General features: G+C 40.1%; 49 protein-coding genes and 5 pseudogenes. 16 read left to right on the forward strand and 38 right to left on the reverse strand.

All coding sequences use genetic code 11. The features are described 5' to 3' along the window. The 5 genes and pseudogenes from FTV50_RS14645 to FTV50_RS14665 form a co-directional block, all read right to left on the reverse strand. Positions 1-97: pseudogene (locus FTV50_RS14645) on the reverse strand (resolvase); the annotation flags it as partial. Positions 98-281: 184 nt separating this feature from the next. After that, positions 282-1,496, reverse strand: a complete 1,215-nt coding sequence (locus tag FTV50_RS14650; RefSeq protein ID WP_180024873.1) for a DNA cytosine methyltransferase — start codon at positions 1,494-1,496, stop codon at positions 282-284. Then, positions 1,496-2,563 (reverse strand): DNA cytosine methyltransferase, encoded by a 1,068-nt coding sequence (locus FTV50_RS14655; RefSeq protein ID WP_180024874.1) that lies wholly within the window; start codon positions 2,561-2,563, stop codon positions 1,496-1,498. The genes FTV50_RS14650 and FTV50_RS14655 overlap by 1 nt, the downstream gene beginning before the upstream one ends. Before the next feature lie 102 nt (positions 2,564-2,665). Further along, positions 2,666-3,649 (reverse strand): restriction endonuclease PLD domain-containing protein, encoded by a 984-nt coding sequence (locus FTV50_RS14660; RefSeq protein ID WP_086335751.1) that lies wholly within the window; start codon positions 3,647-3,649, stop codon positions 2,666-2,668. A gap of 252 nt (positions 3,650-3,901) precedes the next feature. Continuing rightward, positions 3,902-5,101, reverse strand: coding sequence for a hypothetical protein (locus FTV50_RS14665; RefSeq protein WP_180024875.1), 1,200 nt, complete (start codon positions 5,099-5,101; stop codon positions 3,902-3,904). A gap of 1,041 nt (positions 5,102-6,142) precedes the next feature. Between FTV50_RS14665 and FTV50_RS14670 the strand changes: the two genes are divergently transcribed. From FTV50_RS14670 to FTV50_RS14685, 4 genes are all read left to right on the forward strand, one after another. Continuing rightward, the gene (locus FTV50_RS14670; RefSeq protein WP_180024876.1) at positions 6,143-7,150 is read left to right on the forward strand and encodes a replication initiation protein; all 1,008 of its coding nucleotides are present in this window, start codon (positions 6,143-6,145) and stop codon (positions 7,148-7,150) included. A gap of 129 nt (positions 7,151-7,279) precedes the next feature. Then, positions 7,280-7,807 carry a plasmid replication DNA-binding protein gene (locus FTV50_RS14675; RefSeq protein ID WP_180024906.1) on the forward strand — a complete coding sequence of 176 codons (528 nt, stop codon included), beginning with the start codon at positions 7,280-7,282 and terminating at the stop codon, positions 7,805-7,807. A 601-nt stretch (positions 7,808-8,408) separates the two neighbouring features. Beyond that, positions 8,409-9,884 carry an ABC-F type ribosomal protection protein Msr(E) gene (gene msr(E) / locus FTV50_RS14680; protein ID WP_000052512.1) on the forward strand — a complete coding sequence of 492 codons (1,476 nt, stop codon included), beginning with the start codon at positions 8,409-8,411 and terminating at the stop codon, positions 9,882-9,884. 55 nt (positions 9,885-9,939) lie between these two features. After that, on the forward strand, positions 9,940-10,824 hold the full coding sequence (locus FTV50_RS14685; protein WP_000155092.1) for an Mph(E) family macrolide 2'-phosphotransferase: 885 nt from the start codon (positions 9,940-9,942) through the stop codon (positions 10,822-10,824). A 189-nt stretch (positions 10,825-11,013) separates the two neighbouring features. Here the strand turns inward: FTV50_RS14685 and FTV50_RS14690 are convergent, their stop codons facing one another. Together FTV50_RS14690 and FTV50_RS14695 are read right to left on the reverse strand one after the other, a co-directional pair. After that, the gene (locus tag FTV50_RS14690) at positions 11,014-11,625 is read right to left on the reverse strand and encodes a recombinase family protein (protein WP_015060246.1); all 612 of its coding nucleotides are present in this window, start codon (positions 11,623-11,625) and stop codon (positions 11,014-11,016) included. A 191-nt stretch (positions 11,626-11,816) separates the two neighbouring features. Then, on the reverse strand, positions 11,817-12,293 hold the full coding sequence (locus tag FTV50_RS14695; protein WP_180024877.1) for a hypothetical protein: 477 nt from the start codon (positions 12,291-12,293) through the stop codon (positions 11,817-11,819). Positions 12,294-12,420: 127 nt separating this feature from the next. Between FTV50_RS14695 and FTV50_RS14700 the strand changes: the two are divergent. The 3 genes and pseudogenes from FTV50_RS14700 to FTV50_RS14715 all read left to right on the forward strand — a co-directional run. Then, positions 12,421-12,669, forward strand: a pseudogene (locus FTV50_RS14700) (transposase); the annotation flags it as partial. 548 nt (positions 12,670-13,217) lie between these two features. Next, on the forward strand, positions 13,218-14,522 hold the full coding sequence (locus FTV50_RS14710) for a type II toxin-antitoxin system HipA family toxin (protein ID WP_180024878.1): 1,305 nt from the start codon (positions 13,218-13,220) through the stop codon (positions 14,520-14,522). After that, positions 14,515-14,793, forward strand: a complete 279-nt coding sequence (locus FTV50_RS14715; protein ID WP_004871362.1) for a helix-turn-helix domain-containing protein — start codon at positions 14,515-14,517, stop codon at positions 14,791-14,793. The genes FTV50_RS14710 and FTV50_RS14715 overlap by 8 nt, the downstream gene beginning before the upstream one ends. Positions 14,794-14,808: 15 nt before the next feature. On the opposite strand, the gene FTV50_RS14720 is transcribed toward FTV50_RS14715, so the two are convergent. From FTV50_RS14720 to FTV50_RS14735, 4 genes and pseudogenes are all read right to left on the reverse strand, one after another. Further along, a complete protein-coding gene (locus FTV50_RS14720) occupies positions 14,809-16,020 on the reverse strand; it encodes a tyrosine-type recombinase/integrase (RefSeq protein WP_180024879.1) in 1,212 nt (403 codons plus the stop codon). A 352-nt stretch (positions 16,021-16,372) separates the two neighbouring features. Continuing rightward, positions 16,373-16,492, reverse strand: a pseudogene (locus FTV50_RS14725) (IS3 family transposase); the annotation flags it as partial. A gap of 173 nt (positions 16,493-16,665) precedes the next feature. Then, positions 16,666-16,980: pseudogene (locus tag FTV50_RS14730) on the reverse strand (helix-turn-helix domain-containing protein). Beyond that, complete coding sequence (locus FTV50_RS14735) at positions 16,961-17,275, reverse strand: transcriptional regulator (RefSeq protein ID WP_180024880.1); 315 nt, start codon at positions 17,273-17,275, stop codon at positions 16,961-16,963. The pseudogene FTV50_RS14730 and the gene FTV50_RS14735 overlap by 20 nt, the downstream one beginning before the upstream one ends. Before the next feature lie 265 nt (positions 17,276-17,540). Here FTV50_RS14735 and ribA point away from each other — a divergent pair, with 265 nt between their 5' ends. After that, the gene (gene ribA / locus FTV50_RS14740; RefSeq protein WP_004976959.1) at positions 17,541-18,143 is read left to right on the forward strand and encodes a GTP cyclohydrolase II; all 603 of its coding nucleotides are present in this window, start codon (positions 17,541-17,543) and stop codon (positions 18,141-18,143) included. Positions 18,144-18,268: 125 nt separating this feature from the next. Here ribA and trpA read toward each other — a convergent pair whose 3' ends face one another. Continuing rightward, entirely contained in the window at positions 18,269-19,057 is a 789-nt protein-coding gene (gene trpA, locus FTV50_RS14745) for a tryptophan synthase subunit alpha (RefSeq protein WP_180024881.1), read from the reverse strand. After that, positions 19,054-20,265, reverse strand: coding sequence for a tryptophan synthase subunit beta (gene trpB, locus FTV50_RS14750; protein WP_168369525.1), 1,212 nt, complete (start codon positions 20,263-20,265; stop codon positions 19,054-19,056). Before trpB ends, trpA begins: the two co-directional genes overlap by 4 nt. Positions 20,266-20,367: 102 nt before the next feature. Between trpB and FTV50_RS14755 the strand changes: the two genes are divergently transcribed. From FTV50_RS14755 to FTV50_RS14770, 4 genes are all read left to right on the forward strand, one after another. After that, positions 20,368-21,249: a LysR family transcriptional regulator gene (locus FTV50_RS14755; protein ID WP_180024882.1), complete on the forward strand. Its 882-nt coding sequence runs from the start codon at positions 20,368-20,370 to the stop codon at positions 21,247-21,249. A 118-nt stretch (positions 21,250-21,367) separates the two neighbouring features. Then, positions 21,368-21,940, forward strand: coding sequence for a nuclear transport factor 2 family protein (locus tag FTV50_RS14760; protein WP_180024907.1), 573 nt, complete (start codon positions 21,368-21,370; stop codon positions 21,938-21,940). Next, positions 21,916-22,416 carry a chalcone isomerase family protein gene (locus FTV50_RS14765; RefSeq protein WP_163142166.1) on the forward strand — a complete coding sequence of 167 codons (501 nt, stop codon included), beginning with the start codon at positions 21,916-21,918 and terminating at the stop codon, positions 22,414-22,416. The genes FTV50_RS14760 and FTV50_RS14765 overlap by 25 nt, the downstream gene beginning before the upstream one ends. Positions 22,417-22,427: 11 nt before the next feature. Then, entirely contained in the window at positions 22,428-23,120 is a 693-nt protein-coding gene (locus tag FTV50_RS14770; protein ID WP_180024883.1) for a response regulator transcription factor, read from the forward strand. On the opposite strand, the gene FTV50_RS14775 is transcribed toward FTV50_RS14770, so the two are convergent. The 9 genes from FTV50_RS14775 to nudC form a co-directional block, all read right to left on the reverse strand. Next, entirely contained in the window at positions 23,117-24,439 is a 1,323-nt protein-coding gene (locus tag FTV50_RS14775) for a sensor histidine kinase (RefSeq protein WP_373683695.1), read from the reverse strand. The two genes, FTV50_RS14770 and FTV50_RS14775, sit on opposite strands and share 4 nt — an antisense overlap. A gap of 39 nt (positions 24,440-24,478) precedes the next feature. Next, entirely contained in the window at positions 24,479-25,528 is a 1,050-nt protein-coding gene (locus tag FTV50_RS14780) for a cyclopropane-fatty-acyl-phospholipid synthase family protein (protein ID WP_180024884.1), read from the reverse strand. A gap of 8 nt (positions 25,529-25,536) precedes the next feature. After that, on the reverse strand, positions 25,537-26,316 hold the full coding sequence (locus FTV50_RS14785) for a DUF1295 domain-containing protein (RefSeq protein ID WP_180024885.1): 780 nt from the start codon (positions 26,314-26,316) through the stop codon (positions 25,537-25,539). 25 nt (positions 26,317-26,341) lie between these two features. Beyond that, positions 26,342-27,538: a cyclopropane-fatty-acyl-phospholipid synthase family protein gene (locus tag FTV50_RS14790; RefSeq protein ID WP_180024886.1), complete on the reverse strand. Its 1,197-nt coding sequence runs from the start codon at positions 27,536-27,538 to the stop codon at positions 26,342-26,344. Next, entirely contained in the window at positions 27,535-28,329 is a 795-nt protein-coding gene (locus tag FTV50_RS14795; protein ID WP_180024909.1) for a DUF1365 domain-containing protein, read from the reverse strand. The genes FTV50_RS14790 and FTV50_RS14795 overlap by 4 nt, the downstream gene beginning before the upstream one ends. A gap of 9 nt (positions 28,330-28,338) precedes the next feature. Next, positions 28,339-29,622, reverse strand: a complete 1,284-nt coding sequence (locus FTV50_RS14800; RefSeq protein ID WP_180024887.1) for an NAD(P)/FAD-dependent oxidoreductase — start codon at positions 29,620-29,622, stop codon at positions 28,339-28,341. Next, entirely contained in the window at positions 29,619-30,605 is a 987-nt protein-coding gene (locus FTV50_RS14805) for an acyl-CoA desaturase (RefSeq protein ID WP_180024888.1), read from the reverse strand. The genes FTV50_RS14800 and FTV50_RS14805 overlap by 4 nt, the downstream gene beginning before the upstream one ends. A gap of 135 nt (positions 30,606-30,740) precedes the next feature. After that, on the reverse strand, positions 30,741-31,289 hold the full coding sequence (locus tag FTV50_RS14810; RefSeq protein ID WP_180024889.1) for a lipocalin family protein: 549 nt from the start codon (positions 31,287-31,289) through the stop codon (positions 30,741-30,743). 169 nt (positions 31,290-31,458) lie between these two features. Continuing rightward, positions 31,459-32,232, reverse strand: coding sequence for an NAD(+) diphosphatase (gene nudC / locus FTV50_RS14815; protein WP_180024890.1), 774 nt, complete (start codon positions 32,230-32,232; stop codon positions 31,459-31,461). Positions 32,233-32,615: 383 nt separating this feature from the next. Here nudC and FTV50_RS14820 point away from each other — a divergent pair, with 383 nt between their 5' ends. Together FTV50_RS14820 and FTV50_RS14825 are read left to right on the forward strand one after the other, a co-directional pair. After that, positions 32,616-34,139, forward strand: coding sequence for a cryptochrome/photolyase family protein (locus tag FTV50_RS14820; protein ID WP_180024891.1), 1,524 nt, complete (start codon positions 32,616-32,618; stop codon positions 34,137-34,139). 3 nt (positions 34,140-34,142) lie between these two features. After that, a complete protein-coding gene (locus tag FTV50_RS14825; RefSeq protein WP_180024892.1) occupies positions 34,143-34,295 on the forward strand; it encodes a DUF2256 domain-containing protein in 153 nt (50 codons plus the stop codon). On the opposite strand, the gene FTV50_RS14830 is transcribed toward FTV50_RS14825, so the two are convergent. The 4 genes and pseudogenes from FTV50_RS14830 to FTV50_RS14845 form a co-directional block, all read right to left on the reverse strand. Continuing rightward, on the reverse strand, positions 34,292-34,546 hold the full coding sequence (locus FTV50_RS14830; protein ID WP_180024893.1) for a TIGR03643 family protein: 255 nt from the start codon (positions 34,544-34,546) through the stop codon (positions 34,292-34,294). The genes FTV50_RS14825 and FTV50_RS14830 overlap by 4 nt on opposite strands. Positions 34,547-34,798: 252 nt before the next feature. Beyond that, positions 34,799-35,746, reverse strand: a complete 948-nt coding sequence (locus FTV50_RS14835) for an IS5 family transposase (protein WP_180024894.1) — start codon at positions 35,744-35,746, stop codon at positions 34,799-34,801. Between the two features lie 62 nt (positions 35,747-35,808). Further along, positions 35,809-36,180: a hypothetical protein gene (locus tag FTV50_RS14840; RefSeq protein ID WP_227591936.1), complete on the reverse strand. Its 372-nt coding sequence runs from the start codon at positions 36,178-36,180 to the stop codon at positions 35,809-35,811. A 118-nt stretch (positions 36,181-36,298) separates the two neighbouring features. Further along, positions 36,299-36,979, reverse strand: a pseudogene (locus FTV50_RS14845) (ISNCY family transposase); the annotation flags it as partial. A 306-nt stretch (positions 36,980-37,285) separates the two neighbouring features. On the opposite strand from FTV50_RS14845, the gene FTV50_RS14850 reads away from it, so the two are divergent. Together FTV50_RS14850 and FTV50_RS14855 are read left to right on the forward strand one after the other, a co-directional pair. Next, positions 37,286-38,767, forward strand: coding sequence for a PAS domain S-box protein (locus FTV50_RS14850; RefSeq protein WP_180024895.1), 1,482 nt, complete (start codon positions 37,286-37,288; stop codon positions 38,765-38,767). Next, positions 38,758-39,405, forward strand: a complete 648-nt coding sequence (locus FTV50_RS14855) for a response regulator transcription factor (RefSeq protein WP_180024896.1) — start codon at positions 38,758-38,760, stop codon at positions 39,403-39,405. Before FTV50_RS14850 ends, FTV50_RS14855 begins: the two co-directional genes overlap by 10 nt. 35 nt (positions 39,406-39,440) lie before the next feature. Here the strand turns inward: FTV50_RS14855 and FTV50_RS14860 are convergent, their stop codons facing one another. The 12 genes from FTV50_RS14860 to FTV50_RS14915 all read right to left on the reverse strand — a co-directional run. Next, positions 39,441-40,433: a 2Fe-2S iron-sulfur cluster-binding protein gene (locus FTV50_RS14860; RefSeq protein WP_180024897.1), complete on the reverse strand. Its 993-nt coding sequence runs from the start codon at positions 40,431-40,433 to the stop codon at positions 39,441-39,443. A gap of 5 nt (positions 40,434-40,438) precedes the next feature. Then, positions 40,439-40,771: a non-heme iron oxygenase ferredoxin subunit gene (locus FTV50_RS14865; RefSeq protein WP_180024898.1), complete on the reverse strand. Its 333-nt coding sequence runs from the start codon at positions 40,769-40,771 to the stop codon at positions 40,439-40,441. After that, positions 40,768-41,538: an SDR family oxidoreductase gene (locus tag FTV50_RS14870; protein WP_180024899.1), complete on the reverse strand. Its 771-nt coding sequence runs from the start codon at positions 41,536-41,538 to the stop codon at positions 40,768-40,770. The genes FTV50_RS14865 and FTV50_RS14870 overlap by 4 nt, the downstream gene beginning before the upstream one ends. Next, positions 41,535-42,074 (reverse strand): flavin reductase family protein, encoded by a 540-nt coding sequence (locus FTV50_RS14875; RefSeq protein ID WP_249748891.1) that lies wholly within the window; start codon positions 42,072-42,074, stop codon positions 41,535-41,537. Before FTV50_RS14875 ends, FTV50_RS14870 begins: the two co-directional genes overlap by 4 nt. Then, positions 42,046-43,317 carry a styrene monooxygenase/indole monooxygenase family protein gene (locus FTV50_RS14880; protein ID WP_180024900.1) on the reverse strand — a complete coding sequence of 424 codons (1,272 nt, stop codon included), beginning with the start codon at positions 43,315-43,317 and terminating at the stop codon, positions 42,046-42,048. Before FTV50_RS14880 ends, FTV50_RS14875 begins: the two co-directional genes overlap by 29 nt. Before the next feature lie 34 nt (positions 43,318-43,351). Continuing rightward, the gene (locus FTV50_RS14885; protein WP_180024901.1) at positions 43,352-43,843 is read right to left on the reverse strand and encodes a nuclear transport factor 2 family protein; all 492 of its coding nucleotides are present in this window, start codon (positions 43,841-43,843) and stop codon (positions 43,352-43,354) included. A 12-nt stretch (positions 43,844-43,855) separates the two neighbouring features. Further along, positions 43,856-44,209, reverse strand: a complete 354-nt coding sequence (locus FTV50_RS14890) for a hypothetical protein (protein WP_179998700.1) — start codon at positions 44,207-44,209, stop codon at positions 43,856-43,858. An 11-nt stretch (positions 44,210-44,220) separates the two neighbouring features. Further along, complete coding sequence (locus FTV50_RS14895; protein ID WP_180024902.1) at positions 44,221-45,423, reverse strand: aromatic ring-hydroxylating dioxygenase subunit alpha; 1,203 nt, start codon at positions 45,421-45,423, stop codon at positions 44,221-44,223. Positions 45,424-45,533: 110 nt separating this feature from the next. After that, positions 45,534-46,868: an acetamidase/formamidase family protein gene (locus FTV50_RS14900; protein ID WP_180024903.1), complete on the reverse strand. Its 1,335-nt coding sequence runs from the start codon at positions 46,866-46,868 to the stop codon at positions 45,534-45,536. A gap of 45 nt (positions 46,869-46,913) precedes the next feature. Next, a complete protein-coding gene (locus FTV50_RS14905) occupies positions 46,914-47,798 on the reverse strand; it encodes a transporter (protein ID WP_180024904.1) in 885 nt (294 codons plus the stop codon). 1,140 nt (positions 47,799-48,938) lie between these two features. Further along, on the reverse strand, positions 48,939-49,814 hold the full coding sequence (locus FTV50_RS14910; RefSeq protein ID WP_257223934.1) for an OmpA family protein: 876 nt from the start codon (positions 49,812-49,814) through the stop codon (positions 48,939-48,941). Between the two features lie 27 nt (positions 49,815-49,841). Further along, the coding region (locus FTV50_RS14915; RefSeq protein ID WP_180024905.1) for a YadA-like family protein at positions 49,842-51,951 on the reverse strand (2,110 nt) is incomplete at its 5' end.

The following is a 51,951-nucleotide window of genomic DNA, read 5'->3' on the forward strand; positions in this document are numbered from 1 at the left end:
AGTTTTGGTTTAGATCCTGAAGAATCTGCAAAGCCCTTTCTGCATCTTGATCTTTAGTTGAAGCTCGTAGATAAATACGTGTATTCATTTCTATCATTTAATCTTAATTCTATTAGATTAATGATAATACTATCATTTAATTATTGCATTAAGTCTAATGATAGATATTGTATGCGATTTGGCTCGCTATCATTCAGGTATAGTCTTTTGATAAAAAAAGCATGACTAAAAGCCATGCCTTGGGAATTCGTATAACGTGTATTATGTTAATTTTAGATAAACTAAAGATTATCTAGAAATTGAGATATAGCCAAAGAGAGCTTATAAGAAAAATAAGGAGGTACAGCATTCCCAATCATCTTGTAATTAGCTCCTGCTGATGAAATGAAGTCATAATCATCATCAAAGGTTTGCAGTCTAGCAGCTTCTCTTACAGTAATAGATCTAGCCTGCGTTGAGTCTGGATGTATATGACGTAATCCATCTTTATACAGATGCGCTGGAATAGTGTTACTAGCATCATCCCTACGCAATACATAATATTTATGTACTGCTGAAGTCTTACCTGTTCTTTCCGTATATAACTTCAATAATTCATCGGTAGAAGTAAACTTTTTAACTCCAGATTCAATATCTGCTGCTAAAAGTTTAAAAGTACCGATATCAGTAGGATTATGAAATCTTGGATCATGATTACTAACTACCACTTCACCTTGAGTATGAGAATATTTCTTCCCATTTACTTTATAAGGCTCTACTGGAAACAACTTAGGTAAGTCGCCTATTGCATCATCAACAGTTTTTAAAGGCTCATGATACTGGCTCAGAATATCAGTATAAAATTTTCTTAATACAGCTTCTGAGTCATGACATAGATCTTTGCGGATACCAATAATAATTACCCGATTTCTTTTCTGTGGCACACCAAATAAGGTCAGATCTTGGAGAGCATACTTTTTTAGATCAGAAACAATGGCATAACCATGTTTATCAAATTCTTCTCGAATCAGATCAACTACAGGAATATCTTTCGGTTTAGCTGAGAGTAAACCGATAACGTTTTCAAAGACAAAAACCTTAGGCTTATATTGATCTACCACTTTGATATAACTTTCAAAAAGATAATTACGATAATCATCTTTCATACTATTTTTATCTTGTGCTCGACCTGCAAGAGAATAAGCCTGACAAGGTGGTCCACCGAGAATAATATCGACAGTCTTATCGCCAACCACCTTATCAAGACCGACATGAGAACCATATTCAGGATCATCATTCCATCCGCTAAAAAGATCCTTAGTTCTTTGGATATCAAACCTCAGTACTTTTTCATCAGCTTGAGACTCTTTCCATTTCGTTTTTAAGCGATGAATCAAGTTCTGTGTCGGGTCTTTTTCCCATTCAACAGCTGCAACGAATTCAAATCCAACAGCCTTATGAAATCCTTCTGATAACCCACCACAACCAGCAAATAAATCAATAAATGTATAAGCCATTACTCTTTATCCAAGTATTTCTTAAGTGCTTTAGCTAAATGGAATCCTAAAAGTGGAGGTACAGCATTACCTACTTGTCTATATTGCTGTGTCTTATTTCCAAAGAATTCAAAATCATCAGGGAAACTTTGTAAGCGTGCATTTTCTCGAACTGTAGGCACCCGATTCCATTTGTAATGGAAGTGATTCCGATGACCTGTGTCAATCGTTTTAGATGGTTTTTGACTATGGTAACGAGTCCAAGCTTCGTTAAATTTACGACTGTCTCCCACACCCGGAGGTAAATCTTTATGGTTTCCACCTTCTGGTACTTGGGCAATAACAGATTTAACTAAATCTGTATGAACAGTTCCAACGTTGTTAAGTAATACTTTGGAATTTTTTCTCATAAATTCCTGATATTTCGACTTCGGTTCACATGGATATTCAGACCGTTCCTTACCTAAGTCATGTTCTAGGCTAGGAAGATCTCCAATAGCCTGTTCACACCCAACATATTCATCAGGGCTTAAAACTGGTTTTGGAAACTCAAAAGTCTCTCCATTTTTAAGTCCAACAAAGAAAATACGCTTTCTGATCTGTGGAACTCCATAGTCAGGTGCGTATAAAACTTGGAAGTTAATTGTATATCCCAACTCACCGAACTGTTCCAAAATCGCTGTTTTCGCTTTTCCGCCATATAACGTTGCTAGACCTGGTACGTTTTCAAGGACAAAAGCTTTTGGCTGAAATAACTTCACTGCTTCAACCATTGATTGGAATAATGTATTTCGAGCATCTTCTTCTTTACGTGTACCTGTTAGGGAGAAACCCTGACATGGTGGTCCACCGATAATGACATCAACCTTTTTTGTTTTAATCAGTCTAGCCATATCAAGAATCGTTTCTTTCTTAAACAAATCACCATGAAAAGCAATTGCATCACCGTGATTATGTTTAAAAGTCTTTAATGCGATTTCCTCATGATCAACACCCAGTAAAACTTCATAACCTGCATCCATAAATCCTCTGGACAATCCACCGCATCCTGAAAACATATCTATGACTGTGGGTTTTCTTTGAGACATTACTCTTGACCTTGAACAAATTTGGTCAAGAGTTTAAAGGATATTTTAAAAAAAAGCTGGAGGGTAACGCCAAAGATTGTCGTTTAACTATTCAATTATTTTCTAAACAGAGAAATCCATGTAATACACACCCTCTGCTTGTAACGAGACCGTGACATCGGTACGACCATAACGATCAAGATCAGCTTTGGTTATAACATGAGTAGGAGATACTCCTATTCTCTTCCTTAAATACAAACCTAATTCAGCTTTTGAATCACTAGAACAAATAGCTTTGGGATAGATTAAATCCCCTTGAGGTAAATTTTGTTCAAGCAATCCTTTCATAATAAAACCATCATCCCAGATCAGTTCTATTTCATCATTTTGACGCTGTAATTTTCCAGAGCGCTTACTAGGTGTACCCAATTTTGGCGGAAATAAATCAGGAAAGTTTTCAATAGCTTCTTTTGTGATTCGAATTTCTGCATCACCAATACAAGTATGAGAAGTCCCTCCAACTTGCGTTGAGTTAACTCCCCAATTTAGCCCACTCTTTGCTGGAACCTCTAAAACTCCATTTTTCTTTGCCAAGAATGAAAGTTTACATTCAGTTAGTAATCCTGAGAGGGTTGATGTCTTGGTTTTTGACTTGAACTTAACGAGGCTAGAATCACATGAGATAGAGTTTTTAAAAACTTTATCAAAATAGTTTTGCAATTGTCCAAATACAGCAGGATCTGCTTCAACGAGAACTTCTCTATCAGGTGTAGCCAAACCATTTCGGGAAAAGTTTGCAGATCCAATCAAGGCATCAACAATAGCCCCATCTTTTTTCCATAAATAGCACTTGGAATGTACAGCACTTTGTGAATAAAAAAGATCGGTATTCGTTAGTGAAGAATTGATTTTTTTCAAGGAATTATGGAGTTTTTCTCCAATACTATCAGCACCATACATTCCATATATGACATGACAATCTAGCGGTAAACTTTTTAAATTCGCAAAAGGGGCAGGACCAATATAACCAGTAATAATTAATAATTCGTCAGCATTACAATGAGTGTGCCTATTAAAAACAATGTTTTCTAAATTAGTACTGAACATATTGAAAATATTAGATTTTATGAATTCTGAATACTGTATCAAAGTTTCAAGGATTTAACATAAAATCTCTTATGCGAAATTAGGGGATATATCTTCAAAATGGGCTTAGCAGATCGTTTTATTCAAGGTTCAGAATCTTAAATCGACATGATGAAGCGCATTCAATATGAGATCACAACACATAAACAAGCCGATGACTGGGAGAGAAAACTGGAAGAATTAAGCATAAGCAGAGGGCGTTAAGCCCTTTTTTTAATCGTCCAATAATAATGGATTCATATTCGGATAACGTGCAATAAAATCTTTAACCTCAATATCAGATATATTATGCTCAACAAACATTTTTTTATCTGATTCTTTGATTATTAAATTAATTCTTGAAGCATTAGCATTTCTCAATTCTTCATTTTTTTGTCTTAATTCTTTAGCCAATGTTCTATATTTTAATTTTTTCATTTCTGCATATTTTTTTTGTAATTCAAAATGAATACTAGCAATAATACAGGCATTATGGAATTGTTTAAAATTATCATATATTTTCTCAGAAAATCTTACATAGTTCAATGTTTCAGGAAAGTCTAAATTTTTGAAAATATTAGGATATTGTTCTTTAATGGTTCTTTTCCAATATGCCAAGTAATTACCGACTTGATGACGTACACCGTGATAATGACCACGTTGAAATAATCGCTGAAATGCCCCCTCTATTCTCTCAGGGTGTTGCACTATTTGTTTAAAATATTTTTTTAATTCACAAGTAATAGAATTTTTTGATTCTTCACTTAAATACCATGTGTGACGAATATCTATATCGCCTTTCATTTTTGCATAATGATTATAACGATTAATAAGAGATTGGTTTTCTTTATATAATCGCTTGAGTATGCCATTGTTCTTATTGTGATAGCGCGTGTGCATATTAATTCCGTATTTATTTTTTAGTTGGGAATGAATTTCACCAAGCGAAAGTTTTTCTAGCAAAGCCTTGTCACAAGGCGGTAGAACAATCTTTTTCTTAATAATTTCAAAGTCTAACAAGCCCAGTTCTTCGGGATTCCAATAGTCTTTCTTTTCCTCACCTTTGGAATTTACATGCACAGCATACTGGCCAAGCGTATAGCCGCGAAATGTAATTAACTCGCTTGGATTTTGGGTGTAGATCGGGTGCATTTTTTGTTTTTTGACAAGCTCACGGTTAAGTCGTGCGATTTCCTCAAGATTATTGACTTTCTTTCGTGGGTTCGGACTGTAACCAGTTGTGAAAAGCCAAAAATCAATCCAACGTCCGACTTTTTCTTTATCGGCAGGGTCGTAATTCAGAACCAACGTCCAAGTTGGTTCACCTCGCCTGCGGATCGTCTTCCGCTGCTGTTCTGTTAAATCGAGTGAATATGCAGCAATAAGTTTTGGAATAATTCTGTTTGCCTCCTCGATTTTAAATTTACTTGTCATCCAGTAACGGGCATTGCTGACTGAAACGCAGTTGATTATGGCTTGTAAACAGTCTGTTGTTTTTATTGAGTAAAAGATCATTTCTTAGAAAAAAAATAAGGTAATTGGCACGAGTATAAAACACGTACCAGAGTTTAAAAGGCTTACAGCCTGCTTTTTCTTAACCACGAGCCAATTTCTTGACGAAATCGGCTCGTGCATAAATAAGAGTTCCGTAAATTGAGCGTCAGCAACATGCTGCTGTTTATTTCATGTGTGGGTTTTAAATATGAATGTCTGCTCCAAAGGCTCTATTTTGCGCTTTAAGAGTGTTTAATGATTTAACGAGGGGATTTATTGTTTTTAGAGTTAAACGAGCTAATATCCCCTATTTTTTGCTTCTAAACATAAATATATAAGCGAGTGTCTACGAGCGACACAATAAAAAGTTGCGCCTAGACTCCCTGAAAAACTCCTTTTGGGTGCTGTGAAGTCTAAAAAGCTTTAAATCAGATGCAAAAATAGACTCCTAGATCGAGCGAAGCGAGTAAAAAGTATTATGAGCGAAGCGAATTCATTTTTGCTTTTACTTTTTTTAAAGTCACGAAATTCTGAGCCAAAAATTGCCCCTACGAACTGAGCGAAAGCGAAGTTCAATAGAGTTTGAGCGTAGCGAAAACCGAGGGCAATTTTCATTTATTAATTTTAAAAGCTTTATTAAAAGCTTTTAATAGCTTTTAAAAAGCTTTTAAAAAGCTTTACGGCTAGTCTTAATGTATTGCTATATCAGTGTTTCAGACACTTAAGTGGGGGTGAAATGTTAGGTTATTGGCTTTAAGTGGGGGTGAAATGTTAGGTTATTGGCTTTAAGTGGGGGTGAAATGTTAGGTTGGTGGGGGTGAAATGTTAGGTTGGTGGGGGTGAAATGTTAGGTTGGTGGGGGTGAAATGTTAGGTTGGTGGGGGTGAAATGTTAGGTTTTAATTTAGATATGCTTGACTTATAAAGTGGGGGTGATTAGTATTTAAAATACCACCACATAATAGAAGAATAGTGATTTTAGATGGTTGTATCATTGAAGAAAATTAAAAATTTTGAGGAACATGACAAATCTCTTTTTCCTCTTGCAGCACCTGCCAAACGTTATCCAAAAGACTATGCTGTCTTTCAAAATATTTTCTGGCAATTAAAGCATGAGAAATCACCAAAAGACGATATTTTAAAATTGCTATTCTTTTTTAGCCCTAAAGTTAGGCTAGCATCAGATCCAAATGAAACAACAGAATTCACTGTAACAGCTAAAGAATATGCTGAATTGACGGGCTTAAAACCAAGCAGTGCTTATGTAGCCTTAAACCGAGTAGTAGATGCTCTCTACGACCACAGTGTAGTTTTTTATCATCTTGAAAAAGATCGAGAAATTCGAACAAGACTCATTAGTACATGCTCATACAAAGATGGATGTTTTTATATTTCTTTCACGCATTTTGCCCTATACATTATGTATGTTTTTAATAAACAAAACTCGTATACAAAATTTAAAGTTAAGTCGGCTGTTGCCTTACATGGTCACGGCTTAAAACTTTACCCCTTCTTGATACAAAATGAATTCCGGTCTAACTTCGATGTATCCATTAAAGAATTAAAAAGTGCTTTAGGTCTTGCAGAAAATTCATACCCAGAATATAGAGATTTCAAAAGTACTATTCTTAAACCTCATATTGATGATATTAACTCTAAAACAGAACTTACTATTGAGTTTAAAGCAGTCAAAAAAGAGGGACGCAAAGCTAGTCATGTTAATTTTATAGTTAGAAAAAAGAAAACTATTGGAGCTAACCAACAAAGTGAAACTGGTAGTAACCAAGAGCAAAATAAAATAACCGCAAAAATGGTTTATTTAACGATAATTCAAAGTAAAGAATTGAGTTTGAGATTCAAAGAATCTGGTGAGACTACAGACGAATTAGTAGAAAGAATAAAAATTGATTTTAAGAATAATGAAGGTAATAGATGGATTGAAAAACTAGCAGAATTCAATATCGACTTTACCATTAAACAAAAAGTTTGAAAAATTGCTGCTATACCTAGAAAAGTACGATTTAATTCAAAATAAGATATATGTTCAGCTAAGATGTTCAGATGAACATCCTTAAATACGTACTGAGGGATTGCATTGAACAAAACAAAATTCAGTGTCATGGACGCAAGTAAAGCTTTTAAAAAGTCACGAACAACAATATATGAAGCTATAAAAAATGGTGAATTATCAAGGGATCATGATGGGCTTATAGATTTATCTGAACTTATCAGAGTCTATGGCAATCCTATCGGTGTTCAGTCCAGTACACGTACAGAACACGCCCAGAAGGATGTACAAGTACGTGTTCAATCCGAGATTGAAAATGTATTGAAAGATCAAATTTCTCTACTCAAAAATCAGTTAGATCTAGCTAACCAAAGAGAAAAGTCTTTGATGCAGCATATAGAAGATTTGACCCACAGAATTGAGTTTAAAGGTCAGCTAGAACAACCAAAAAAAGAGCTAGATGAACATAAAGTTACTACTCATTCTGAAATGACAGAAAATTCTCGACCAGAACCAAAAGATGACGGATTGACTACTCCAGAACAGACGGAAAATAAGCGCATTCCAGTGCCGGAGCAGGTTGAACCGGAGCAGCCGAAAAGAGGCTTCTGGAGCCGATTTTTTCTGCCGAATGGCTAAGAGGCTTGTTTAGGTGTACTAATCAAAGTTGTGAAACATTGATCAAAGAATAGGCGTGAAACGTGAAAAATCATAAAAAAAGCCCGGTCATGGAAACTCGGGCTATCAACTAGGAACTACAGCATTGAATTATAAGGATAATTATACAGCATTTCGTATAAGGTGTATTATGTTAATTTTAGAAAATCTTCACTACTATTATTTTAAAATAAGCCTTATATCCAAGCATAAAACAAGGTTGTCTAGACTTCTTTTAACAGTAAAGTTATCATAAAACTGAATTTTATTTTTTAGGTAAGTTTATGCATTCTATCCGCATTCGTTAAGACACAACTATTTGCATAGTGACACTATTTTATAATGGTGGGCTTTTGTTGTGTCTTTAAGAATATATGCGGATATATAAAGTAAAAGTATGCTTAATTTATAAGTATGCTTTTAGTGCATAGTTTCCAGTTATAACTTAATTGACTAGCTATTTGTCCACCCTGTGGATGAATAGCTTTTTTTTTGGGAGGACACTGTGATGCTAGCTTTTGTTTTCACCTAAATCCTGTTTGCTGCATAAAAAATTTCAAGAGCTAAACAGGAGTAAATAAAAATGAGTTTAATTATTAAAGCGAGAAACATACGCTTGGATTATGCTGGGCGTGATGTTTTGGATATTGATGAATTGGAAATTCACTCTTATGACCGTATTGGTCTTGTGGGTGATAACGGAGCAGGAAAGAGTAGTTTACTCAAAGTACTTAATGGCGAAATTGTTTTAGCCGAAGCGACATTACAGCGTTTTGGTGATTTTGCACATATCAGCCAACTGGGCGGAATCGAAATAGAAACGGTCGAAGACCGGGCAATGTTATCTCGCCTTGGTGTTTCCAATGTACAAAACGACACAATGAGTGGCGGAGAGGAAACTCGTGCAAAAATTGCTGCCGCATTTTCCCAACAAGTACATGGCATTCTAGCGGATGAACCAACCAGCCACCTTGATCTCAATGGAATAGATCTACTTATTGGTCAACTTAAAGCATTTGATGGAGCATTACTTGTTATCAGTCATGACCGATATTTTCTTGATATGGTTGTAGACAAGATATGGGAGTTAAAAGACGGTAAAATTACGGAATATTGGGGTGGTTACTCGGATTACTTGCGTCAAAAAGAAGAAGAGCGACAACACCAAGCCGTAGAATATGAGCTGATGATGAAGGAACGGGAGCGATTAGAATCTGCTGTGCAAGAAAAACGCCAGCAAGCTAATCGATTAGACAATAAGAAAAAAGGAGAAAAATCCAAAAACTCTACCGAAAGTGCTGGACGACTTGGGCATGCAAAAATGACTGGCACCAAGCAAAGAAAACTGTATCAGGCAGCTAAGAGTATGGAAAAGCGTTTGGCTGCATTAGAAGATATTCAAGCACCAGAGCATTTGCGTTCTATTCGTTTTCGTCAAAGTTCAGCCCTAGAACTGCACAATAAGTTCCCGATTACGGCAGATGGTCTGAGCTTAAAATTTGGTAGCCGTACTATCTTTGATGACGCTAACTTTATAATACCGCTTGGCGCTAAAGTCGCTATAACTGGATCGAATGGAACAGGGAAAACGTCCTTGTTAAAAATGATATCAGAACGTGCTGATGGATTAACCATATCTCCAAAAGCTGAAATTGGCTACTTTACACAAACAGGATATAAATTTAACACGCATAAATCTGTGCTCTCCTTTATGCAGGAAGAGTGCGAGTACACAGTTGCGGAAATTCGTGCAGTATTGGCTTCAATGGGGATCGGAGCGAATGATATTCAAAAAAACTTATCCGACTTATCGGGAGGTGAAATCATCAAACTGCTTTTATCCAAAATGCTTTTAGGAAAATATAATATTTTGCTTATGGATGAACCAGGAAACTATCTTGACCTAAAAAGTATTGCCGCATTAGAAACAATGATGAAGTCCTATGCAGGAACTATTATCTTCGTATCTCATGACAAGCAATTGGTCGATAATATTGCTGACATTATCTACGAGATCAAAGACCACAAAATCATCAAGACTTTTGAGAGAGATTGTTAATGATAGCCAATCTAATCCGAACATTAATTATTGAACTCTTTAAAGGAAATTAAAAATGACAATTCAAGATATTCAATCACTTGCTGAAGCACACGGCTTGTTGCTTACGGACAAAATGAATTTCAATGAAATGGGCATTGATTTTAAGGTCGTTTTTGCTCTTGATACAAAGGGGCAACAATGGTTGCTGCGTATTCCTCGTCGTGATGGCATGAGGGAACAAATCAAGAAAGAAAAACGCATTTTAGAATTGGTAAAAAAACATCTTTCTGTAGAGGTTCCTGATTGGAGAATTTCATCTACAGAATTAGTGGCTTATCCCATACTTAAAGATAATCCTGTTTTAAATTTGGATGCTGAAACCTATGAAATAATTTGGAATATGGACAAAGATAGCCCGAAATACATAACATCTTTGGCAAAAACCTTATTTGAAATCCATAGTATTCCTGAAAAAGAAGTTCGGGAAAATGATTTGAAAATTATGAAACCTTCAGATTTAAGACCTGAAATAGCAAACAATTTGCAGTTAGTAAAATCTGAAATTGGTATAAGTGAGCAATTGGAAACCCGCTACAGAAAATGGTTGGATAATGATGTTCTATGGGCAGATTTCACCCAATTTATACATGGCGATTTATATGCTGGGCATGTACTAGCTTCAAAGGATGGAGCTGTTTCAGGCGTTATTGATTGGTCAACAGCCCATATAGATGACCCAGCGATTGATTTTGCTGGGCATGTAACTTTGTTTGGAGAAGAAAGCCTCAAAACTCTAATCATCGAGTATGAAAAACTAGGGGGTAAAGTTTGGAATAAACTATATGAACAGACTTTAGAAAGAGCAGCGGCCTCTCCTTTGATGTATGGTTTATTTGCCTTAGAAACTCAAAATGAAAGCCTTATCGTTGGAGCAAAAGCTCAGTTGGGAGTTATATAATTTAAAAATATGATTGCTGAGAACTGCCTTGTTTTGAAACTTGGTTGGCTTTAATTAGTTTTTAGTATTCTTTATAGAAAATGCCTCGATCAAGGGGCATTTCTAACAATCATTTAACATAAAATTTCTTATGTGAAGTAACCTGAATGCAGCGGTGCCCCATTGGGGGCGCGTTGAGATAAGCCTCTTTTAGATAACTTTAGCAACTCGATAGACAGTTGCAACTCCACAATTCACTGCTTTGGCAATTTCTTCCTTAGTCATATTGCCAACTACTAGCAATTCTTTTATTCGTTTATGTTTAGCCTCATTTGCCTTCTTGCCTGTTGGTTTGTAACCCGAACGTGCCAGGCCCTGCTTAATACGTTCTATACGTTTCTCATTGTCTAGGCGGGCCATTGTTGCCAGAAGATCAATCAACATATTGTTGATGAGTTCCAAGATTGAATGAGTAATGCTGTCACTGGTTTGAATCATTTGGTAGGTAGTAGGAAGATCTGCTACGACTAAACGAAGTCCCTTCTCCTGGATCCTGCGCTTCAGCTCTTGAAAATCTCGTTGGGTTAGGCGTGATAAGCGGTCAATACTTTCAACTAACAATGTGTCACCTTGATTTGCTTCTGACAGTAGCTTATTCAATTCAGGTCGGTCTAACTTCGTACCACTATAGTTTTCCACGTACACAATGGTTTCACCCAAATTCAAGTTTTGGTTTAGATCCTGAAGAATCTGCAAAGCCCTTTCTGCATCTTGATCTTTAGTTGAAGCTCGTAGATAAATACGTGTATTCATTTCTATCATTTAATCTTAATTCTATTAGATTAATGATAATACTATCATTTAATTATTGCATTAAGTCTAATGATAGATGCTTTATGTTATTTGGCTCGCTACCATTCAGCTATAGTCTTTTGATAAAAAAGCATGACTAAAAGCCATGCCTTGGGAAATCGTATAACGTGTATTATGTTAATTTAGCTTACTCTATGAAATTATTCAGGAATATTAACCAAACTAAAATCCTCTAATTTTGTTTGTTTATTAAAAATATGGCTATTAAATTTATATGATTCTTTTAACCTAAATTTTTTTGTATGCTCTGTTTTATTACTATTATGGTATTGATTATATTGTAAAAAAATATCACCATCTTTTTCATATGGATAAATTAAAACCTCACCACTTCTATCGTTATTACCTCTTATTGAATATTCATCTTCAATAAAATAAATATTTTCTCCAGAAATATAAGCAAATGTATTATTCTTTTTGATAAATATCTCATACATTTTAAAATCATATTTATTATTTAGTGGATAATAGATACCATTTTTTAGTAGTGTAAACATATGATTCTTCTTTGAATTAATGTTGTTCATATCATTAATTTTTCTAATATTTATTTGAATTTCTTTATCTATATGATGATTAATTAAAATTTTAAAACTAAGTGTAGGCTCTGTGTTCATAGTTTTTTGTATCCTATTCCAAATAAATACGCTAGAAAAAATTAATAAGATTATAAAAATCAATGGATAAATTATTTTTCTCATTTTATCTTCTTAATATAGCCTTTAGTTTGGGATCATAATTAAAAAGAGTAGCTCGCTAGAGCGAAATGAATTACTTCGAACAATTAAACGTGTAGGCAGGACACTATGGAAAAAATGGTCAGGCTATCATCGGCGAAGTTTGGTTGAAACTAAGATACATTGCATCAAATTATTAGGAGATAAACTCAGTGCAAGGAGTTTTGATAGCCAAGTGAATGAGATCCATGCACGTGTAGCAGTCCTTAACAGATTTACGGAATTAGGTCGACCACTTACCCAAGTTACGCCTTAAATTTGGCTCAAAATTAGGGGGCGCTTTGCATTTCAAATCTTTGTGCAACAGAGCCTTATGAGTATTATATTACTGAATAAGCCCTTAGAGGTAGGTTTGTGCAACAAAGTCCAATTAGATTAAGTTAGGTTTAATAAGTTTAATATATTTCTTTAAATGCTATGTCCAGTGCGTCATCAACAGATTTATCTTGTTGTACAACAATTTGTCTAACTTTTCTTAGCTTCAGTCAGATATAAGACACGCCCATCTTCCTGTATGACACGGGTATGTTCTAAATAATACAGAATTGCTCTTTTTGAATGTAGAATCGCTTTTAGATCAGATGGATTAAGTTATTCCATTTATTTTCTCTTTTTGAATATTTAATCAAAAAAATTGCATAAAGAAATTAGTAATTTAGCAATACGACAAGTTATGACGTTTGAAATGATTGCTTATAGTGCAAATTAAATGATTCTAAATCAGAGTAGGAAATTCAATATATATCTACTATAATAAATAAATATAGCCGAAAATAGATACTAATTTTTTATTTTAATACATATATGAATCAATATTGCACACTTCAAATTTTTCAAAATAACGAATGGCAAGATTGCGCTATCGTTGAATTAATTGCTAGTCAAGAGCAGGGCTGGAGAGCATCTACACGAACGTCATACTTATTTGAATATGCTATTGAACATATGGATTTAAGAGATGGTCATGCTCTATCATTCCAATTTCCAGTCAATGTACAAAACAACTTAGAAAACCAATGGCCAGCATTTCTCATGGACTTGCTACCTCAAGGTTATGGGCGAAAGGAGCTTTTAAATCAGCTGGGTTTTTCAATTAATGCAGAAGAACAAGCTGATTGGCCCCTACTGAAATCTGGGGGAGGTAATCCTATTGGTAATCTACGAATTAAAGAAGCTTATGACTGGCTTCAAGATCATTTTCCGACAGTGAAACCTCGTGGATTTAGCCTAAGCGAAATAATTGAAAGGAAAGAATATTTCATTGAGTCACTTGCATCATATGGCTTATTTGTTGCTGGTTCTTCAGGTGTTCAAGGTGAATGGCCTAAACTATTACTAACACAAGGATATGATGGTCTGTTTTATTTAGATCACAGTCTTCCAGATGAACTAGCAGCAAAGCATTGGCTAGTTAAATTTAGTCGTGGAAATGATCAAAAACTGGAAAAAATACTGTTACATGAAGCAATTTACATGAAAATAGCTCGGTATTTAGGTCTAAGAGTGTTCAAGGACTTGGAACTTCACCAGAGAACGCTATTTATTCCACGTTTTGATCGCCAAATTATCAATGGTAAAGTCGAAAGAGTTGCACAAGAAAGCCTAGCCTCTTTAAGTGGTAAAGCTGGCTTCGGCGTTAAAATGACACATAATCAAATCTGTACATTGATCATGGAATGTTGCTCATCACCAAAAGCTGAAATTTTTGAATATTTGAAACGAGATATCGCTAATGTTGCATTAGGAAATAAAGATAATCATACCCGTAATACCGCAATTCAACGTTTAAATGACGGCACAATTCAATTAACACCCCTCTTCGATTTTGCACCAATGTGGCTTCATCCTGACGGAATTGCACGTACTACACGTTGGGAAAAAGATGACCATGGAGGAATGCCTATATGGGGATCTGTCATAACGCAAATAGAAGAATGTACAGGAATAGATTCAACTGAAATTAAACATACAATGATTCAACAATTGCCACTGTATGAAAATTTGCTCGATGAAATGAAAAAAATAAATATAGATGATGAGATTCTACAAAATAGTCATCATCGTATATTGAATATATGCCAACAGATTCAGGAGCTTTCTAATGGATAAACGTTATAAGCCTATGACGGCAATCGAGCAAATGAATAAACGCTTACAAGTCTTAGAAAATATAAATAACAATCCTGAGTGGCAAATTTACCAGATTGCATCATACATTAGAAAAGAACTACATTTAACATTAAATGAAATGAGTAAAATTACTAAAATAGCACCACAGACTTTACAGAAAATGGAGCAACCTGATAGTAATCCAACATTAGATTCTATAAATAAGTTGTTAAATGCATTTGGTTTAAAATTTATTATTAAATCAAAATAGTTTAATTTAAATTACCTATAAACTAGATTTTGATTTATTTTCTAAATAGTCACCCCACCACTGCATCATATCAGCTCTTTGTTGAATATAATCTGCATGGTTATAACTAGCACGTGTTTTATTCTTATCTACATGTGAAAGCTGAGCCTCAATCCAACTATCTTGAAATAAGCCAGAATCATTTAAAATAGTACTGAATGTTGATCTTAAACCGTGTGAGGATAGCTCATTTGTTTTGTATCCCATCTTACGAATGGCTGAATTTATTGTGTTAAAATGCAATGGCTTATCTTTAATTTTTGGGCTGGCAAAAACATAACGATCGCCTTGTGACCACTCTAGTGCAGATCTAACAATGCTCACCGCTTGCGATGATAACGGGACTAAAAAATCTGGAATATCATAACCTGCTATCACTTTTCGACGATATTGCTTGATATGTAAAGCAGGTATTTTCCAAATTTTGTTGTCAAAATCAAAATGATGAGGTTCTGCAGACAATAACTCTGCGCCCCTGACTCCAGTATATAATTTAAAGAGGATTGCTTTTTTTATAATCGGATCTGTATTTAGTTGAGTTATTCTAAGAATAAAATTAGAAATTTCTTCATCTTTTAAATAGGGATAATGTCTCTTTAATTTCCCTTTCAATAATATTTTATTTAGACCATAAGCTTGATTATAATCACAGTATCCCATTGCAACTGCAAAATCATAGATTTGATTTAAATAGCTATACGCTTTTTTTACAGGTTCCTTAACTCCCCTATTTTCAATCTGCTTAATTACCTTAACTAAATCAGTTCTTTTAATTTTACTAAATTCTATATCACCAATAACGGGATAAATGTCATTTATTAAACATGTATTCGCCAATTGGATTACACCACCACGTGGTTGATCTTTAAATGAATTATTTGTTTTAAACTCTAACCATTCTTCACAAACAAATTTAAAAGTTTGAGTTTTCTCCTGAACTAAATTTTGTGTAGAAAATTTAGTTGCCTTATAGGAGTCTCTGGCCACTCTAGCCCCTTTGAGATTCATCTCAGGATATGTACCTAGAGTGACTCGTGGTCTTTTACCCGTTTCTGCAACTGAATATCGATAACTCCAAGACTTTTTTCCATTAGGATCGACTTTTAAGCTTAAACCATCATCATCAGCTAAAAAGTAAATTTTTTCTTTTGGATATGACTTTCGTACTTGTGTTTCCGTAAGACTCATAAATTTTTATAAACCAGCATAATGATCCCCATTATCTTAATTATATCAAAAATAAGCATTATTATGTGATGCGTATATTACGCATCACATAAATATTTATATATATGTTTTTTATAAATATTTTTTTGATATTCTACATTGTAGTAACCAAAAAAGTAACCACTGTTAAAATCTGTATTAAGCAACAAAAATCAGTGATAGTTAAACACTATTCTGCAATGGGTTTGTTTTACAGACTTAGTAACCGAACCTTAATTATTTGAGGTAATATTTCGGTTCTGTCGCATTAAGTCGATCTTCAGCTACTATTGAATTTTGTAGGAGCTGAATATGTCACTAATCCAAGCTGATCCTAGACAGTATCGTGGACAACAAATCCCTCTAAATTCTTGAAATATTTCTGTTCAAAGGCTTCTGGGCTTAACCAGCCGTTTGCAGAATGTCTTCTGCTTCGATTGTAATAAATCTCAATAGTGCATAATCAATCGCTTGCTGTTTAAATTCAGGACTTGAGCAGCATTGCTGCGTAAGATAGCCATTTCTTGGATCTCCAAAGTTAACGTTACGTTATCTTTAGAGGGAAGTACTTCCATTATTTTGGCTAGAATCAATAGGCCAATAGCCCTCAATCAAGAGCTATATAAATCAAGCCAGGCTTTCTTTTACAAATTGTGGATCAACAATAAATAATCGAATAAGCGATGTTGCTGCTCCTGAAGGTCTTCTAGTACCTTGTTCCCAAGATTCGAGTGTACGTCTCGAAACACCCAGAAGTTTGGCAAATTGCTCTTGTGTCAGTTGAGCCTTTCTACGAGCTAATGCTACATCGGTCTCAGTAATTACAGTTCTTTTAGCTGCATTATTAGCAAACATATCATCTATACCTTACAAGATTTCAGCTTCAATATCTCTGGTTGCTTCAAAAGCTTCGAGTTCTTTTTCAGTCATTAAACGAGTCATTTAATTTCTCCACCAATGCTTGAAGAGTTTTTTTACTAAGCTGTACCGTTTGCTTTTTACTATACAGGGTTAATAACCAAATCTCTCCATTTGTTAAACGATTAAAGTAAATGACTCTGACACCACTACTTTTACCTCTGCCACCGCTCGTCCATCTAATTTTACGAATGCCACCTGAATTAGGCTCTACATCTCCTGCTTCAGGATTTAATGCTAAGAATGTTTTGAATTCTTCCTGAGTCCAATAAACAAGACAGTATTTAGTAAATAATGGGGTTTCACATATTGTATACATTACTTGTATTTATACTACCTTGTAGTAATTTATTCTATACGACTATGTAGTATTTTTAAGTATTAATTTTGAGTTTTTTGTTTTTAGTTCTTACATAATTCCAAAGCTAAAATTAGATGTAACTTATTGCTTTTTTTATTGAAATTTACTTCAGACAAAAAAAAATCTTGTGTTTTCACATAAATTTCACTATCTGAGAACTATTTTAGGTGGAAAGTAATAGTTGAAAGTTTCTAAATTCTTAAAATACAGGGGGTATAATTAAATGGCTATAGAATTTGTTTCCAAATCAAAGTTACCTACTGCATTTGGCGATTTTGAAATTATAGCATTTCAAGACCAAAGTACTGGTGAAGAACATATTGCTCTTGCCAAAGGCATGGGTACTATTTCTAATCAACCTGTACTCGTTAGAATTCATTCAGAGTGCTTAACAGGTGACGCTTTTGGATCACTCAAATGTGATTGTGGCCCCCAATTACATTCAACCATGAAAATGATTAATGATGCAGGTCAAGGTGTGATCTTATACTTGCGCCAAGAAGGTCGCGGCATAGGACTAACCAATAAAATTCGAGCTTACGCCCTTCAAGACCAAGGACATGATACTCTTGACGCCAATTTATTATTAAATTTACCAGCAGATGCTCGTAAATATGATATGTGTACCATTATGTTAGATTATTTAAAAATAAAGAATGTAAAACTCATTACAAATAACCCCCTTAAAATTAAATCTTTAACTGATTTAGGAATTAATGTTGTTGAACGTATTCCTTTAAAAGTTGGTTTAAATATCTTTAACAAAGCTTATCTTGAAACAAAGCAAAAACGCATGTCACATCTATATGATAATAGTGATTTTTAAAAAGCGATCACTTTTAGAAAAATATCCACGTATAAAGTTCCATCTCCCTTTCGGGAGAAGGATAAGATAAAATATTGTTTTATATTCAATTATGGTTTTAAAGAAGATTTATGAAAGCTGCCTGACTATTCTTTATTTTGTCTCAGTATCTGTGCAAAAACCGTCACTTTTTCTAAAGTCGCATTCATTCCCTTATTAAAAAAAGTATCAACAAGCGCTGAGCCAATGATAATAAGATCTACTTTATTGGCTAGTGCTTTAACATGGCTTTCATTTTTGATCCCAAAACCAATTGCAACAGGTATATTAAAAATCGGCTTAATTTCAGTCATCTTTTTCTCAAGATAAGATAAATTGAAGTCTCCTCCTGTTAATCCATTTTCTGCAACATGATATAAAAACCCTGTCGCGCGCGCTGAAATTTGCTCTAACCTTTCAACTGGGGTCGTCGGCGCGGTCATTGCAATTAAATGCATATTTTTTTCATTTAATTGCACCTCAAAGTTTTCTCGATATCCATATGGAGCATCTAAAATCAATATTCCATCTATAAGATTTTCTGTTTCGGCGATAAGTGTCTCAAAACCATATTGCATCATCGGATTTAAATAAGTCATAAAAATTATTGGTGTCTGGTCATCATGCAGCCTGATTACTTTTACCAACTCAATGGTCTGTTTTACCGTTTGACCTGCATCTAAAGCCCGAAGATGCGCTGCCTGAATGATCTCTCCATCTGCCACTGGATCAGAAAATGGAATACCCACTTCAATAATGTCAGCCCCTGCTTGACCCAATTGGCTTAACAGACGACAACTTTCTGTAAAATTAGGATCTCCAGCAGTAAAATAACACACCAGACCGCTTCGATTTTCCAGTTTCAATTGCTCTAATTTTTGATCTAGACGGTTCATGCTGTAACTCCTGCAAGATATTTTTTGACCGTGTTTAAGTCTTTGTCTCCTCTGCCACTTAAATTGACAATAATGATCTGTTCTTGCTGCATTTCTTGAGCAAGTTGAATCGCATATGCAATCGCATGAGAACTCTCAAGAGCAGGAATAATGCCCTCCTGTTGGCTTAAAAGCTGAAAGGTATTTACCGCTTCTTGATCGGTGATCGCCGTATATGTCACACGTCCTGTTTCAAACAGAAGGCCATGCTCAGGGCCAACGCCAGGATAATCTAAGCCAGCTGATATAGAGTGTCCATCTAAAATCTGCCCATCTGAATCTTGTAATAAATAGGTTAAATTGCCATGCAGCACACCGACTTGACCTTTGCAAATAGAGGCGGCATGTTCACCACTATTTGTTCCTTTTCCACCTGCCTCAACGCCAAACATTTTGACATTCTGGTCTTCTAGAAAAGGATACATCAACCCTAGTGCATTTGATCCCCCACCAACGCAAGCAACTAGAGCATCAGGCAGTCTATTTTCTTTGAGCAGGATTTGGTTTCTGGCTTCTATACCAATAATTTTCTGAAATTCTCTGACCATGACGGGATATGGATGAGGGCCTGCACCCGTACCCAATAGGTAATAGGTTGTATCCACATGACGAATCCAGTCACGTAATGCTTCGTTCATGGCATCTTTTAAAGTCCCACGCCCTTTTTTAACACTTCTGACTTCAGCACCGAGTAATTTCATACGTTCAACATTCATTTGTTGGCGCTGAATATCTGTTTCTCCCATAAAAATGGTACATTTCATCTTAAACAGCGCGCAAACCGTTGCTGTTGCAACACCATGTTGCCCAGCACCCGTTTCTGCAATGATTCTGGTTTTACCCATAAATTTGGCTAATAAGATTTGGCCTACACAATTATTGATCTTATGCGCACCCGTATGGTTCAAATCTTCTCGCTTGAAATATATTCGAGCGCCGCCTGCATAAGCTGTTAGGTTTTTTGCATAAAAAAGAGGACTCGGACGACCAACAAAGTCCATTAAAATCTGCTGATATTCAGCCCAAAATTCAGGTTTGTCCCGAACAGTATTAAAGGCTTGCTCTAATTCTTGAAGTGCTGGCATTAAGCTCTCTGGCATGTAGCATCCGCCAAATTTACCAAAAAATCCCAAAGCATCAGGACCATTACCTGTATAAGGGGTTGTCATCTCATATCTCTTTTACTATCAAAACTTGTTTGATCTTAAAATATTTTCATTTTGATGATAATTGATATATTTTGAGGTTATGGTGTTAGAAAATTTTACAACATGAAACGCAGAACATTACCTCCGCTTAATGCTTTAAAAGCTTTCGAAGCTGTCGCCAGAAATAAAAGTTTCAGCTTAGCTGCCGAAGAATTATGTGTCACCCATAGTGCGATTAGCCATCAAATAAAGCAGTTAGAAGAATGGTTGGATAAAAAATTGTTTATTCGACATTCCTCGACCATCTCTCTGACGGCGGATGCCGAAGAATTATCGCTAGTTTGTACGCAGCTTTTTAATCGTTTAGAACAATGCGTCTTTGAGTTAACAAATAAAACTTCAGAAGTAGAAGTTGTAATAGGCGCTTCTCATAGTTTTATGGCAAATTGGCTGATTCCTCGATTAGAAAAGCTCGAAGTCATTTATCCCAATATCCATATCAAATTAATGACATGTAATGACTTAAAATTGTTAGAAAAAGAGAAGGTTGACATATTGATCAATAGCGTCAGTGAGCATCATCTACTTCCCAACTTTTTGAATAAATATCTGTTATTTCTCGATAACATGGGTCCTATTTGTAATCGTGAAATAAATCTTCTTCATTCCGTAAATGATCTTTTAAACTATCCATTACTTCATACCCACTCAAATAAAAGTGCATGGCGTACATGGTTTGATCAGTTTCAAATAAGCTTTTCCCCAAAATCCAATGACCGTTATTTTGATAGTCTGAATTTAATGATAGAAGCTGCAGTGTCTGGGTTAGGAATTGCCATAGCACCTCAAATTCTAGTAGAAAAAGAAATGTTAAATGGAAAGATCATTGCCCCTTTTGGTTTTATCTATTGTGACTATAATTTTTATGCAATGGTCAGAAAAAATAACGAAAATCGTGATGTTATGAATATCATTGATTGGTTAATGGCCGAAGAAAAAAGTTAAACATTTAATCTTTGATTTGAAAAATTCTATTCAATTGCTCATCTATAACGTCTATTTCACATTCTGTTCACGCTGTGCTGCCTAAGGTATAAAGATACACTTCATACGGACACTGATGATGAGACTTGTAAAAACACTTATTGCTACAGCCTTATCCTTGCCGCTTCTGTTGTTAGCCGGATGTAAAAGTATTCCCAGTTATTCAGCCGATTATGCCCAATCCAGAAACGGTATTCAGGGGATAGCGCTGGATCAGGCTAAAGCTCAGGATATCGGCCTCCGCTTTACCTCAGCTTTTAATACCTTGGGCACACCGAAATTTGTGGAAAGAGCCGGATCGCTGTATGCTGACCAGCTGTTTATTAACGATACCCTATCGCAATTTTCATCCCGTCAAAATCTGCTGGAGCACTTTCAAGGCATGAACAAACGGGTCAGCAAGGTCAGCGTCAAGCTGTTAAACGCTTCTTATCATCAGGACTCTGCCTATGTGCACTGGCATATGGCCTATGATTTTAAAATGTTCGGCACGACCCGCAGTATGGACTCTTACGGTATCAGTGAAATCAAGATCAACGAAAACAACAAGATTATTTTCCAGCAGGATTTCTGGGACCCTGCGAACGGCCTGTACCGTTCCCTGCCTTATGTTGGAGGGGTCTACTCATGGCTACTGCCTTTCAAAAAATAGCGATCAGCACGGCTTTAGTGATGGGATGTAGCTTCAGTCCATGGGCACAGGCACAAAGCCTGAATCAATGCGGCAATGGTCCGCTGATGGTGGGTCAAAAACAGGTCGGTATGGCCAGTTATTTTGCCCAAAACTGTAGCCAATCCTGGGAAAAACAAAATATACAGATGGACTTTTCCTATACACAGAATATTCCGGAATGGGCATTTAAGCGTGCGGCCACACATTTACTGAAACGTAATGTTAAAGACGCAAAAATACATGCTCTATTCAACCCAATCACTGATTTGTATCGTCCGGTCAGATCAGGCGACCTGTACCGTTTAAAATACAATCATGCTACACAGACCCTGAGCTTATCTTTGAACCAGCAAAGTTTAGGGCAGCTTAAACATCCTCTGGCACAACAATATTTTAATATATGGCTGGGTCCCCAGCCATTTAGTGCTAAATTAAAACAGCAATTATTAAATTAGTATCTGCCGCTATGTCGAAACATTTTATCCTGATGGTTGAAGACCATTATGAACTGGCCTCTACCCTATGCGAGTTTTTGGAAGAACATGGCTTTGTGGTCGATCATGCCCGCAATCTGACTGCTGCTAGACAATTACTGAAACAGCAACGCTACCATATCTTGCTACTAGACATTAATTTGCCTGATGGTTCTGGTTATGAATTGTGCGAGTGGTTACGCAATGAAGAGGGGTTGGACTTACCTGTCTTGATGCTTACCGCTCGGGATACCTTGGATGATAAACTCAAAGGCTTCAATTCCGGCACGGATGATTATCTGGTCAAGCCCTTTGACTTTAACGAGCTGGTGGTTCGGGTCAAGGCCCTGATCAAACGCTCCCTGGGTGAAGTATCTAGCAGTCGTCTGCAAATTCATGACCTAATTTTGGACCCCGCAACACAGCAGCTAACTCGAGCTGGGCAGAACATTGAATTGCCTCCGATTCAGTTTAAACTTTTGAAGCTATTGATGCGTCATTCTCCTAAAGTACTGACCAAACAGGAAATTATGATGCAGCTTTGGGGTGACGAAGAGCCAGAAAGTGATGCTCTGCGCAGTCATATCTATAATTTACGCAAAATGGTCGATAAACCCTTTGAACAAAAGCTGATTCACACCATATCTGGGATTGGTTTAAAGATTGCTTTCGAAGATGAAGCCTAATTTAGGTACACAACGACAATCAGTCCAGTGGTCATTGTCAGGTCAACATTCTGATGGGTGCCAAGATAATATTGCCTGTCAAACAGCTCCACACGCCAACCTAGCTGTTTGCATAGCTTTTGCACCAATTGCAATCCAATGCCATGCCCTTTGATTTCCAGTTGTAGCTGCTGGCCAGACAGTTCCTGAACCTTAGAATTATTAGGTAAAGGCATGCCTACCCCATTGTCAGCAATCAGCACTTTATTTTTTTCCAGAATCACATCAATTTCTGTGCCCTGTGAATAGTTCAGCGCATTGCGCAGAATATTACCAAACACCATTTTGGTCATAGATGGATAAAGTTTACGCGGCTGTTCATCGAGGTCTTTTTGCAGGTCAATCTGCATGCCTTTGTTATGACTGACACTCTCTAGATCCTGCACCAGATTGTCGAGACATTCTGAAAGCATGGTCGGTTCAGCAGTTAAAGTATTGGTGGTATTGCGGGCAATCGCCAGCAAGGTATCGACCAGCAGCTGCATGTCTTCAATGGTGTTATGCAGGCGGGTAAAGGACTTGTTGTCGCCATAGCGTGCCTGACATAGCTGCACATTGCCTTTTAAAATGGTCAGTGGCGTGCGCAGCTCATGGCTGACATCTCCGGTAAATTCACGCTCACGCTGAATAAATTCGCTTAATACCTGATGATATTTTTCCAGCGCCTGCTTGAGGTATTCAGCTTCCAGATTGGAGTCGGTGCGGATGTCCTGAAAAGGCGAAGCCTGATTTTTCTGATGTTCCCAGTCGATATGTTCCAGCGCATTGGCCAACCGGGTAATCGGGGAAAAATAACGTCGGGCCCGACGGTTCCACCACCACAATACGCTATATAGCACAAACAGGCTGACCATCAGCGGTGCCAGACCAAACAGCCAGACCAGCTTGTTGACGTTGCTTTCGCCAAACACCAGCAGCACATGCTGTCCGTCTTTTTCACCATACACGGTCATGCGCTCCTTGCCATCGACAAAATGCCGGTTCACCCCTTGCTCAAGCTGCATGTGGCGAAATTGGACTGGCGGCAGATCGCTCCAGCGGTAACCATACAGGTTTTTGGTGTCGGGCAGTTCAGCAGCCGGATTACGTTCCAGCCGCTGCCAGTAGTGTGACATTTCCTGTTCTAGCGCAGTTCTGAGCAGGGAACCCTTGATTACCCAAGCACTACAGCCAATCCCGATCACCACAGACAGGGCAATGAATCCGATTTGCAGCCAGTAGTAGCGGTTAAACACCTCACCCAGAGGATGATCGTGTTTGTCCCTGAACAGCTTTAACATTGGTGCATTCCCCGCTACCCCATCCGATTCGCCATTCAATTATACGGTTTTCTTTTTAAACAGAAAGTGACCGATCACCCACTCGCGTCCATGCTCATAACCGAACAGTTCGGCACAGGCCATAAAGAAAATCCGCCAGCGTTGCCACCAGATGGCGGCATCTACACCATAGGTCTGTTCAAATAAGGGGCGCAGCTCGTCCTGTTTCCGGTCCATGTTCTCGAGCCAGGCATTTGCGGTGCGTTCATACTGCGTGCCGGCCCATTGCCAGTGCTGCTCTAATTGCAAATGCTGCTGGAAATGTAGAAAGGTCGAAGCTGCCGGCATCAGTCCGCCACTAAAGAAATATTTCGACATCCAGTCGAATTCATTTTTCACTTCAAACGGATAATGCAGGAAACGGTGACAGAAAATATGGCACCAGAGCAGACCATCCGCTTTCAGCCAGCTGCTGATATTTTCAAACAGTTTCTGGTAATTACGTACGTGTTCAAACATTTCCACCGAAACTACGCGGTCAAAGGACGCGGGTTCCAGTTGCAGTACATTGACGTCGCAGGTGATCACCGTCAGGTTCTGCAGTTTTTTCAGAAGCGCCTGTTCCTGAATATACTGGCGCTGGGTCGAGGAATTCGACACCACCGTAATGCGGGCCTTGGGATAATGCTCGGCCATATACAGACTCAACGATCCCCAGCCACAGCCAATTTCCAGAATATCCTGTCCATCTTTTAACTGTGCACGCTGGCAATAGCTGGCCAGTGCGGCTTCTTCCGCCTGATCCAGGGTGGTATGAGTATGTTCAAACAGGCTAGCGCTGTATTTCAGACGCTTGCCCAGCACCGCCTGGAAAAATGCGGTGGGCAGTTCATAGTGCTGTTGATTGGCCTTTTCGGTCTCGATGGCAATCTCGCTGTTTTTCAGCATATGCAGCACATCCATATAGCGCCGAGCTGCCAGTGCCGGGTCAAAGCGTCCTTCCTGTGCCAGACGTTTTTTGCTTAGGCTGCGAATGCCGGCGCGAATGACTGAATCGGGCAGCTTGCCACTTTCGACCAGTTTTAAAGATTGTTGAATCATAAAGTCCATGTATTTACCTACTGTTTGGGTGGCCACGGAATAAACATTGAAGTTCGTCGTTGATAGTCTTTATAGTTGTCGCCGCGATGTGCCAGCGCCTGTTGTTCACTAAAGGGAATCCCGGTGATGTAGTACAGAAACAGCCACATCAGCAGTGGATAAATCCATAATTCATAGCATCCTGCTGCCAGACCGAGCACTGGATAAGCAAACCAATGCAGCCATTCAAAAAAATAATTCGGATGGCGCGAATATTTCCACAAACCCTGATCCATGGTTTTACTTTGATTCTGTGGATCTAGCTTAAAACGGTAAAGTTGCTGATCGGCAGTGCTTTCGCCTATCAAAGCGGATAGCATGATCATGCCCGCCACAATCACAGTGACCAAAGTCCAGTCATTCCATTGCTCGGTCGAGATACTTAACAGCTTCAGCATTGGGTAAGAAAACAGTAGAGCCAATCCTGCCTGAAATATAAAAAACACCAGAAAACCAAGATGCTGATACTCCCCCATCGCTCGGCGCATGTTGGCATAACGCGTGTCTTCTTGGGTTTCACTGGCATAGCGCCGTAACAGATGCCAAGTCAGCCGTGAAAACCAGATCCCACTCGCCAGTCCCAGAAATAAGCGAACCAACATCGGTGCACTGTCAATCGCCCAAGCGGCAATAATCACATTGAGGGCAATACTGAAACTCCAAGCGACATCGACCAGCCCTGCTCTACGGTTATAGGTCACCAACACCCAGCTACAGAGCATGATAAAGACATTCAGCATCAGTAAGTTCAGCAGCATTTCGGCCCTCCTGCTTTATCTTGGCTTAGTAGGCACTGGCTTCGAACAGCAGATGTACATCACTGATCACGCCTTCGCGGAAGCCACCTTCGCAATAACACAGATAAAAATCCCACATGCGGATAAAACGCTCATCAAAGCCAAGCCCAAGTACCTGATCATGCTGCTGCAAGAAACGCTGACGCCAGCAGTGCAAGGTCTGGGCATAGCTCTGGCCGATATCTTCCAGATGTTTGAGTCGCAGTTTTTGTTCGGAAGCGGTCTGGGTCATGACACTGATACAGGGAATAAAACTGCCCGGGAAAATATAGCGCTTGATATAGTCAACGGTATTCAGGGCTTTGGCATAGCGTGCATCTTCAATGGTGATGGCCTGTATCAACGCTAGACCATTCGGCTTGAGGAGCTCGCGGCATTTTCGGAAATAAGTTGGTAAATACTGCTCACCTACGGCCTCGATCATTTCAATCGACACCAGCTTGTCGTATTTGCCTTCCAGTAAGCGGTAATCTTTTAGCTGCACAGTCACGCGATGGGATAATCCTGCTGCCTCTATTCGCGCGACCGCTTCATCATACTGTGCTCTGGAAATGGTGATGGTGGTGACCTTGCAGCCATACTGCTGCGCGGCATAAATGGCAAAACCACCCCAGCCGCTGCCAATTTCGACCAAATGATCCATCGGTTTGAGTTGCAGTTTCTGGCAGATCAGCTCTTTTTTATAATCCGAAGCCTGTTCCAGACTCATGCCCGGCTCTTTAAATACCGCACTGGAATACATCATGCTGTAATCCAGAAACAGCTTGAAAAAGTCATTGCTCAGGTCATAATGCTCGGCAATATTTTTGCGGCTGCCATCAATCGAATTCTTGCGCGATTTATACCAGACCTTTAACAGTAACTGGCTGGCTTTGGCCACTGCATTCTGATTCATCTGGTCCAGCACATCGCGGTTACGTGCCAAAATGCGGATCACATCGACCAGATCTTCACTGCTCCAGTAGCCACGGATAAAACCTTCGGCAGCACCCAGTACACCATTACGGAACAGCAGATCCATCAGACGGACATCATGCACCTGTATCACCGCCTGTAAATCGCTATTTTCCCCGACAGCCCCGTTCCAGACGCCTTTAAAAATCAGCTGACCATGGCGTAATTTCAGCAGGTGGCGCAGTACCACCGGCAGTGTGCTTTGCTCTCCCATGAATAGTGTCTTCATCGCAATGTGTTTCCTTTTTCTTTTTTAGGATGTCGGTAAAACGGAATTTTCTTTTTCCATAAACGAAAGGCGTGCAGATAAATTCCGCTGACCATCCTGAAGGGTTCAAGAACTTTCAGTACAGCATAGCGATGCTGCTGTGAAGGAACCGTGATGGCCTGCAAGGAAAATTTCAGGGTGGCATCGAATTGCAAGATTCCCTGCTCAAACAGCTGCATATGAATCACGTTCTGCCGATCCGAAAAGCTGAAGCGCCAGCGATAATCCAGCCCCATCGGCATGAACGGCGACACATGAAAGGCCTTTTTAAAGTCAAACTGGTGACTCTGGTACGGCGCATGTTCGTCTGCATTGTTCCGGCAGTCGTGAATGTAGACCTGTCGTTCATTCCACGGTGTGTTGGTGATTTCACTCAGCACAAAGAGCAACTGGTCGGTGGCACCAAAGACCAGATAAAACACTACGGAATTGAAACGGAAACCCAGTGTGCGCGGCAAGGCCAGCACCCGGATGGAAGCGGCATGCGGTAACAGATAGTTTTCCCGCTTGATTAGCAGGCGTGCAACTTTCTGCCGGATTGAACCACATTCCATGCTCAGAAAATCGCGCTCATCCAGGGTCAGAAAATTCCAGCGGCTGGAAGACCAGAGCCAGGATTTACCGGTAAAGGTCGCGAGCTGATCCGGATCAAACCATAGATAGGTTAGCTGGGTCTCAAAAGCATGGGCTTTGGGCAAATAACGTCGGTGCCGGATTTCGGCAGAGGCAATCGCCAGTGGATACATCTGCATCATGTGCTCCTAGGCGGCCTGTTCGGCCTGTTTCAATAGCTGATCGACTACCCATGATGCGCTACGCGCCCCATCCTCATGAAAGCCCCAGCCCCAGTAAGCACCACAGTATGAAGTGCGGTTCTGGGCATTGACCTCGGCCCAGCGTTGTTGTGCTTCAATCGCCGGGGCATCAAACACCGGATGGCGGTAATACCGCTCTACCCAGACTTTTTTCGGATCCAGGGCAAAATTAGGATTCAGGGTGGCAAAGACCTGAGTTTTGCATTTCAGGTTCTGCAGCTGGTTCATCCAGTAGCTGAAACCATAATGTGTGCCACTGTGCTTGAATGGCGTTTGTTCAGTGGCCTTAGTCGGCGTGACGTGTACATGCCAGCTGGCCCACTGGCGACGGGATTTGGGCATGATAGAGGTATCGGAATGTACCACCATGCGGTTATCCTGATAGCGGAACTTGCCGAGCACATCCAGTTCCTGTGCAGACGGGTCTTTCAGTAACTTCAGGCTGTCGTCAGCATGGCTGGCAAAAATCACCCAGTCAAAACGTTCACTGCCTTGTTGAGTTTCAATCAGCACATCATTGGCACTCCGCGAGACATGCAAAACGCCCATCTTGCGGAAGCTAATATTCGCCTGGGCCTGAATGGCACGAACGTAGCGAGCCGATCCATCCTTGACCGTCAGCCACAAAGGACGGTCTTTCAGCTGCAACATGCGATGATGCTGGAAAAAGCTCACCACAAACTTATACGGAATCTGTCCGGCTTGCTCCACCGGACAGGACCACAGTGCCCCGCACATCGGATAGAGATGTTCCTGACGGAAGGCTTTGGAATAGCCATGCTGATTCAGATACTCATCAATACTGAGCTGTACATCAACCTGCTCCACATCCAGATCTTTATTGGCGGCATAGAAGCGGAACAGATCCGACAACATCGCGCGAAAATCAGCCTTTAAAAAGTTTTGCGGTCTAAACAGCAGCGAGAATTTTTTCGATGGATTGTACTGCAAGCCCGTGACCTGATTGTTCACCGAAAAGCCCATGTCACTGCTTTGCGATTGAATCCCGAGTTCTTTCAGCATGGCGCAGAACAGTGGATAGTTGTGCTCGTTAAACACAATAAAGCCACTGTCTACTGCGACCTGTTCGCCGTCTATATTCAGCTGATGGGTATCGGTATGGCCTCCAAAGTAATTATTCTTTTCAAAGACCGTGACTTCATGCACTTTGCTGAGTTTCCAGGCGGCATACAGACCGGAAATACCTGAACCAATAATCGCAATTTTCATGGTGATTCCTTCGATTGAATCGTGTGAGTGCCTGCCGTAGCGGCTTTTTTCTGTTTCCGAGCCTGGGCAATTTTACTGGCTTCATAGACCCGTGCCGGAATCGGCTTGAGTCCCCAGACCAGCCCCAGCCAGGACATGAGTTTCAGCAGATAATAGGTGACATCAATTTGCCACCAATAAAAGCCTTGCCGGGTGCTGCCTGCATAATAATGATGATTGTTATGCCAGCCTTCACCCAAGGTAATAATGGACAGAAATAAATTGTTGCGGCTGTGATCTTCAGTGTCAAAATCCCGGCTGCCGTAATGATGCGCCAGTGAATTGATACATAAGGTGGCATGGATGAGTAACACGGTGGAAACCACAAAGCCCCAGACCAGCAATTGCAGGCCGGAAGTACCGAGTTGCGGCCAGGTGATGGCCAGCCATTCCCCTAGCGCATAAATCCCGCCCGCGGTCAGCAGCACCACAATTAAGCTGAAACGGTCTAGCCAGATCAGTTCCGGATATTTCAGCCAGTCTTTAATGACTTCTTTACGCGTTGCAAAGTTGTATTCGTTTAAGAACCAGCCGACGTGGCTGTACCAAAAACCATGCGTCGAGGAATGCGGGTCTTGCAAGGTATCGGTATAGCGATGGTGATAGCGGTGATGCGCCGCCCACCAGAGCGGACCACGCTGCGCGCTCATGGTGCCAAGTAATACAAACAGGAACTGGACTGGGCGCGAGGTCTGAAAAGTTTTATGCGATAGATAACGATGGAAAAAAGCCGTAATGGAAAACATGCGGATCAGGTAGAACAGCAGCATAAAGCCCAGCGCAAACCACGACACTCCCACCCAGAACACGGCGAAACAGGCCAGATGCAACAGAATAAAGGGCAAAATCCGCAGCCACTGAATCTTGCTGTTTTCAGCCGTCAGTGTTTCGGGCGCTGTGGGTGTAGACCAGCTGTCTATCCATCGCATCAGACTGTTCAACATGGACTCATCCTATTTTCAAGCGATTGTCTTTATTCTATTTGATGAGTGTAATCAGTCAGATATGAATTTTATGTGAAGTAAATAAAAAAAGCCGAACTGTAGAGAGACTAGGCAGTTCGGCAAAAGGGTAACAGATTAATGCGGCAATTTGATCAATTTTGTCACGTCATAACCATAATGTTTTGCGGTTTCCAGATAGGACTGATAGGTGGCTTCATCGAGTTGCGGTTCACGCGATAAAATCCACAGATATTTATTACTCGGTCCACCCACCAGCGCCACTTTATATTCCGGATCCACTCGTAATACCCAGTAATGACCTTTGGTAAACGGAATCCATCTTAAGCCTTGCGGCAAAAAACTGACCTTCAGTTTGCTGTTGCCCGCATTTTGCGGATAGGCAACTCCTTCAGAGCTGATCATCTCACCGTTGCCAATCCGGCAACTATTCAAGACACGCATGGTCTGATCGGCATTGAGGCTATATTGCGCCGTGATATCCGAGACGCATTTACGCTGAAAATACATCGGTAAATGCGCAATTTCATACCACTTGCCTGCATACTGCTGGATATCCACCTGATCGACTGCCTGAGACGCAGCAGTTTCTGCTCGGGTCGTGGTACTTAAGCTGATGATGGCCAGTGCCGTCGCTGCAAAAACCGATTTGAATCGCATGTTCATTTTTTAGCCTTGTTTAATTACAGCCTTAAGATAACCCAGCTGGATGTGAACAAAGTGTGAAGATCAAATGCTGCGATTCAGGGTCTATTGGTCAGGAAATGCCATCTGAATATTCAGGACCCAGTGCGTTATCGCAGTTTATTTGAGAGCCCCAAACAGGATTGCTGTTTCAAAGCCACTCTTTGCTGTCATCTGCAACAGGCGTTCCATACATCACATGCTGAATCATGGCATAGGCGATACTGCCCTTGAACGGAATTTCTGGTAACTGGTCAAACTTGAAAAACTGCGCATCGCTCAGTTCATTTTCCTGAATCTGGATGTCCCCTGCATGATATTCCGCCTTGAAAGCCATCATCAGGTTGCTGGGAAACGGCCATGGCTGGCTGGCCAGATATTGAATATTCTTGATCTGCAGCCCCACTTCTTCCAGCGTTTCACGGCGGACTGCCTCTTCCAGGGTTTCCCCGACTTCAACAAAGCCGGCAATCAGGCTGTACATCTGGGTTTTGTTGCGGGCATTTTTTGCCAGCAGAATTTCATCTGCACCCCGGGTAATGATGGTAATTACACAAGGATTCACCCGCGGATACTGGTTATAGCCACAGGATGGACAGACCATGGCATACTGGCTGGCGTGCTGCTGGGTGGCGTGACCGCATTTACTGCAAAAGCGGTGATTACGACGCCATTCTAGCAACTGTACCGCACGGCTGGCCTGTTCAAACTGCGGTCTGCTCCAGACTTGCACCAGTTGCCGGATCGGAACCAATTGATAACCTTTAGGCACTGGTTCGTCTTCTTTAAGATCACGTGCAATGATCTTGCCATTTTCCGAGAGGTCTAGATCATGCTGCAATCTTGCTACCTGTGGCAACTGAAAATGCTCATCCACTAGTAATTGTTGCTGTCTAAAAATATATGCTTTTGAATGCATGCTCATGACATCCACTGATTAAAAAAAATCCCATACATAGGAGTGTATGGGACAAAACTAAGGAAGCTTACATGGAGTAACTTCTAAGCAGATACTAGGTGCAAGCTGCCTGAATTACAACCATAATAATTTGTATCTTTTTGATTAAAATCACATAATTTTCACACCACCTATGCATTAAGGAATGATGCAATGTGAATTTCATCAATGGGCTGTAGCATTACAGAGATGGACAGTCTTTTATTGCAGCAATCATGATTCCTGTGCAATGCCAGCTGATCATCTGGTCGAGTTGAATTGATTCAACATGCACGTTGATCTTTATTTTCACAAAAAATTGAACTGTTCGGCTTTACACTGCGCTCTCTTTCACTGGTTCTGAGATAGGTATGCGTTTCGGTTTAATTCTAGGTGACCAGCTTCATCATCAGCTTGCTACGCTCAAAGCGCTGGACCGTACCCAGGATGTGATCCTGATGGCCGAAGTGGTTGAGGAAGCCACGTATGTCGCGCATCATCCGCAGAAAATTGCCCTGATTTTTAGCGCCATGCGTCATTTTGCCAAAGAGCTCAAGGCCGAGGGCTGGCGTGTACGTTATTATGCTTTTCAGTCCGGAAGTCCGATTCGCAGCCTGCTAGATTTTGTGCAGGGACAGCAACAGCTGTTCCCTGTCACAGAACTAGTCATGACCCAATGCGGAGAATACCGCTTGCAGCAGCAGATTGAACAGCACTGGAGCCAGCAGCTGCAACTGTCGGTAAAGTGCCTGAATGATGAGCGTTTTTTCTGCAATCCGGAGCAGTTCCGGTACTGGGCCAGCCGTTACCAGACGCTGCGCATGGAATATTTTTATCGGGAAATGCGCAAGCAGACCGGCTACTTGATGCAGGGACAGCAGCCGCTTGGACAACAGTGGAACTATGACAGTGCCAATCGCAAGGCCTGGTCAGGCAGTCCGCCATTGCCTCCAGCACTTCATTTTGAACGGGATCAGATTGATCTGGATGTACTGGAACTGGTTGAACGCGAGTTTTCCCATCACTCTGGCAGTCTTGCCGATTTTCACTGGGCCACCACGCGCAGCAATGCCCTGCTTGCATTGGAGCATTTCATTGCCCACAGTTTGCCGCATTTTGGAGATTATCAGGATGCAATGGTTCAGGGTGCAGACATGCTGTTTCACAGCCTGCTCTCGCCTTATCTAAATTGTGGTCTGTTACTGCCCAAAGAAGTCTGTGATGCGGCAGAAGCTGCCTACTATGACGGTCATGCACCACTGAATGCAGTGGAAGGTTTTATCAGGCAGATCCTCGGCTGGCGCGAATATGTTCGCGGAATTTACTGGCTGTACATGCCGGAGTATGCCAGCCGCAATGCGCTACAGTACTCAACCCCGTTGCCACAATTTTACTGGACTGGCCGCACTCAGATGAACTGCATGGCTGAATGTTTCCGTACTACTTTTCAGCATGCGTATGCACATCATATTCAGCGTTTGATGGTGACTGGAAATTTTGCCTTATTAACTGGTGTAGACCCGCAGCAGATCAGCGAGTGGTATCTGGCAGTCTATGCCGATGCCTATGAATGGGTAGAACTACCGAACACCTTGGGCATGGTAATGCATGCCGATGGCGGCTTGATGGCCAGCAAACCCTATGCGGCTTCGGGCAATTACATCCATAAGATGTCGGATTACTGCAAACACTGTAGCTACAATGTCAAAACCCGTACCGAGCCAGACAGCTGTCCGTTCAACAGCCTGTACTGGTATTTCATGATCCGGCATGAAGCGATATTCCGTACCCATCCACGTATGGCCATGATCTATCGGCAGCTGGACAAATTGAAAGATCGGCAGCAGATCATCAGCCATGCCCAGCAGCTTCTTAGCCGGATCAATGAGTTATAAACGATGAAAAAACAGCATCTCCCTGAAAAAATATGTATTCACTGCTTGCGCCCTTTTACTTGGCGCAAAAAATGGCACCGTTGCTGGGAGAAAGTACGATACTGTTCTGAACGATGTAAACGTGAGTCCAGAAATTTATCAAAATCAAACACTTAGAAACGCCTGTATTGGCGTGAACAATAGGCCCGTATCACATCAGGTGAACGCAACTGCAGATGTTTGGTTTTTCGGCCAGTCACGCGTGCACGCCACATTTTAAAGCTACTGTGTTTCAAATTTTGCCGCATCAAGCGAATCACCGTCGCTTCATTTAAACCATACTCACATAAAATAGCTTCAAAAGGAGTTCGATCTTCCCAAGCCATTTCTATAATTCTGGATAAGTCCTCTTCAGAAAATTGATTCATACCATTCTCGTTTTTAATCATCACGAAGCGTTAATAAGCTTTATCGACTTTAATCTGACTAAAAGAATAACAATACAATCATGAATTTTTTGTGATTTTTCTGTAGTTTAGGGACTCAGCACGACTAAAAGGGCTAGTTAAACTAGCCCTGTTAAGTCTTAGTTACCTCTATAAGTCGAATATCCATAAGGACTTAAAAGGGCTTTGTTGCACAAAGATTTGAAATACAAAGCCCCCCTAATTGAGCCAAATTTAAGGCGTAACTTGGGTAAGTGGTCGACCTAATTCCGTAAATCTGTTGAGGACTGCTACACGTGCATGAATTTCATTGACTTGGCTATCAAATTTTCTTGCACTGAGTTTATCCCCCAATAATTTGATGCAATGCATCTTAGTTTCGACCAAACTTCGGCAATGATAGCTGGACCATTTTTTCCATAATGTCCTGCCTGAGAAGCACTGCTTCGCAAGATTAACCGTTCGAAGTAATTCATTTCGCGCTAGCGAGCTGATCTTTGTATCTTTCCATGGTTTCGCATTTTTTCTAGGTGGAATCACCGCATGCGCTTGCCGATCTGCAATGACCTGACGGCATTGCTTGGTGTCATAAGCTCCATCGGTATAAACAGAGTCAATCTGCTCATCTTGTGGAATCTGATCGAGTAAATCACCAAGCACTTGTGAATCACTCACATTATTTGTAGTGAGTTGAATGGCGCGTATTTGAAGGGTTTCAGCATCTATACCAATATGAAGTTTACGCCATTGGCGACGATATTCAGGTCCATGTTTCTTGCGTTTCCATTCGCCCTCACCTAGAAACTTCATGCCTGTAGAGTCTATGAGTAGATACAGCCCATCGCTACTTTTTTGGTAGCTGATTGCAATATCAATATGCTTTTGTCTTCTACAAAGCGTACTGTAATCTGGTGCGGTCCAATTTAATCCACAAAGTTTAATCAGACTTTGCACAAAGCCAGTGACCATACGTAAAGATAGACGGAATAAGGATTTAATCATTAAGCAGCATTGGATAGCTGCGTCGGAGTAGGTTTGATTTCGCCCTTGTTTGCCTTTTGATGGAGCATACCATTGCGTAGCAGGATCAAACCAAATGGCAATATTTCCGCGACTCATGAGTGCTCGGTTATATGCGGGCCAATTGGTTGTGCGATAGATTTTGTGTGTAGGCTTCTTCATTTGAAAATTATATCGCTGAAAAAGCCTTTACAGATAGGTTTGTGCAACAAAGCCTCTCTATCTTACACTTCAACAAGTATTGATTCGCCTGTAGAGCAGTCTCCATTACGCCATTGCCAGTTTTCAATTAACTTAATTTTCCCATTAGCTTGGATCTGAATCTCAGTATTACACTCCCCTATACGTAATTCATTCATCTCATTGATGTGGTGGTACGCCATAGTGAAAGTTTTTTCAGAAGTCATCAAACCTAGTAAATGTCCATTGGTAATACTGCCACCAGAATAGGTAGCTTCTATACGCTCACCTACTTGGTAATAATTAAATATAGTCTCGTGAGATACTTCCCCATTAGATGTATTTTTAGCATTTACAAATTTTTTATTATTTAGATTTAAGTTCATTTTACTTTTTAATTTCCCTAAAACTAACATGATACACGTTATATGAAGTTCTGGAAATGAATCTATTACACTGATTTTTATGTATTTTTAAAGTTTAAAGCCTAGACTAGTGTCTAGGCTTTTTTTGTTATTCCCAAGTAGAAATGTCCTATATGGACATTTCCAAGTCAAGCACAGGATTCAGATTTCGTTGTTCAATCGCTGTTTTCTGTGCTTGTCTACGTGGCATCTTTTGAGAACGATTGCGTTTGTTTTGGTGTTCCAGTTGTTCATGCTGTTGTTGAATATGTGCCACCACAGAACCCAAACGTTTATTCTCAACAATCTCTCGTTGATTGAGCTGACTTAATTTATCGAAGATGCTGTAATTGATTTTTCTTCCCTGATATTCAATGGCTACAGTACCATCCGGATATTCCAGGAACTCAAGATACTTGCCGACCAATCTTTGATTTTCTTCGCTGTTTTCCAAAATATATACGCATTTATCATAAGTAATCGTCAAGCTGTTCGTAACCCTGCGGAGTTCACGCCAGGTAAAAATATCATCTAATTCTTCGGCTGTTTCAGTGATAGTCCGGTGCAGATCCTTGGGATTAAAGGCCATCTTGGCGAATTTACGATTAAATTGCTCAATAAAGCACGGCAGCCACTTATTGGCATCTGCAATTGAACTGATGCCTTCTAGACGCATCTCTTTGATCAGACGGTCCTGAAGCGTTCTATTGGCGCGTTCTACACGGCCTTTGGCTTGAGGGGAGTTAGCGAAAATGATATCGATATTGAAATTGCTCAGAACACGTCCAAACTGGGTAATCTTGGTGTCTTTTTAAAAAGAGAATACCTTCTTATATCTAAAAGTTTTCTTTGTATTTATAAAGAATAAAAATTATTTACCTTTATTAGTCAAAATAAAACGTGAATATGGTACTAACCTTGCTTAATAAATAGGGATAGAGATAAACACTTAAATGAGCATTTGTATATTGTTTAAAGTATGTAATAAGACTCTAAGTCTAATTGCACTACTGCACAATTTGCTGCATTATCGAATAAAATAACAACAAGTGTTTATCAGTGAAGATCAAACATACCTCTACCAGATAGCCGGACGCCATCCAAGGTAAGGAACATAATGACCAGCTTAAATTATTATCAAACCATTTTTGATAAAGCGGGTGATGCTATTTTTGTGCATGATATCGGCAGTGTCGAATTTATGGACGTAAATGAAGCAGCTGAAAACCTCACCGGTTACAGTAAATCCGAATTAACGAAAATGAGTGTAGAAAAAATCAGCGCACATAGCCATGGTTTTGATTTTTTTCATGCCTTAAAAAAGGTTCAGCAGGCTGCTAGCCACGAAGCGATTACGTTTGAGTGGATTATCCAAGCCCAAGATCAACGAAAAATTCCGGTCGAAGTCTGTTTAAAAACAGTTGAGATTGAGCATCAACCTAAGCTATTAGCACTTGTCCGCAATATTAGCGAAATCAAAAAATATCAGTATGCTCTACAATCTAGAGATCAATATTTCAAGATGCTTCTGGAACACTCGGGAGATGGTATTGCTATCCTCGACTTGCAAGGTAAGTTGCTCTATGCCAGCCCTTCTCTACAACGTATTCTCGGTTACCGCGACCGTTTTGTACTCAACAAAAATATCTTGAATGTGATTCATCCTGATGACCGCATGAATGTACGCCAGTTACTTTTTAGAAAATCCTCTCACCAAGCTGCTGGTGTGATTCACTATAAAATCATGCATCATAATGGCAAATGGCGACACCACGAGGCAACCTATCGTAACTTATTAGATCACCCTGATATTCAGGGCATATTGGTGAATTATCGTGATATCACTGAGCGTATTGAGGCTGAAGAAAAAGCACGTGCTCGAGAAAAGCAACTTGGTCATATGTCACGTTGCAAAACTATGGGTGAGTTAGCTACCGCACTTGCACATGAATTGAATCAGCCACTTGCAGCTTTAAACAACTATGTTGGTGGTAGCATTATTCGGATTCAGAAAGGTTTGGCAAATACCACTGAAACACTCGACGCTATGAATGCAGCATTAGATCAGACCCAGCGGGTCAATAAAATCATTCACAGTATGCGTAGCTTTTTACGTAAGGGCGAAGCCAATTTTCAAGTTCACTCTCTAAATAAACTGATTCAGGATCTACATCCACTGATAGGCTTAAAAGCAGATCAAATTGGCTGTGTCATACATTATGAATTAAGCGTTTCACCTATTTATATTTCTGCCGACGAAACTTTATTTAGTCAGGTCATTATTAATTTGGTCTTTAATGCTGTAGATGCTTTACAACGTAACCCAGAAGGAAAGCGCGACATTTTTATCCGTACTTGGGAGCACAACCAACATGCCCGTATCGCAATTGCTGATAACGGCCCAGGATTACAGGGTCAAAATCCTGAACAATTATTCGAGTCATTTTATTCTAGCAAAAAAGACAGTATGGGTATTGGTCTGACGCTATCCCGCAGCATTATTGAAAATCATCATGGCTACTTATGGGTCTGTGAAGGTGAGTCTGGTGCCATTTTTAATATCTCTTTAGCAGCACAGGAGCGTGCAAAATGTATTTAACTAATTCTCATGTTCCCGAGCCCATTGTGTATGTGATAGATGATGATCAAGACATTTGTAATTCACTCACATGGTTGCTTGATTCAGTGCAACTCGAAACTAAAACATTCAATAATGCTACTGAATTCCTAAATTTTCAGCGCCCGCAAACGCCTGCATGTTTAATCCTTGATATTCGTATGCGAGGGATGAGTGGCTTGCAACTACAACAACAATTGAATCAACAAAAAATCCGTATGCCAATCATTTTCATGACTGGTCACGGCGACATTCCAATGTCGGTCAATGCGATGAAAGCTGGGGCATTTGATTTTTTAGAAAAACCTTTTAATCCACAGCATATGCTTAATCAAATCCAAGCCTGTCTGCAACTTGCTGAACAAGACTTTATTGAAGAAGAAAAACGTCAAGAACAGATGATTAAATTGAAATCTTTATCACCAAGAGAAAGTGAGATTATCAATTTATTGGTCGATGGACTTTCGAGTAAACATATCGCACAAATGTTGAATATCAGCCATAAAACAGTAGAAATTCACCGCACTCATATTCGTCAGAAATTAGGAACTGAATCTATCGCACAGATCGTCAATATGGTCTTGATTTGTCGTGATCGCTCAATACCGGCGATGAGTTAACCATCGCCTGAGCGGGAGAAAAATGATATCTTCGATTAAAAGAAACGATCAAAATGAATTTGTTGGTGTGGAATACCTGCCTGATACGCCATTTGTTCAATAGATTTTACCATTGGCGGTGGCCCAGCACAGTATATTTCATGTTGGATCAGTTGCTCACCTAAAACATCATGAATGATTTCATGAATAAAGCCTGATCGAATACCTTCGATCAATTCAGATGAAGTTGCTGGAACATAATTCAAGCGTGAACCTAATTCAGTCCAATCCCTTAACTGATCTTCTGTCAGTAGATCACGCTGTTCACGTCCACCATGAAAGAACCATACCTTATGATTTTGTAGTTGTGGATTAACTGCGACTCCACGGGCAATTGCCAACATCGGTGCTAGACCTGAACCACCAGCGACACAAACAATTGGTCGTGGCTGCTCTTGTAAATGTGCCAAACCATATGGGCCATCGATCTGAATCACAGCACTTTGTCGCTGTTGCTCATCAAATAGCAGATTGGTCATTTTGCCATCTACTACACGGCGAATCTGGAATACCCACATGCCTTCATCATTCGGCAAATTCGACATAGAATAAGCACGTAATAATTGCTGGTTTACTGAAAGCAAAGCATATTGACCTGGAATAAACTGCGCTGGTTTCTCTGATTGCAAATGGATTTCTAAAATATCGTGTGTAATCGGCTGTACATATTTGAGCTTGACGGCCTGTTGTTTTGGCAGAATTTTAGGCGTGCATTGTTCATCTAAACGGACTTTAATAACACAATCCGATTTAGGACGACATTGACACGCCAGTAACCGACCTTTACGTTTATCACGATCGCTCAATCCAGGTGCTTCAGCCCATAGATTATCTACTTCACCAGATAGCACTTCTATTTTACAAGTCCCACAGCCACCAGCATTGCATTCGTAAGGTAAACCAAGACCTTGACGAAGGCCGCCGCGCAGCAGCACGTCGTCTGCTGCACAATGAAATTCCCCTTGCCCTTCAATTTGGATTTTATACATCGGTATCACTCCACAAGATAAATCCGATCTTCGCGGACGATAGACTGATAGGTTTTTAGCGGGATGGTACAAGGTGCTCCACAAGGCTCACCGGTTTTAATATCGAAAGCACCGGCATGAAACGGACATTCCACTTCACAGCCATCAATTTCACCATCAGCCAGTGAAGCATCACCATGGGTACAGGTATCATCAGTGACATAGAATTCACCATCTTCTAGGTGGAACACCGCCAATGGCGGATATCCCTCAATAATCACCTGTAAACCTTCACCCTGTTCAATATCGGAAGTCAGGCAAAGAAATTTTTCTGCAATATTGGCCATTTTGATATTCATTTGCTTAACTCCTCAATCGGTGAATCTGTCGCTTCAGGCCCCAAAGTGTGATAACCGCCATCAGCATGAATCACACTGCCGGTCAACAGTTTCGCTTTCGGGCTACATAATAGGCTTAAGGCTTCAGCCACTTCTTCAGCATCGGCAATACGGCCTAGCACATGGAAACGGCCTGCGACTCGATCAGTTTTAGGACGGTCATTACCTGAAATCATCTGCATCGGCACCGACCAGGTCCATCCGAGGGATAAAGCATGAACACGAATACCATCAGCAGCCAAATCCAATGCCATGCTTTTGGTCAGTTGTTCTAAGGTTGCTTTAGAGGCTGGATAAACCCAACGCTCTTTTTGGGCAATGCGGGCGCTAACACTGCTAATATTAATGACAGCCCCATCATTGCTGGCCTGCAGCAATGGTCTACATACCTGTACCAAAGCTGCATGACCAAACACGGTCACATTAAATGTATTTTGCCAATCGTTACGTGTAGATTGTGAGCCATGATCTTCATACAGACAGGCCAAATTCACTAAAATATCTAATCTATTCAGCTTACTAACCAAAGCTTGAATACTTTCATCATTAGCGAGATCTAGATATTCATAACGACTTTGGGTTTCAGCTGCCACCTGCCTGCCTTGAGTTTCGTTAATGTCAGCAATAATGACGTCCGCCCCCAAACTTTTTAATTCTTTGACTACTGCCTGGCCAATGTGAGTTGCGCCCCCAGTGACCAGAACCACTTTATTATTCAAATTGGTCATGAAACCTCCTTGTATTGTGGCCATTCGGTAAATTGCCCTTTGCAGAACAGTAATGGGCGTTGATTGCTATGTCGGCACTGTTCAATTTTCCCCAAGAAAATCTGGTGATCGCCTGCTTCAATCTGCTGTTCCCGGCGGCAGATAAACTGCACTACGCAACCTTCCAGTAGCGGTGCTTTAGTAGTTTCAAGATTCCAGCTCCCATGCTGGAATTTGTCTGGAATGGGCTTAGCAAAATTGAGTCCGATTTCTTGCTGATCGGCTCCCAGAATATTGATGGCAAAGTATTCTGAATTTTCAAAAACTGTACGGCTTGGTGAATGATTGACTAGACTCCAGAGCACCAGCGCAGGATCAAGAGATACCGAGCTAAAAGAATTAATCGTAAGACCAACAGGTTGTTGCTGTTCATCTAGACAAGTGACAATCGCGACACCAGTGGCAAAACCGCCGAAGGCCTGCCGAAGCGCTTTCGCTTCAGCTAGGTCAACGTCCTGCCACAAAACTTCAGGCAGCTGCATGTTGAAACTCCTCACGTGACAGATATTCTTTAGCCCCTTCTGCACCATCTACGGCTGGCCAGAAACCGCATGGGTTGTTGAAATGCCCCATAAAGTCATCCGCAATCGCTTGGTTCTGTGAGGCTGCAGCTAATACTTGTAATAAGCTCTCACTTGGTGGATTTAACAATAGATTCGTGAATTCAGTCGTATAGCGACCTGACTTTTCCCAGAATTGCTCGAATACTTCTGTCATCCAATCTGCACTAAAGTCTTCATCACCTCGTGCTAAAATCGCAGCTAAATAATGCTCCACCATACGGGTTGCATTGTTTGCGCCTTGTCCTGCGATTGGATCATTTACAATGACAGTGTCTCCAATCCCCCAAATTTTTGCACCGTTATCTAAGGTTGCAACAGGATCTCGAACTTCAGGGCGGAATGCACCTTTGAGCCATGCGTTTGGATCACTTAATTCCATATTATCGACCATACGGAAGCTTTGATCTGGTGTTACTTTGGCAACCGCTTCTTTCATGCGTTGGACCATTTCTTCGCCAGATGTCACATCATCGAAGATATCCATTGGACCATTCGGTACACATTCAAATAAGAAACTACGACATGGACCATGCGTGTGACTATAGAACGGCATACTGAAGTATTCGCCTGCACCTGCAACAAAATTAAAATGCAAAGTCTGAGATGGTTGACCTTGCCAACTGTTTGGACCGCATAAATCATCACCTACGACGAGTGCTGCAGCCAATTTGCGAGGAGGAGTGTGATGTACTGAGCGTGATTCGTTGCGTTTGAATAAACTGGTGATATTGCCCTTACCTGCTGCCAAAATCGTCAGATCATTTTCAACAGTGATTACTTCCAAATCTTCTGGACTGACATTTTGAATGATGAGCTTGCCACCACGGCGCGGATATTCCTCTAACCAACGGTGATATTTGGTTCGTTGGTCCATGGCAATACCGTCATTATCATGTAAAAAACCTGTCACAGGTAACATGATATCGCCGTTTGGTGCACGAAAATCGACATGCAATGCTTGACCACGATGCGCTTTCCCATCCCAAAAATTTAAGCCCAATCTGCGCTCTAACTCTAAAGTTCCTTCAAAAAACATTGTGGTACTGACCATACGACCATGTAACAACTCATCCGCAGGGCGATCTACATATAAAGTGACATCATATTTGTTTTCGAGTAGTGAGAACGCCAGTAATAAACCTGCTTGTCCACCACCGATAATTGCAATTTTTCTCATCTTAAATTCCCCTTAGGCCGTATTGATTCAGTGCCTATTTAACTGTGTTCGGATAGGGTTGATTGAAGGTCAAATTCAATTCGACGCGTTCAAATTTCCATTCACCCTGCTCATTCCGACTTACTTCTGTTTTATAAAATCCACCTAAGCAACAGGTCGTTGCAGATTTAACTTGATCTGTTGCTGCTGTTGTTGATTCCTCGGCTAAATTACAGACTTCCCATAACATCCAAGTTGCCTTTGCATGGTCTTGATCTAGGAGCTGTATATCGGGCATGGCCATAATATGTAAGCTCCATAACACTTGAGCCTCTGCAATATTGGACAATGCCTCTAAAATATTTTGACGTCCTTGATACTCCCCAAAACCCTTAGCACACCAAACGGCATTTTGGTGAAATACATGCTGTAAAATGGCTGAATTGTTGCGCTGATCAGCCGCTGTTGCATAGCGACCGATCAGGCCACGAATCGCCTCGCAGGCCTCCAGATAATGCAAACGCTGTTCTAGATTGTGCTGGCTCATCCTGTATTCCTCTTAAACGTTGACCACGTCACCAGTTTCATAAATGAAACGGTTCTCCGCAAATGCATACGGTACGCCAACTGAACCCTTATAAAGCTCGATGTGTGGTGCAACTTCAGCAAAGCTGAGACTTAACCAATACAACTTATGAAGCTCTTCAGGTAAGGTCCCTAGGGCATATTGATCGAGTGCGGCAAGTAGCTTGCGCATTTCGGGCAAAATAGCATCGTAAAATGCTTGCAATTCTTCTTTGGTTGAGTTCAAACGCGCTTCATGGCGTTGCTTACCCGTTCCTAAAGCCCATTTCGCAACAAAAGGTTCTAAGCTTGCAAAGTCAGCTGGCAACTGTGAAATGATGTTTGACATGTGCATTCTCCTTATGCGCGATTTAAATATTGTTCAAGTACGTGGTAACCGTGACGAATCAAGATCTCTTCATCTTGAAGGTGCATCACTTTTTTCGCTTTAGATTCAAGGGCTGCTTGAGTGTCTTCCATGGTTGCGGTGTCTTCTAACCAAGCGTTACGTTGTAAGATTTGTGCAAATTCTTGTGCCCAACGCTCCGAATAAGTTTTCGCTTTAGGAATGTAATAACGACCTTCCCAACGTGTTTGATTGTGCCCAACTGGCCAGAATTGATGCGTAAACCACACCCCTTCAGTCACGTGCACCAAAATGTTTGGGAAAATGACAGACAGTTCGAAAGAGAAGTCATCACGGTCATTTGGATTGACTGTTTTTGGTAACTGAACACGTTCATAGTGATTGACTAAAGAGGCACCTGTAATCTCGCCCGACAATGCTGCAGCAGGTTTTGGATTGGCATTCTTGGTCAGACACACTGCACAGGTACGGTGATCACCAAACAACTGTACTTCCTGTAGGCCTGAAGCAAAGACATTCGGGAAAGAGCCAGCATGAATGGTTGTAACGTGATAGGCTTCAGCAAATGCGTCATGAGCGACTTTCCAGTTACAATTTAATAAGGTGTTATAGGCAAAGCACTCTTCCATTTCATGAAAAGGGTAACCCCCTAAATGTTTACCCATATCACCGAGGAATTCTTCAACAGATTGAGTGCCGTCATTATCCAAATTGATGAAGATAAAGCCTTCCCAAACTTGAGTACGAATAGGCGCCAAACCGTTATGACCTTTATCAAAACAAGAAGTGAATTTTTCTTCTTCCGGCACGCTGACCAAATCACCTTTAGCATCGTAAACCCAGCCATGGAAACGGCAAGTCACGACTGCAGCTTTATTTGAACCAAAGGTTTCATTGCCAGTCTCCACCACAACTTTATTGCCACGGTGTGAACAAATGTTATGAAATCCACGGATTTCACCATCTTTGCCATGCATTAAAATAACTGAGGTTTTAGCAAAATCTAAGCGTTTAACTTTGTAGTCACCTTTATTTGGTATTTCTTCTACACGCCCCACTTTCAACCAGACTTTTGAGAAAACCTTTTCAATTTCCTCTTGATAGATCTCTGGTGAAATACATGGTTCGGTTGGAATCGGCTCAATACCAAGTTCTGGATATAAATCGCCCCAACGAAGTTTTGCATTACTGTTCATAGGACACTCCTGTTCAAGTTCTCTTTTCTAAGTTTTAAGTTCAGTAAATTTCATGCTTATTTGTGAACAGCGTTTGAAACACGCTAATCAACCACCATTCACGTGATGAATTAAAGTTGGTAATGTTTGCGAACTAAGTTTGCGATCCCCAGTTTTTCTAAAATTGGCATTGGGCATAAGAAGGTTGCACGTACCATTCCTGGTAAACGGCTGATTTCGATAGAGCCTGTAATGGTGCAACGGTTCATGACCTCATCCACACTTAAACCTGTGACTTTTGCCGCTCGATTTAAAGCATTGTCCGTTGCATCATTGAGGTTCTTACCTGTTCCCATAAATGTGATTGGACCACTTTCCTCAATTTCAGTTTGTCCCCAACGCGCACCTAAAGCTTTCACTTTTTCACGCTCTTCCTTGGTAAATGGACGTGCCATTGGTGGTAAGTCATCTGGTGCTTGAAGTAAAATTGGGCCGTCAATTGTTAAACCTTTAATCACTTCCACTTGTAATTCTGTTTCGCCTGAAACGTCCGTGGCATGCCCTGCAATTTCACCATTGCCTTGTTGCGCATGCATATCTCCCATGTAGACACCTGCACCTGGTACTTTCACAGGGCAAATCAAAATACAGCCTGGACGAATCGAATTGGTATCCATGTGACCGTCAGTTTTGGCTGCGATAAGCTCTTCTTCAGTCATTCCGAATTTATGCGGTGCATTAATCAAGTACTGACCGAAGTCGTGACAGTTATGAGAGTCTGGTAAGTCACGTGAAGGTGTCGTACCAATATTGCCGAGGAATGGACGCATATGCGCAGCAACCCCTGGCATGTCAGCACGCGCTAGTGATAGAATAGAATGCTGTGCAGCATGTTCAGGTAATGCAGAAAGCTCATTGGCATTACCAGCTAACTTGTTGGCAATTTCTTGGTTGACCGTCAAGCTCACTTTGTTTTCTTCATCCAACACAATCACATAACCATGTGAAAAGCGAAAAGCACTGACTTCTGCCCCACAGTTTTTACAGTGAATCGCATCGTCGCCAATCCCATCTACATAACTTGCAGGCTGTTCAGTACCACATGCCTCACAATATTTCGCGACAAATGGATCTCCTTTATAACGTCCCTCAACAAATTGCATTACACCAGATGAGGTCGCCGTAGAAGTGACATGCATATCCTTAATCTTTAAAGCGACAGCATCACCTACCTCTGCACCTTCAATAAAGACAGGGAGTGTCACTTCATGACCACCTTGGAATGCAGGTGTAATCATTGGACCCCAACAGCCAGGCGGTGTGCCTGTTTTTAACGTTCCACCATTTTTTAAAGGTCCCAGCATACGTTGGCTTGGTCCCACAATACCGCCTGAAAACTCATTCACCACTAAATAATCGACAGCTCCAGCACTGCCTGCTGCATATTCTTGATTCTTAATTTTCATGGCCTTACCTCTATATGCTTGCTCTAATGTTTAGGTAACAATGTTTTAAAATGGGATGGTGATATCAATTGCGAACTTCTGACCTTCTGGTCGGTTTTCAACATCAAATTCTTTTTGATATTTCGCTGCGATCGCATACCCTTTAGGGAATTGATAGCGAACTTGCGGACCTATGCTGGCTGCTTTAGCTTTAAAGTCACCTAAAACAGCACCTTCACCTGAGTCACCTTCAATCTGACGATGTACATAACCACCAACACCAACCGCCAAAGGTCCCATGTGTTTAGCGACTAAGTAATCGACATGCAAAGCGTTGCCCGATTCATATTTGCTATCCTTATTCTCGAAATTGATGTCGTACATCCACTTTGTACTGACTTCGATACCTTGTTTATTTAAGTATGTGGTCGAGATAATTGGTTGAATGGTGTAATAGTTACGTCCAATATTCGCGAGTCTATTTTTGTTGTAAGAGCCAACTGGAATATAAAAGTCGATACCTGTCGCTACATGCCAATCTCCTTTATGCCAACCCAATAAGAATGGATCGATAATGAGATCACCCATTGCCATGTGATCATCTTGACGACCACCTAATGTAAGATCTGCATGGGCATATACAAGGAATGCATGCATGCCCCATGTCGCGCCTAAAAATGTTTTGTCACTGACATAGACACCACGAGCAACTGTGGCAAAAGTATCAATTTTAAAATCATCAAATACTGGATGATCATTTTTAAATTTATCTGCGTTGTAGTATTGGTTATAACTGACGAGATACATCCCAGGTGGTGGCATTGCTCCACCAAAAAAACTCTCTGTTCCATCAGGATAAGCACTTCCGCCATTTTCAGCGGCAAGCGCTAAACTTGCACTACTGAAAAGACATGTGGTCAATGCCACTGTTTTCAGATATTTTCTTACCATTTACAGCATTCCCCTAATTTCTAAAGTCTTTGTTTATCGGACTTTAAGCTCATGACTTAATCTAGACCTGAAACATGGCAGGGAAATATAAGGATGAATCTGTGCTTTTATCAGGCAAAAGCTAAGGAGTAATAGTCAAAATCGTGTAATGTGATAAGAAAAAAACTGACAGAATCTATAAGAATACTTATTTGTATAGGTAGATATACCTATGATCAGCAATGACTAACTGAACCACACCTGATTTTTTTGGAAATTATTTCTCCCAATAAAATGTCCTGATATAACAAAAAAACTCCTATAAAGTTTTTAATAGACATCTTGCATAAATCAAAAAACGACCAACTCGGTGATTATATTTCGTACCGATCTATAAGCTGTATTCGGTTATCCTTGTTGCATGAACTACTCAAAAGGGCTTTGTTGCACAAACCTATCTGTAAAGGCTTTTTTCAGCGATATAATTTTCAAATGAAGAAGCCATCAAGAACAGCTTTGTGAAACAAAGCCGGTTAAAACTGCAAAAATTATGATAGTTTTACCTTCCAAACTTTTTTCCAACTAAGCTATTTATAAAAATAAAAAAAGTCCAAGATAAAAAATCACATCTTGGACCAAGGAGTATTCATAATACTATTATCAACAATTCATATGTAATAATTTTTCAAGCCACTTTAAAGTAGGATATTTATCTTTTCACATTTTTTTAATTCAACTAAAATTTCATCATTAATAAAAATATTCTTTTCAGAAAATTTATTTTTATTAACTTCAGGAAAATAGTAATCATTTATAAAATAGATCTGCTAGGTACCTATTGATTCATATTTAAATATAATCTTATTGATTAAAAGCCATTCTATTGCATTAACAATCTTAGACTCAGATATTTTCAACTCAAATTCAATTTCCTTTAACGACATTTTTATACTTCTCTTATGCTGATTAGCCATAAGTACAAGCAATAAAAAAACACTTAAAAGTGTAATAGAATCTTTCATAGTAAGATCACAATAATTTAATTGAAATTTAGAATCTTTAAAAATTAAACAATTTAATTTAGAGAATTTTGAAATTTTGTTTTTCATACAGCTACATCTAGGGGCAAGCACTAAATATGCTTGACCCTAATCAAATGGATTATTTTTGAATACCAATAATTTCTACAGTCACTCGTCTATCTGGTTGTAAACACGAATGCAATTCATCCTTTGCTTTAATTGAAAAACACCCGTCAGTTAATGGTGATTTTTCGCCCATACTTGAATAACTAATTATTTTGTTAGATATCCCATGCTGGCTTAGATATTCTCGAACAGTGCTAGCTCGTGCCAAACCAAGCTTAGCATTGTAAGATTCACTTCCTAGTCTATCGGTATGACCAACAAGATGAATTTTACTAACATTTGAATAAACAGTATTAATTTTTGAAGCTAAATTATTTAGCTCAATACGTCCTTTTGGTAATAAATCTTTTTGTGTTGAACCATCAAATTTAAATAATGCATCTGCACTTAAATTAAAAATTTCAGTTTGTGGCTCTTTAATTTGTTGAATAATTGTATTTGTATTCGATGGATACATAAAATTATTACAATCTTCACCTCTCCAAGATAAACGTTCAGCTAAATAATCTTTATCAAAATCAATCCTTAGCTGACAGCGCTTATAATTTTGTGTATTTGGAATTCTGATATCTAAAACATAATTCCATTTTTTAACAAAAAATACACTTTCATTAAATTGAGGATTACCTAATAAATGGCGAAATTGATCTTTTGTTAAACTAATATCTAAACGACTTACATCATCATATTCATAACGTTTAACTTGTTTTAAATAGCTTTCCTTTATTTCAGGAAAATCCACTTCATCAGTAACTTCAATTTTTTCGATTGCTTTCCCCTGACTAGCAAAAAAAACTAAAGAACTTAAAATTAAAAACTTAAATGACAATTTCATAATAACAATCTCTATATATTTTTGATCATAAGTTGCAGAGAATATGCCCTGCATATCCTCTGCTTTTTGATAGACATTTAATTAGTCAATCACGCCACTAATACCTATACGGAAACTTGGATCACCTTGCGACGCTGCAGCTATACCACTAGTTAATGACCATCGACCATTGTCAGCAGTTTTTCGTAATGTCACACCAACTGCATTTTCGCCGCCATGATGTGCAGCTGCTGCTGCGTATGTCCATTTACCAGCAACGTATGGAGCTGTTTCTAAAGACATTGCTGCAGCAATACCAGCCATCGCACGTTTTTCCACATCATCAATACGTTTATTAGTTGTATAGAATGATTGTTGTAATTGATCACCTAAGTTCGTAATCTTCTGATCCAATTGATTATCTCTTTGATCTAACGCATCAAGAGCATCACCAACATTATGTTGAGTCCCACCCCCAACGTTATAAGTAGGGCCGGTATTGGTCTCATAATTTGCTCCACCACCTAAATAGTTATAGATATTGGTATTACTTGCATGTAACTGCGAACCATTGATAGCGTCTTGAGATGTTGAGTTAATTGCACCATCCGCTACATTAGTTACTTTATTACCGCCTGCATTAATACCAGCTTGATCAATCGTTACATTACCTACTGATACTTTGCTGGCATTAACATCACCTGCAGTTACAGAATCAAATGTCACATCTTTATTAGTCGCAACTTGATAGTTTGTACTGCCATCATCATTTTGAGTTGATGTAACGGTAATATTATCGCCTGCTGTTACAGTAGATTTTGCAGCAGCTGCAGCCTGTGCAGCATTCTGTGCAACTTGTTTAAGCTGATCTTCTGTAGCGGCTTGACCTGAAGTAATATTGTCTGGATTCCATGTTGTATTGGTTAAACCATTTACGGTACCAGCATCACCATTTACAGTAACTTGACCTGCAGTAATGGTTCCTGTTGATCCATCAATTTTCACATCGCCAACTTCAATCGTTCCTGCATTACCATCAATAGATACAGCGTTATTACCGGAACCCACTTTAATTTGATCACTCAAACCAACTGTAATGTCATTACCATTATTGCTAACAGTCACACCACTAGCGGAATCACCTTTAACATTAACGGTGTCCCCTGGTTTCACAGTACTTGCTGCAGATGCACCTGAATCTGTAGCAACTATCCAACCTTGATTCGCATTAGCTGCTTGATCATTAACATACTTAATCGCGTCATCAATATTTGATTGACCAGTACCGCCAATGTTATTCCAGCTAATTTGGTTGTTTACATATGTCGCATTACCACCAAACAACTCTGTAACATTATTTCCAAGTGCATATAGCTGGCTACCATTTACAGCGTCTTTAGAATTTTCACTAATTTCACCATCGGCAACATCAGTAACTTTTTTACCGCCTGCATTAATACCATCTTTAGTAATGCTCGGACCGCCAGCAATCTCAAGGCCATCCGTTGTGATTGATGTATCACCTACAGTAACCTTAGTGAAATCAACTTCATCTTCAGTTGCAACCGTATAGATCGTTTGACCGTCGGCACCTGTCACTGAGCTAACAGAAATATTTTTGCCTTCAGTTACCTCTGTTTTTGCCGAAGCTGTTTTGCCATCAACATAGGTTTTATTGGTAATGTGATCGCCATTAGTGATCGGACCGGTATACGTTGCACCGCCATTATTCACTGTGAAGCTATCACCCAACTTGGTTTCGCCTGTTACAGTGAGATTTGTCGTTGTTACGCTGTCTCCATTGATTACAGTATCACCTACAGTCACACTATTTAGATCTGTAAGATCTTTCGACATAACTAGATTCAACTTGCCATCTTTCGAATCAACTCGAAGATTTGCACCTGTAGCTTCTGCGTCTGCTGCTAAATCACCAGTGATATCTAATTGCTCATTGAGTTTCTTCGCAATCACGTCACCTGTATTACCACCAAACTTCATACCGTCATTTAGTGTTGCAACTTGTTGTTCTTCACCAGTTGTTGGATCTGTGTAAATAATACGCGTAACACCGTCTTTACCGTCTACGCCAGCTTTACCTGCCGCACCCGTTAAGCTAATGCCATCTTTACCATCTTTACCATTCAGTGTCAGTGAATCTGCCGCAAGATTTTTATCCAACGCTACGATCAGGTTACCGTCCGCATCCACT

It is taken from the genome of Acinetobacter sp. YH1901134 (assembly GCF_013416965.1).
GTDB classification, from domain to species: domain Bacteria; phylum Pseudomonadota; class Gammaproteobacteria; order Pseudomonadales; family Moraxellaceae; genus Acinetobacter; species Acinetobacter amyesii.

Bases quoted from the DNA above. Each gene is read 5' to 3' on its own strand.
- FTV50_RS14655 (WP_180024874.1), bottom strand. From the start codon at position 2,563: ATGTCTCAAAGAAAACCCACAGTCATAGATATGTTTTCAGGATGCGGT.
- FTV50_RS14895 (WP_180024902.1), bottom strand. From the start codon at position 45,423: ATGAACAGTAATGCAAAACTTCGTTGGGGCGATTTATATCCAGAACTT.
- FTV50_RS14855 (WP_180024896.1), top strand. From the start codon at position 38,758: ATGTATTTAACTAATTCTCATGTTCCCGAGCCCATTGTGTATGTGATA.
- trpA (WP_180024881.1), bottom strand. From the start codon at position 19,057: ATGAACCGTCTAGATCAAAAATTAGAGCAATTGAAACTGGAAAATCGA.
- FTV50_RS14690 (WP_015060246.1), bottom strand. From the start codon at position 11,625: ATGATAGAAATGAATACACGTATTTATCTACGAGCTTCAACTAAAGAT.
- FTV50_RS14770 (WP_180024883.1), top strand. From the start codon at position 22,428: ATGTCGAAACATTTTATCCTGATGGTTGAAGACCATTATGAACTGGCC.
- FTV50_RS14695 (WP_180024877.1), bottom strand. From the start codon at position 12,293: ATGAACACAGAGCCTACACTTAGTTTTAAAATTTTAATTAATCATCAT.
- FTV50_RS14760 (WP_180024907.1), top strand. From the start codon at position 21,368: ATGAGACTTGTAAAAACACTTATTGCTACAGCCTTATCCTTGCCGCTT.
- FTV50_RS14790 (WP_180024886.1), bottom strand. From the start codon at position 27,538: ATGAAGACACTATTCATGGGAGAGCAAAGCACACTGCCGGTGGTACTG.
- FTV50_RS14685 (WP_000155092.1), top strand. From the start codon at position 9,940: ATGACAATTCAAGATATTCAATCACTTGCTGAAGCACACGGCTTGTTG.
- FTV50_RS14755 (WP_180024882.1), top strand. From the start codon at position 20,368: ATGAAACGCAGAACATTACCTCCGCTTAATGCTTTAAAAGCTTTCGAA.
- FTV50_RS14665 (WP_180024875.1), bottom strand. From the start codon at position 5,101: ATGACAAGTAAATTTAAAATCGAGGAGGCAAACAGAATTATTCCAAAA.
- FTV50_RS14650 (WP_180024873.1), bottom strand. From the start codon at position 1,496: ATGGCTTATACATTTATTGATTTATTTGCTGGTTGTGGTGGGTTATCA.
- FTV50_RS14800 (WP_180024887.1), bottom strand. From the start codon at position 29,622: ATGAAAATTGCGATTATTGGTTCAGGTATTTCCGGTCTGTATGCCGCC.
- FTV50_RS14795 (WP_180024909.1), bottom strand. From the start codon at position 28,329: ATGCAGATGTATCCACTGGCGATTGCCTCTGCCGAAATCCGGCACCGA.
- FTV50_RS14765 (WP_163142166.1), top strand. From the start codon at position 21,916: ATGGCTACTGCCTTTCAAAAAATAGCGATCAGCACGGCTTTAGTGATG.
- FTV50_RS14890 (WP_179998700.1), bottom strand. From the start codon at position 44,209: ATGTCAAACATCATTTCACAGTTGCCAGCTGACTTTGCAAGCTTAGAA.
- FTV50_RS14840 (WP_227591936.1), bottom strand. From the start codon at position 36,180: ATGTTAGTTTTAGGGAAATTAAAAAGTAAAATGAACTTAAATCTAAAT.
- FTV50_RS14905 (WP_180024904.1), bottom strand. From the start codon at position 47,798: ATGGTAAGAAAATATCTGAAAACAGTGGCATTGACCACATGTCTTTTC.
- FTV50_RS14735 (WP_180024880.1), bottom strand. From the start codon at position 17,275: ATGTATACAATATGTGAAACCCCATTATTTACTAAATACTGTCTTGTT.
- FTV50_RS14785 (WP_180024885.1), bottom strand. From the start codon at position 26,316: ATGCTGCTGAACTTACTGATGCTGAATGTCTTTATCATGCTCTGTAGC.
- FTV50_RS14820 (WP_180024891.1), top strand. From the start codon at position 32,616: ATGCGTTTCGGTTTAATTCTAGGTGACCAGCTTCATCATCAGCTTGCT.
- FTV50_RS14835 (WP_180024894.1), bottom strand. From the start codon at position 35,746: ATGAAGAAGCCTACACACAAAATCTATCGCACAACCAATTGGCCCGCA.
- FTV50_RS14910 (WP_257223934.1), bottom strand. From the start codon at position 49,814: ATGCAGGGCATATTCTCTGCAACTTATGATCAAAAATATATAGAGATT.
- FTV50_RS14830 (WP_180024893.1), bottom strand. From the start codon at position 34,546: ATGAATCAATTTTCTGAAGAGGACTTATCCAGAATTATAGAAATGGCT.
- FTV50_RS14780 (WP_180024884.1), bottom strand. From the start codon at position 25,528: ATGGACTTTATGATTCAACAATCTTTAAAACTGGTCGAAAGTGGCAAG.
- nudC (WP_180024890.1), bottom strand. From the start codon at position 32,232: ATGAGCATGCATTCAAAAGCATATATTTTTAGACAGCAACAATTACTA.
- FTV50_RS14775 (WP_373683695.1), bottom strand. From the start codon at position 24,439: ATGTTAAAGCTGTTCAGGGACAAACACGATCATCCTCTGGGTGAGGTG.
- FTV50_RS14880 (WP_180024900.1), bottom strand. From the start codon at position 43,317: ATGAGAAAAATTGCAATTATCGGTGGTGGACAAGCAGGTTTATTACTG.
- FTV50_RS14885 (WP_180024901.1), bottom strand. From the start codon at position 43,843: ATGAGCCAGCACAATCTAGAACAGCGTTTGCATTATCTGGAGGCCTGC.
- FTV50_RS14715 (WP_004871362.1), top strand. From the start codon at position 14,515: ATGGATAAACGTTATAAGCCTATGACGGCAATCGAGCAAATGAATAAA.
- FTV50_RS14710 (WP_180024878.1), top strand. From the start codon at position 13,218: ATGAATCAATATTGCACACTTCAAATTTTTCAAAATAACGAATGGCAA.
- FTV50_RS14675 (WP_180024906.1), top strand. From the start codon at position 7,280: ATGGACGCAAGTAAAGCTTTTAAAAAGTCACGAACAACAATATATGAA.
- ribA (WP_004976959.1), top strand. From the start codon at position 17,541: ATGGCTATAGAATTTGTTTCCAAATCAAAGTTACCTACTGCATTTGGC.
- FTV50_RS14825 (WP_180024892.1), top strand. From the start codon at position 34,143: ATGAAAAAACAGCATCTCCCTGAAAAAATATGTATTCACTGCTTGCGC.
- trpB (WP_168369525.1), bottom strand. From the start codon at position 20,265: ATGACAACCCCTTATACAGGTAATGGTCCTGATGCTTTGGGATTTTTT.
- FTV50_RS14720 (WP_180024879.1), bottom strand. From the start codon at position 16,020: ATGAGTCTTACGGAAACACAAGTACGAAAGTCATATCCAAAAGAAAAA.
- FTV50_RS14860 (WP_180024897.1), bottom strand. From the start codon at position 40,433: ATGTATAAAATCCAAATTGAAGGGCAAGGGGAATTTCATTGTGCAGCA.
- FTV50_RS14670 (WP_180024876.1), top strand. From the start codon at position 6,143: ATGGTTGTATCATTGAAGAAAATTAAAAATTTTGAGGAACATGACAAA.
- FTV50_RS14660 (WP_086335751.1), bottom strand. From the start codon at position 3,649: ATGTTCAGTACTAATTTAGAAAACATTGTTTTTAATAGGCACACTCAT.
- FTV50_RS14850 (WP_180024895.1), top strand. From the start codon at position 37,286: ATGACCAGCTTAAATTATTATCAAACCATTTTTGATAAAGCGGGTGAT.
- FTV50_RS14810 (WP_180024889.1), bottom strand. From the start codon at position 31,289: ATGAACATGCGATTCAAATCGGTTTTTGCAGCGACGGCACTGGCCATC.
- FTV50_RS14805 (WP_180024888.1), bottom strand. From the start codon at position 30,605: ATGTTGAACAGTCTGATGCGATGGATAGACAGCTGGTCTACACCCACA.
- FTV50_RS14900 (WP_180024903.1), bottom strand. From the start codon at position 46,868: ATGAAAATTAAGAATCAAGAATATGCAGCAGGCAGTGCTGGAGCTGTC.
- FTV50_RS14865 (WP_180024898.1), bottom strand. From the start codon at position 40,771: ATGAATATCAAAATGGCCAATATTGCAGAAAAATTTCTTTGCCTGACT.
- FTV50_RS14870 (WP_180024899.1), bottom strand. From the start codon at position 41,538: ATGACCAATTTGAATAATAAAGTGGTTCTGGTCACTGGGGGCGCAACT.